43 protein-coding genes and 1 pseudogene are annotated in these 42282 nt (G+C 56.9%); 19 read left to right on the top strand and 25 right to left on the bottom strand.

The genetic code is table 11. From position 1 onward, the window contains the following. Window positions 1-54 precede the first annotated feature (54 nt). Window positions 55-546, top strand: coding sequence for a rhomboid family intramembrane serine protease (locus LPA44_RS13600; protein ID WP_330166502.1), 492 nt, complete (start codon window positions 55-57; stop codon window positions 544-546). A gap of 25 nt (window positions 547-571) precedes the next feature. Here LPA44_RS13600 and LPA44_RS13595 read toward each other — a convergent pair whose 3' ends face one another. The 6 genes from LPA44_RS13595 to LPA44_RS13570 all read right to left on the bottom strand — a co-directional run bounded on the left by LPA44_RS13595 (window position 572) and on the right by LPA44_RS13570 (window position 5618). Next, window positions 572-787: a hypothetical protein gene (locus tag LPA44_RS13595; RefSeq protein WP_230890079.1), complete on the bottom strand. Its 216-nt coding sequence runs from the start codon at window positions 785-787 to the stop codon at window positions 572-574. A gap of 66 nt (window positions 788-853) precedes the next feature. After that, complete coding sequence (locus LPA44_RS13590; RefSeq protein WP_230890078.1) at window positions 854-1987, bottom strand: homing endonuclease associated repeat-containing protein; 1134 nt, start codon at window positions 1985-1987, stop codon at window positions 854-856. Window positions 1988-2202: 215 nt separating this feature from the next. After that, window positions 2203-3102 carry a DNA-binding protein gene (locus tag LPA44_RS13585; protein WP_230890077.1) on the bottom strand — a complete coding sequence of 300 codons (900 nt, stop codon included), beginning with the start codon at window positions 3100-3102 and terminating at the stop codon, window positions 2203-2205. A 468-nt stretch (window positions 3103-3570) separates the two neighbouring features. Further along, window positions 3571-4047 (bottom strand): hypothetical protein, encoded by a 477-nt coding sequence (locus tag LPA44_RS13580; RefSeq protein ID WP_230890076.1) that lies wholly within the window; start codon window positions 4045-4047, stop codon window positions 3571-3573. 156 nt (window positions 4048-4203) lie between these two features. Then, window positions 4204-5445: an RNA-guided endonuclease InsQ/TnpB family protein gene (locus tag LPA44_RS13575; RefSeq protein ID WP_230890075.1), complete on the bottom strand. Its 1242-nt coding sequence runs from the start codon at window positions 5443-5445 to the stop codon at window positions 4204-4206. Continuing rightward, the gene (locus LPA44_RS13570; RefSeq protein ID WP_230890074.1) at window positions 5442-5618 is read right to left on the bottom strand and encodes a hypothetical protein; all 177 of its coding nucleotides are present in this window, start codon (window positions 5616-5618) and stop codon (window positions 5442-5444) included. The genes LPA44_RS13575 and LPA44_RS13570 overlap by 4 nt, the downstream gene beginning before the upstream one ends. A 298-nt stretch (window positions 5619-5916) precedes the next feature. Here LPA44_RS13570 and LPA44_RS13565 point away from each other — a divergent pair, with 298 nt between their 5' ends. Continuing rightward, window positions 5917-6816 (top strand): PhzF family phenazine biosynthesis protein, encoded by a 900-nt coding sequence (locus LPA44_RS13565; protein ID WP_230890073.1) that lies wholly within the window; start codon window positions 5917-5919, stop codon window positions 6814-6816. 490 nt (window positions 6817-7306) lie between these two features. On the opposite strand, the gene LPA44_RS13560 is transcribed toward LPA44_RS13565, so the two are convergent. The 4 genes from LPA44_RS13560 to LPA44_RS13545 all read right to left on the bottom strand — a co-directional run bounded on the left by LPA44_RS13560 (window position 7307) and on the right by LPA44_RS13545 (window position 8966). Further along, window positions 7307-7636, bottom strand: a complete 330-nt coding sequence (locus LPA44_RS13560; RefSeq protein WP_058984766.1) for a hypothetical protein — start codon at window positions 7634-7636, stop codon at window positions 7307-7309. Next, window positions 7633-7941: a hypothetical protein gene (locus tag LPA44_RS13555; protein ID WP_230890072.1), complete on the bottom strand. Its 309-nt coding sequence runs from the start codon at window positions 7939-7941 to the stop codon at window positions 7633-7635. The genes LPA44_RS13560 and LPA44_RS13555 overlap by 4 nt, the downstream gene beginning before the upstream one ends. 123 nt (window positions 7942-8064) lie before the next feature. Further along, window positions 8065-8307: a hypothetical protein gene (locus LPA44_RS13550; RefSeq protein ID WP_010904227.1), complete on the bottom strand. Its 243-nt coding sequence runs from the start codon at window positions 8305-8307 to the stop codon at window positions 8065-8067. 47 nt (window positions 8308-8354) lie between these two features. Next, window positions 8355-8966 carry a hypothetical protein gene (locus LPA44_RS13545; protein WP_010904228.1) on the bottom strand — a complete coding sequence of 204 codons (612 nt, stop codon included), beginning with the start codon at window positions 8964-8966 and terminating at the stop codon, window positions 8355-8357. Window positions 8967-9116: 150 nt separating this feature from the next. Here LPA44_RS13545 and LPA44_RS13540 point away from each other — a divergent pair, with 150 nt between their 5' ends. Next, complete coding sequence (locus tag LPA44_RS13540) at window positions 9117-9920, top strand: hypothetical protein (RefSeq protein WP_230890071.1); 804 nt, start codon at window positions 9117-9119, stop codon at window positions 9918-9920. A gap of 60 nt (window positions 9921-9980) precedes the next feature. Continuing rightward, window positions 9981-10109 carry a hypothetical protein gene (locus LPA44_RS18135; RefSeq protein WP_259371300.1) on the top strand — a complete coding sequence of 43 codons (129 nt, stop codon included), beginning with the start codon at window positions 9981-9983 and terminating at the stop codon, window positions 10107-10109. A 109-nt stretch (window positions 10110-10218) separates the two neighbouring features. On the opposite strand, the gene LPA44_RS13535 is transcribed toward LPA44_RS18135, so the two are convergent. From LPA44_RS13535 to LPA44_RS18445, 4 genes and pseudogenes are all read right to left on the bottom strand, one after another. Continuing rightward, window positions 10219-10557 carry a DUF7558 family protein gene (locus LPA44_RS13535; protein WP_230890070.1) on the bottom strand — a complete coding sequence of 113 codons (339 nt, stop codon included), beginning with the start codon at window positions 10555-10557 and terminating at the stop codon, window positions 10219-10221. Then, the gene (locus LPA44_RS13530) at window positions 10557-10847 is read right to left on the bottom strand and encodes a hypothetical protein (RefSeq protein ID WP_230890069.1); all 291 of its coding nucleotides are present in this window, start codon (window positions 10845-10847) and stop codon (window positions 10557-10559) included. Before LPA44_RS13530 ends, LPA44_RS13535 begins: the two co-directional genes overlap by 1 nt. A gap of 272 nt (window positions 10848-11119) precedes the next feature. Then, window positions 11120-11347 (bottom strand): annotated as a pseudogene (locus LPA44_RS18450) (hypothetical protein); the annotation flags it as partial. Between the two features lie 463 nt (window positions 11348-11810). Beyond that, window positions 11811-11897, bottom strand: a complete 87-nt coding sequence (locus LPA44_RS18445; protein WP_442903396.1) for a DUF7837 family putative zinc-binding protein — start codon at window positions 11895-11897, stop codon at window positions 11811-11813. 929 nt (window positions 11898-12826) lie between these two features. On the opposite strand from LPA44_RS18445, the gene LPA44_RS13525 reads away from it, so the two are divergent. The 9 genes from LPA44_RS13525 to LPA44_RS13485 all read left to right on the top strand — a co-directional run bounded on the left by LPA44_RS13525 (window position 12827) and on the right by LPA44_RS13485 (window position 27592). Next, a complete protein-coding gene (locus LPA44_RS13525) occupies window positions 12827-16321 on the top strand; it encodes an ATP-binding protein (protein ID WP_230890068.1) in 3495 nt (1164 codons plus the stop codon). 305 nt (window positions 16322-16626) lie between these two features. Beyond that, on the top strand, window positions 16627-17034 hold the full coding sequence (locus tag LPA44_RS13520) for a hypothetical protein (RefSeq protein WP_230890067.1): 408 nt from the start codon (window positions 16627-16629) through the stop codon (window positions 17032-17034). Between the two features lie 1971 nt (window positions 17035-19005). Next, window positions 19006-19485, top strand: a complete 480-nt coding sequence (locus tag LPA44_RS13515; protein WP_230890066.1) for a hypothetical protein — start codon at window positions 19006-19008, stop codon at window positions 19483-19485. 474 nt (window positions 19486-19959) lie between these two features. Continuing rightward, window positions 19960-20367: a hypothetical protein gene (locus LPA44_RS13510; RefSeq protein WP_230890065.1), complete on the top strand. Its 408-nt coding sequence runs from the start codon at window positions 19960-19962 to the stop codon at window positions 20365-20367. Window positions 20368-23463: 3096 nt separating this feature from the next. Next, complete coding sequence (locus LPA44_RS13505; protein ID WP_230890064.1) at window positions 23464-24099, top strand: winged helix-turn-helix domain-containing protein; 636 nt, start codon at window positions 23464-23466, stop codon at window positions 24097-24099. Between the two features lie 819 nt (window positions 24100-24918). Further along, on the top strand, window positions 24919-25305 hold the full coding sequence (locus tag LPA44_RS13500) for a DUF7344 domain-containing protein (protein WP_230890063.1): 387 nt from the start codon (window positions 24919-24921) through the stop codon (window positions 25303-25305). Then, window positions 25302-25991, top strand: a complete 690-nt coding sequence (locus LPA44_RS13495) for a hypothetical protein (RefSeq protein ID WP_230890062.1) — start codon at window positions 25302-25304, stop codon at window positions 25989-25991. The genes LPA44_RS13500 and LPA44_RS13495 overlap by 4 nt, the downstream gene beginning before the upstream one ends. Next, the gene (locus tag LPA44_RS13490) at window positions 25988-27037 is read left to right on the top strand and encodes a restriction endonuclease (RefSeq protein WP_230890061.1); all 1050 of its coding nucleotides are present in this window, start codon (window positions 25988-25990) and stop codon (window positions 27035-27037) included. Before LPA44_RS13495 ends, LPA44_RS13490 begins: the two co-directional genes overlap by 4 nt. A gap of 99 nt (window positions 27038-27136) precedes the next feature. Next, window positions 27137-27592 (top strand): MarR family transcriptional regulator, encoded by a 456-nt coding sequence (locus LPA44_RS13485; RefSeq protein WP_230890060.1) that lies wholly within the window; start codon window positions 27137-27139, stop codon window positions 27590-27592. Window positions 27593-27794: 202 nt separating this feature from the next. On the opposite strand, the gene LPA44_RS13480 is transcribed toward LPA44_RS13485, so the two are convergent. Together LPA44_RS13480 and LPA44_RS13475 are read right to left on the bottom strand one after the other, a co-directional pair. After that, entirely contained in the window at window positions 27795-28013 is a 219-nt protein-coding gene (locus LPA44_RS13480; protein ID WP_230890059.1) for a hypothetical protein, read from the bottom strand. Between the two features lie 634 nt (window positions 28014-28647). Then, window positions 28648-29166, bottom strand: coding sequence for an ArsR/SmtB family transcription factor (locus tag LPA44_RS13475; RefSeq protein ID WP_058984896.1), 519 nt, complete (start codon window positions 29164-29166; stop codon window positions 28648-28650). A gap of 572 nt (window positions 29167-29738) precedes the next feature. Here LPA44_RS13475 and LPA44_RS13470 point away from each other — a divergent pair. Continuing rightward, window positions 29739-30962 (top strand): PQQ-binding-like beta-propeller repeat protein, encoded by a 1224-nt coding sequence (locus LPA44_RS13470; protein WP_197407811.1) that lies wholly within the window; start codon window positions 29739-29741, stop codon window positions 30960-30962. 226 nt (window positions 30963-31188) lie between these two features. Here LPA44_RS13470 and LPA44_RS13465 read toward each other — a convergent pair whose 3' ends face one another. Next, a complete protein-coding gene (locus tag LPA44_RS13465) occupies window positions 31189-31356 on the bottom strand; it encodes a DUF1931 domain-containing protein (RefSeq protein ID WP_230890058.1) in 168 nt (55 codons plus the stop codon). A gap of 137 nt (window positions 31357-31493) precedes the next feature. Here LPA44_RS13465 and LPA44_RS13460 point away from each other — a divergent pair, with 137 nt between their 5' ends. Further along, window positions 31494-31775: a PadR family transcriptional regulator gene (locus LPA44_RS13460; protein WP_230890057.1), complete on the top strand. Its 282-nt coding sequence runs from the start codon at window positions 31494-31496 to the stop codon at window positions 31773-31775. 92 nt (window positions 31776-31867) lie between these two features. On the opposite strand, the gene LPA44_RS13455 is transcribed toward LPA44_RS13460, so the two are convergent. The 6 genes from LPA44_RS13455 to LPA44_RS13430 form a co-directional block, all read right to left on the bottom strand. Beyond that, a complete protein-coding gene (locus LPA44_RS13455) occupies window positions 31868-32428 on the bottom strand; it encodes a TATA-box-binding protein (protein ID WP_230890056.1) in 561 nt (186 codons plus the stop codon). Window positions 32429-32547: 119 nt separating this feature from the next. Then, window positions 32548-32748: a hypothetical protein gene (locus tag LPA44_RS13450; protein ID WP_230890055.1), complete on the bottom strand. Its 201-nt coding sequence runs from the start codon at window positions 32746-32748 to the stop codon at window positions 32548-32550. An 890-nt stretch (window positions 32749-33638) separates the two neighbouring features. Beyond that, window positions 33639-34652: a GldG family protein gene (locus LPA44_RS13445; RefSeq protein WP_230890054.1), complete on the bottom strand. Its 1014-nt coding sequence runs from the start codon at window positions 34650-34652 to the stop codon at window positions 33639-33641. After that, window positions 34639-35550: a S49 family peptidase gene (locus tag LPA44_RS13440; protein ID WP_230890053.1), complete on the bottom strand. Its 912-nt coding sequence runs from the start codon at window positions 35548-35550 to the stop codon at window positions 34639-34641. Before LPA44_RS13440 ends, LPA44_RS13445 begins: the two co-directional genes overlap by 14 nt. Then, window positions 35547-36182, bottom strand: coding sequence for a hypothetical protein (locus LPA44_RS13435; protein ID WP_230890052.1), 636 nt, complete (start codon window positions 36180-36182; stop codon window positions 35547-35549). The genes LPA44_RS13440 and LPA44_RS13435 overlap by 4 nt, the downstream gene beginning before the upstream one ends. A gap of 318 nt (window positions 36183-36500) precedes the next feature. Beyond that, window positions 36501-36893, bottom strand: a complete 393-nt coding sequence (locus tag LPA44_RS13430) for a hypothetical protein (protein ID WP_230890051.1) — start codon at window positions 36891-36893, stop codon at window positions 36501-36503. Window positions 36894-37073: 180 nt separating this feature from the next. Between LPA44_RS13430 and LPA44_RS18440 the strand changes: the two genes are divergently transcribed. Further along, window positions 37074-37283: a hypothetical protein gene (locus LPA44_RS18440; RefSeq protein WP_442903395.1), complete on the top strand. Its 210-nt coding sequence runs from the start codon at window positions 37074-37076 to the stop codon at window positions 37281-37283. 238 nt (window positions 37284-37521) lie between these two features. On the opposite strand, the gene LPA44_RS13425 is transcribed toward LPA44_RS18440, so the two are convergent. Further along, window positions 37522-38100 (bottom strand): hypothetical protein, encoded by a 579-nt coding sequence (locus LPA44_RS13425; RefSeq protein ID WP_230890050.1) that lies wholly within the window; start codon window positions 38098-38100, stop codon window positions 37522-37524. Between the two features lie 424 nt (window positions 38101-38524). On the opposite strand from LPA44_RS13425, the gene LPA44_RS13420 reads away from it, so the two are divergent. Beyond that, complete coding sequence (locus LPA44_RS13420) at window positions 38525-39373, top strand: hypothetical protein (protein ID WP_230890049.1); 849 nt, start codon at window positions 38525-38527, stop codon at window positions 39371-39373. 202 nt (window positions 39374-39575) lie between these two features. On the opposite strand, the gene LPA44_RS13415 is transcribed toward LPA44_RS13420, so the two are convergent. After that, a complete protein-coding gene (locus tag LPA44_RS13415) occupies window positions 39576-40742 on the bottom strand; it encodes an ISH3 family transposase (RefSeq protein ID WP_230890048.1) in 1167 nt (388 codons plus the stop codon). Window positions 40743-41690: 948 nt separating this feature from the next. On the opposite strand from LPA44_RS13415, the gene LPA44_RS13410 reads away from it, so the two are divergent. After that, window positions 41691-41888: a hypothetical protein gene (locus LPA44_RS13410; protein WP_230890047.1), complete on the top strand. Its 198-nt coding sequence runs from the start codon at window positions 41691-41693 to the stop codon at window positions 41886-41888. 150 nt (window positions 41889-42038) lie between these two features. Next, window positions 42039-42221 (top strand): hypothetical protein, encoded by a 183-nt coding sequence (locus tag LPA44_RS13405; RefSeq protein WP_230890046.1) that lies wholly within the window; start codon window positions 42039-42041, stop codon window positions 42219-42221. Window positions 42222-42282 lie beyond the last annotated feature (61 nt).

Raw genomic sequence — 42282 nt, 5'->3', positions numbered from 1 at the left:
ACCACGCCGAGTTCCTCGGCGTGCTCTTCGAGGAACTCAGAGGGAAACAGTGTAGTGAGCCGACGCATAATCCGAGATGAGGAGTCCTTGTCGTGCACAGACTGGACTTCCTCATTCCTTCCGAAAGATGCCTCGATAAGCCGCCGCTATCACGCGGTTTCTCGCTTAACTAAAGACGGATGCTATCTCTTCTATCCTCTGGTCGGATATCTTGCGGCTTGGGTTCCATTATTGATGGGATCAGTAGGATCTGTTGGAGCAAGTGGAGTCACATTCGGCCTCACATCTTGGCTACTCGTTCACTCGATCAGCCGATTACTCGAAATGGGGTATGAGGGTACACTCGACCTGCGAATACTCCATCTCACTGCCGTCTTGTTTGGACTTGTGAAGGCTCGAGAAGCGGTTGCTCTCCTTGGGATGATGGATGGTGCTGATGATGTCACGCACTTTTTCGGAGCTTTCCTGGGTTTATTCCTCGGCCTTCGGTTCGTGCTCGATTACTACGGTCTCTCAATAGGCGATTGGATTCAACGTCTTGAGTGAAGTCATCCAATGCTTCAGTACCGATTTATAATCGGTTGCACTGATGCTGTAGAATCCGCTCCGGGAGGCCAACCTTCCCACAGACGGGACACTCCTGTAGGGGTGTCGGTGGCAGGTCGTTCCAAGCGTCCAGTGCGGCCTCTAACTGTGCTTCCACAATTGGCGAGTCGCTCGTGCGGCGGGCTTCGCGAATATGGATGCGAAGCCGCTCTCGGGCCGTGAGTGTCGTGTCATCAGTCATAGTGGGACGGGATAGCTGGTGGCCCCGCCACCCATCGCCGGGGCAGAGCAACACCACCGTACGCAGTTAGCGAATATCGGGCTGGAGTGGAGCGAACTCTTCCCACATCGTATGGTGGCGTTGACAGAGCGTAATCAGGTTCTCAAGCCGGTTCGACCGTTCGTAATCGAGGACGCCGTCGGCATCGATGAATGCGCCAAGCGGCGTAATGTGGTGGACGTTCAGGTCACGATCCCAGCGCTCGCGATGGGTCTCGCGATCGATCGGACAGCCCGGCATCTGGCACTCGAAGCCGTCCCGTTCTAGAGCACGTTTGCGCTGTCTGTACCAGTTCGGTCCGTACGAAATGTCTCCGTAGCCGCCCTTCCAGAGCGGATGCTCTGGGCCACTTGGCCGGCCGGGATACTCGAACCCGGCCGCTTCGATGGCGTCTTGCCAGGTCCCATACCGACGGGCATAGGATCCAACTGAGTAGCGACCAGAGTCGCGCATCTCGATAGTTGATGGGACATGGCCTAGCTCATCGACTAAGCGCTCGATCTCTCGATGGAGTTGTTCTTCACTGACACTCCATTGTTTGTGGGGTTCGAACCCTGCACGGCGCAACGCGCGATTCCAGCGGCCGAAGCATCGCTGGGCGACTTTCACCGACCACGCTCCGTGCTGTTCCATCTCTTGGGCTTTCGGTGGTCGTCCGAGTTCTGCGGCGAGGTTCTGAATCGCCTCGATGACATCTTCCTTTGTGGCGGTCTGCTGTGTGGTCGTCTCTAAGTCAGCTGCTCTGAGGCCCTCGTTCCACGACCCGAAATGAGTCTGGACAGCGTTGGCTGAGATACGCCCCAATTCTCGCCACTCGTTTCGTGAGGGCGAATGCCCGATCTGGCTGGCGACTCGTTGTAGCTCCTCGATGATCTCTGCGTCGCTATATCCGTTTGTTCGAGGTTCAAGTCCGGCAGCTTCCAATCCCTCGTCACAGCTCCCAAACGTTGAGCGCACTGCGCCTTTTGTGAATTCAGTCTCTTCTTCGATCTCCGATTGTTTTGGAACTCGTCCCTTCTCTTCGGCTAGTCGCTGCAGTTCGTCGATGATCGTTTCAGCAGGTATCGATACCTGATGGGAACGCATATGTCCGGCAATCTCGACGTTCGTTTCGAACGATTCGCCGCAGATGTCACACGTGTAGTCTCCTTCGACTTTCATGCGTAGCTCCGAGCGTTGGGCACGCCCGCACCCCTCGTGGGGTGGGACAAACACGCCCGGTCGCGCACCGTTTCCCCCGGTTTCAGGGATAAATCTCAGACCGGGTCTCGAGGTCGTGGCTGCGCGCGCAGCGAAGCGAGCACGGAGCGGAGGGTGGGGCGGTGGGGTCTGGGTCGGTCCGGCACACAGCAAAAAAAGAAGGCTGCTCCGACTGGCTATGCTTCCCACCACCGGCCGCGCTCCGGGAAGTGGATGATGCTCCACCCCGTCACGGCCACCGAGATCCGGCCCTCGTACCAGTTCGTGGCCGCTTTGTGGATGCGCACCGTCTCGCCTTCCTCGATCCACGGCGCGTCCGATGCCTTCCAGATCGTCACCTTCGTTTGCCCGCTCTCGTCCGCGATCAGCCCGACTTGCTGGATGGCCGGTGAATCACTGTCCCAGAGGGTCTTCACACGGCCTTTGATCGTGACCGTGCTGCGATCGACGTCCTCGAGGGCGTCGATGGGCACGGTGCCCCCCGGGGCCGTCTGCAACTCCTCGAACACCCGCACGACCGCACTCGTCATGTCCGTGCCGTCGACGACCGCTTCGGCCAGGCGTCGACTGATCGCCGCGCGCGACCAGCCATCCACCCGCGTCGCGAGTCGGTCTGCCTCCGTGTTCACCGTCGCCAGTTCATCCTGGGAGAGTTCCGCTCGGGGATCATCCCGTTCGGGGTCGGCCATCGGGTCCACGCTCGCGGCACGCTTCTTGAACTCCCGGCGCCGCTTCGTACTTCCTTGCGAGGCGACCTCCCGCGTCCGTTCCTCCCGACCGTTCTGCGTTCCCAGCTCGGCCTGGGCACTGATGCGCTCCAGTTCGGCTTCCCGCGCCTGAATGCGCTCCTCCTGTTCGAGGGTGACACCGTGAATCCGGTCCTCGCTCGTGTCCGCGATCCCGTCCGGGTGGTTCGCATCCACCTTCGCCTGCGTTTCCTGCTCGACCGCGGCCTCGAACTCCGGCGTCTCATCGACCACCGGGAAGCCGTCTTCATCGACCGCCTGACCGCCCGCCTTTTCGAATGCCTGTTCATCGACCGTAACGACCTTCTGACTCGAGTTGTTACTAGACATTGGTACTCACTTGTACCGTTGAAGGCGCTCAGCGCCCGACACCGCGATGCCTCTACATCGCGGTTTTCCGACGACAACGACCGACAGAACCATCTGCGCGCTCTCGCTCGCGCCTTCGCGAGCGCCCTACCGGGCGCGAGCGAGAGCGCGCCTGCATGAGGTGGCCCCAACCAGCACCGCGCGCCGACCCGCCCGGAGCGAGCGGCCAGCGGAGAAAGCGTGGGGGGGTGAGCAGCCACGCCGCGCAACCCCTCGCGCTTTCCCGCTGGCGTCGAGGGCACATGCACTTTAGCCCGGCAGTCCGCCCGCTACTGCAGGCAGACCGCCCGGAATGGTCGGTCGCGAGCGACGCGGAGGGCGGAATGCGGCGAGCGGTGCGAGCCGTATCGTACACACCGGCCAGCCGATAGAGGGTCTTGTCAGCTCAATAAACGGGCCCTGACTCGAAATTGCTCTTCCGCCTTGTGGCTACCAGAACGGCCACCAATCGTTCCGCGCCGCCGAGTACTCCGTTTCGGACGGGATACTCTCAGATACTTTCGCCGTCAGCTCCCACATTTCGTCTTCGAGGTCCGTCAGCTCCGACCAGTCCGTTGTTTCGTCAGCCTCTATTTCGGAGGCCATCCAGCGGTAGTTCATCCCGATATCTCTGAGAGCGGACCAGATCGACTCGTCCACCCCAAGATATCGACCCTCAGCTGCGTGTTGCTGGAGCTCGTCAGCTCGTGCTCTGAGAACCTCCACCGTGTCGTTCCCGGTCGAGTTCTCACTGAGAACCTCATTCGAGTATTCCTTCCTGGCTAAATCCGCTTGCACACCCGCATCCACGTACCACCGCTCGATCTCACGCCCCCGTTCCTTGTCGATTCTACTGTTGACCGTATACATCGAAATTAGGAACGAGCCGATCAAACTGACTGCGACCACGAGAATGTCTACCCACATAACCCCCCATTCCACCGACAACAGTTAGAGCATTACTGAAAGCGCTAGCAGTTGGAAAAGCGAGCGACCAGCGGATCGACATCCACTCCGCGTACACGGAGCGTCCGCTCACTGGTGGCACGGCGACACCACGGCGGCACCTTGCGGGTCTGTGCGCTATTCGTTGGGCCCCACCGTGGCTCCCTTGACGGGGAACCACCGGTGGTCGTCCCACTGGAACCGCACGGGCCGTGCCGTCGGCCTGACCGCGGTATTCGTCGCCTGTTCGAGCAGCGTCCGCGACGCGACGAGGTCGGCGTGCCCCTCGAAGCTACACGGACACCGCAGCGTCTCGCGATGCCGGCGCGTCCGATCGCGTTCGCCACACTCCGGACACGTCTGGGAGGTCCACGCTTCGGAGAGTGAGGCCACCTCGATGCCGTACTCCTCGCAGACGTTCGCGAGCTGGTCGAGACATCGTCGATGCGCCCAGAAGGTACGCGTTTTGAGGTTCACCTCGACCGACCAGTACTCGCCAAGGACGCCGGTGAGATCGCCGTGATAGATGATTTCGACGCCAGCTTCATACAACCGCTCGACCAGATCACGGAGGAGCGCGTTCACCGCGTGATCTCGCCGTCGAGACCGCTTCCGATAGAGCCGTTGGATTCGCTTGCTTGTGTGTCGATCTTCGGGGAGCTTCGCTTTGGCGTCCGCGATGCGCTGGGTCGTTCCTCGGAACTGCCGGAACGGCTCCTGGCCGCTGTACCAGTATTGGTCGCCCGCCGTCGTCGTACACGCGACGAGTACGTTCGCACCGATATCCAGCGCGGCGACGTCAGTTCCGGTTGGCGTCTCCTGGGCCTCGGCAGGCACCGACACTGGCTGATGAGCCCGGTACGTATCGGTGACATCGTCGTAGGTGAGATGGAGGTATCCCTGTTCCCCGTCCCACGGTGGCTCTCCCCGCACCGGGACGCATAGCTGTTCGTACGGGCCGAAGCCGTACTCGTCTTTGAGCTGCGAGCCGATACGCAGATCCAGTCGTGAGCGAGTTCCCCACTGCACGGAGTAGGCGTCCTTCCGGAGGTACGTCCGGAGTTCGCGTCCCTCCTCACGATTTCCCCAGTAGCCGGGCGGACGTACCTCCTGATCGGACTGTTCCAAGATTTCGAAGAACGACCGCCACGCAGTGTCGTTGATTTGAGTAACCTGTTGGGTCGTCGCGGCACTCAGCACGTTGACGTACTCGTCGTAGTACTCCTCACAGTCCCAGACGCTCCCGCCGGCGAAGAATCGCTGCCGGCGCGCATACGTCAGCTGGTTCCAAAGGCTGGCTGACGCATCGAGGAGGCGGTGGAGGACGGCCTCGTCTTGTTCCGACCGGGGGACGACCTCGAAGGTGTTGGTCCGTCTCATCGCTTTGACTCACCCCACATTCGCGGCACGTAACCGAGGCGTTCGATGTCGTCCGCATAGTCCCGTAGGAGCCCGATGAGGACGATATCCGGGGCACCGTTCTCAGCCTGTTCGACTAGCCACTCCTCCAGTTCAACCTCAGCTTCCTCGATCTCGTTCAGTTCGACCGACATCGATCATCGCGCCTCCATCAGACGGTTCAGCTGTCGCTGGCGGTGGTAACACATCCCGAATCACCTGTGCTGTGCAGGCACGACCGAACGCGCCTGCATCCTTCGCAGGCGCTCAAAAACACTACCGGACTAAACAGTTGAACCAAATATCATAGAACCATACCAAGCTTGATTTCTCGGGTTTCTACAGCCCGTAATTAGGAGAGTAGAAAGCGCACTCCGAGTAAGAGAGACCAGTGAGACTCGCCCTGACGAGACTACTTATCACCCAATCTCTGTAAGTAAATACGTGAGCAGTATGAGTGACATCCGCTATGATATCGTTGACGTCTTCGCACAAAGCCAATATACGGGGAATCAACTCGCGGTTGTCCAACCAGAAGGTGAATTGAGCGGCGAAGAAATGCAGCGGATCGCGAACGAATTCGACTACTCAGAGACAACATTCATCGACCCAGATGGAAGTCATGCGGACGGATTCGAGGTCCGCATCTTCTCGCCCACGACAGAACTACCGTTCGCCGGCCACCCCACGCTCGGTACGGCGTACGTTCTCCGAGAGCGGCTCGGACTTTCCGATGATGAACTAGTGTTACACGAACAAGTCGGCGCAATCCCCGTTTCAGTCGAAAAAACAGCTACTGGTGATGAAATCTTACTAATGGAGCACCCGGAACCAACGTTCGATGAAATAATTGAGCCTGCGAGGGCGGCGGACGCGGTTTCCCTACCAGCTGACGTTCTGGATGACCAGTTCCCAGCCCAGATTATCTCAACTGGCGTTCCGACACTAATTGTGCCAGTTGAATCGCTAAGTGCGGTGAAGGAGGCCGAGACTAATGATGAAGTGTATTCGGAATTGGTTGATCAGTACGGAGTACGGAATCTCCTCGTGTTCGCTCCGGAGACATACGAACCAGAAAACGAGCTCAACGTCCGAGTGTTTGCAGAGTTTTTCGGTATCCCTGAGGATCCTGCGACTGGTGCTTCGAATGGGTGTCTCGCTGCATACCTTACTGAGCACCAGTACTTCGACACGTCTGAGATCGACGTACGTGTCGAACAAGGATATGAAGTGAACCGACCCTCACTACTGTATCTACGTGGGCAGACAACTGCAGATTCGATTCGGGTAGAGGTCGGTGGGCGAGTAATTCCGACTGCGACTGGGACTCTCGTCGAGTCGAATAGCCTCTAAACTGGCTCCGATATCATTCTATTAGTTCGTTCGGGTTCTGCGGCAGAATTGATATCGTATGTCTATTTCCGCTGTGTCCTCAGCTAAAGATCAATCAGTAGGTGGTGAGCAGCCACGCCGCGCAACCCCTCGCGCTTACCCGCTGGCGTCGAGACCAGATTCATTTTAGCCCGGAACGGGCGCGGGCGGTGCGGAGAGCGCCCACACGCCCGGAATGGTCGGTCGCGAACGACGCGGAGGGCGGCATGCGGCAAGCGGGGCGGGCCATAGAGAAACCTCGTTCAACCGAATCCGGCGCTCGATGAACTAGCCGACAGCCCGGTGGACTCAGAAAGGGCGAGGCCGTCTCGGTCGTCTCCCGACCCCGCAAGCACCGCAGGAACGAGGCGCGCAGCGGGGTTCCCGTGAGCGGAGCGAACGGGAGCAAGCGAGACGCAGTCTCACGTGGTCGCGGGACGTCGAGCGGCCGAGGGCTTTCAGTGGAGAGGCCTCAGCTGTCTTGTTCCGAGTTTAGCTCTCGGAGGTATCCGGTGGCTGCGGTGCCGATCCAGACACCATCGACGTTGCGCATTTCGAGGTCAACTGTCGCAGTGCGGAACGGGTAGTGCTCGACGAGGATACGGCGGATCACGGTTTGAACAGTTTCTATCCCGTGTCTTTCGACGATATCTGCCATGGCCTCGTCGAAATGCGCATTCATGTGATCGTCACGGGGATCCTGGGCTCGCTTGCGAACGAGTTCACAGACGTCTTCGACGGACGCGTGGGCGGGATTCTCGGTTCGCTCCCGTACGTCGTAGAACGCCTCATCAACAGTCATGAATCGGGCTTATCATCAAAGGTGGCGTCAGTAGAGGCATTCGACGTGTTCGGTTCCAGACGGCGCTGGCGACGGACCTCTGCGAGCACATCCTCGAGCATCGTGATACGTTCGATGCCCTTTGCCTCACTCACGATCTCGTCGATGAGCGACGCGCGTTTGGCGGCCTGCTCATCGCCGTCGGTTCTCTCGATGGCCTGGATACGGATCGAGCGCTTCTCCTGCCAGCCACAGTTCCAGCAGTTTTGCGAACAGGCGATTTGGTCGTCTTCGTCAGCAGCAATCACAGCCTCTACGAGCGACATTGAGAGTGGCCGCTCTGGCCCAACCTCTATCGTGATGTCAGATCCACATTCCGGACACTGCATGGTCTTCCAGAATACCGCCAGGGCTGTCAAGATATGGTTCTCTGAGCGAAAGAGCGAGACCTAGGTTCCCGATTCTGGGTCTTGTAGTCGATCTCGGACATTTGCAAATTGGACCGGATCGGTGTCACCAGTTTCAGCGAGATCGTTCACCGACTGCAGCTGGGAGTTGATGAGTTTGTTTTGCTGGCGTGACCACTCCTCGTCACCGTGGGTCCGGATGTATTCCGCCCACTGCTTGATCATGGTACGCCGTTGCTCTGTATTCCCGCGCTGGTTTTCTTCAAATTCTTCTGAATCCAGCATTGTAGTTCGCACTACCGAGTTTTGTGAAGCATAGTTCGCGTATCCCCCTAGAAGAGATCGTCAATTGGGGATTCACTACGCTCCTCTTTGGGAGTCTCATCAGTAAACAACGACCCTTCTTGGAGCGCCGCTCTCCTATCTTCAGCGGATTCCGACTCTGTAACGTCGATCTCGTCGAATTCGAGCGCATCTGTGACCGCCTCCGGGAGGTCGGGGCGCGCAGCATTGAGGTGGCGTTCGACCTGTTCAGTCAACGCCGTGTGGTCGTGGAGCGACCGCATGATTGGGACCCCACGGAGATATTTGTACTCGTAGAGCAGTTCGACGCCGAATTCGGTAGGTCCCCAGAAGTCTGTCGGCAGGCCGCGTTCACCTTCGTTCGGCTCGTGATGGTACTTCGAGACGATGTTTCGATCCGCGAGGTTGTCGAGCTGTTCGCGAATCGTTGACCGGCTCTTCGGGATGAAGTAGTCAAGCTCCGTGATCGAGGCGAGGTGTGACGGATGGCCGAGGAGCACCTGGATAATGTGGTTTCGTGTCTCCTGCGAGAGAAACCGGTGGACGCGCCGCTGTTTCTCATAGGCGTCAGCACTACCGACGTCGAATACCGTATCAGCGTGTGCGTCTGCCGGTGCCGGCGTGTCCGTCCGTTCGCTCATATGAAGTTCTACTTCCTGAACGATTGTAACTGTTCGGGTGTACCATGACGATTTAGAGAGGAAATCCCGACGTAGTTAGCAAGACCTAACACCGTTGCCTGAGAAGCACCCACTGTGACTGAGGAGACGCGAAAGGACCGCTGGCGACGCGTGAAAGCCGCCGTGGATCGGGCACTTCACGGCGTTGCGGTTCCGCGACCGGATCGATCAGAGGTTGCCCGGTTCATCAACGAGGCTGTGCCCGCGTTCACCCAGGCGGGCATCACGACCTATCTTGTGTTCGGCAGTTATCGCGGCGACTACGAGGTTCGGCTCCGAGCGATGGCGTACGAACTCAGCAAACCCATCGACGCTGAAGCCACACTCATCGGTGACACCGCTGATCCAGACACGCGTGTCGTGCCGTCGTTCCTCATCAAGTTTCACGCTCTCGCCGAGTTCGCGGACCACCTCGTTGGCGTCTACGAGAAGGAGAGTGGCGGTGAAAGCCCCGAATTGGGGCTGCTCGATCAGCGTCCCTACTTCGAGAAAGGTTGGATGTTCCCCCGGGATTATACGGGCTTGACGCGAGATGCCCTTGAGTCGAAGGCGGACGTGATCGACGCTGCCATTCAGATATACTATGCACCAGACGCTGACGATGAGACGAAACGACGAGAGCTGAAAGCACTCGTCAGTGAAGCGCAAACCTTTGATATCGATATCACCGAACAGGAGGTCGTTGATGCGCTTCGCGACCGTGACCGGGATGCTCTCGGAGAAATCGCATCCTACAGTTGGGTCCACCTGAATCTGTTTCGGAAATACGAACTCCACGACCGCTGTTTCCCCTGGTTTTCGGAGCAGGAACTTCGGACTCTCGCGACGGAAGTGCCGGGGCCGGCCCGTCCGCAGTGGGAAGAGGAATTCGAATCCACAGACCTTGGAAACACAGAGTCTGATGAGTCGGACTAATCGCCTGCGAAAATGGCCGCATATTCTTATCTCCGGACACCGGAGATGAAATTGAATACCATGCGTGAGGATGCTGCTGGGCTCTACGAACGAGGCGTCGAAGCGGACTGTAGTGCCGAGGAAGCCTGGGAGCAAATTCAGGTCCGCAACGAGAAGACCGAATGGGATATCGAGGCCATGTTGGACTGAGCCCTTTCGGGATCTCGACAACCGGATTGAGTTCCCTCGTAGGGCTGGATGCATATCCCCGAATCTATTTTCCGGACGTACTGAACCAGTGGAGCGCACTGGGGCAGGCCTATTCGGAGTTTATGTCAGCAACGAGATGCTCTTCGAGGTCGCGCGTCCAGTACGTCGCGGGCCCACCAGGACTACAGCGGACACAGAGGTGTACTGTTCCGTCGAGGTGGCCGAGTTCGACGCGGAAGGACGTGAGTGCCGGCAGCGTATCGACGATGCGTCCACACTCGTCGCAGGCGTGGTGATCGAATTCCTCGGAATCAGGTCGCTCCTGGATTGCACAGTCGATGCAGATCGGATGCGTAACGAGGTCGTCTTTCCCCCACGTACGGGCCTGGCCTAAGTCTGCGCTGGGGAGCGCATCGCAGAACGCACAGCCAACGAGGGTTTGCTGCATCACTCGCCCTCCGCGTCGGCGTCGCGGCCGGCCGTCCAGCCACGGTGGAAGACAGCTAACTGCGTCGATGAGTCGAACGTGGTGCCGCTCAGCTTGTGAACCAGAACACGGTCCTCAGGGATGGGTGTGACGACGTCCGCGTCGACGAGGTCGTTAACCAGGTTCTGGGCCGTCGTATCGTCGACGTCCGCCGTGTCGACGCCGGCGGCGTCGCGGTCCTGGGCAAGCTGCGCTTTCTCGAACTGTTCGTAGTCGCGACTCGTATCGTTGTGCGGATCGGGACCAGGCATGGTGAGTCACGCCGCGCACGGTCGCACGCTGCACGCCTATCAGCGTGCACGAGAAACAGCGTTCTCGTTCGCACACCAGAACGCTCTGCGTTCTGGGGACGCCGACAAACAACTCATGGCGTACAGATTCGATACCTCCTCGGATCGCCCGGGCGCTATGATTCACTCACTCGAGGAGTAGGGTGGAGGGTGGGAGCAAGGGAGTAGATCCAACCCCAGCGTTAACCAACATCGTGTCGGTATCGGCCGAGAATGTTGGTTAAGGCTAGCTGCTACGGCGTTCGGAGCTCTCGAACTGGCTTCACGACGAAGGTATCTGGCTCGCTGGCTGCTTTTTCACCTGCCCGCTCCGTTGACGTCGAAGGCGACTGCGTGAGCTGGATGATGAGCTCGTCACGAACGGTTCGGCGAGGGACGGTGGCCTCGTGCCAGCCCAGCAGGTCATCGAAGTGCCACTTCTGGAACTGCTCGCCGATACCCTCAACCGCGAGGTACTGCGTCCCTCGACGAACCGGCTACGACTGCCGCCCGCATCCTCAATTCTCCTTATTTCGGTCGGACTGATCCACGCCGATTTGCGGTAATACGGGGAGTAACTTCTCAGAATGAGGGGGTTTTGCAGTGTAGTCGAAAACGGTGAAGAGTTGTATCGCCGGTGCTCCTCCATGGGGGTGGAGGGCGAAGGGTGGTGACAGGTAATATGGCGGCAGCGGTCTCAATTCTGGCGCCAACTCGGCGATACACACGGTAGTGGTTACTCTCGTTATGTGTACTTTCTGGATACTCTAATATTTTCCACAGCCACCCCCACTCGCCTTCGCTATCTCCCGATGGGGCTACTCGCGGCAATTTTCGGCACCTACAGTACCCGAACCATCCGAACCGACCCCCGTGAATCGCTCCCGGAGACAAGCTCCTCGGCATTCAGCCTCCGCCGCCTGTAGACCACTCAACGACTGCGTTTCACTCAGGCGCGACGACCTCCTCGCAGCTGGGGCACTCCGCCCAAAGACCGTTCTCGCCGTCGCTTGTCTCGTATTCGACAAGCAACCACGCTTAGGTGATGTTGTGGTATAGTGGAAGAAGTTGTACAATCGAGCATTAACTGCATCTTCTGGGTCTAGTAAGTAGACTTCAAAAGAAAACCAAGGCGGATTCCCCGCCCCACCGTGGGTGGGGAGGAAGCCGACACTCGCTGCATCATACCAGTCTTTTAGTGAATCCCATCCCACTAGTCTGGTAGTGGTCGGCGGCCAACAGTTGTCACCGGCCACGGGCCGCCCTCAACCGGCCCCCAAGGTCAGGGATGCCGACCTGTGAACGCCCGAAAGTCCTTCGGGTATGACGTGGTGAGTCCACTGACAAGCCGCGGGCCACCGTGCCCGTCGCAGTTGACTTAGGACAAACCACTTGTTACAAGGAGTACGTGTACGCTCCCGAGCTAGATTGACGTGCGGCCATCGACGCTGCCGAGGCGACCAGCGACGCATGGTAGGTTACCAAAAGAGTTCGACGCCGAGTCCGACGCCTGTACTCAGAAATCTTGAGGGCGACTAGCTGCCATCGTTGACCGGCAGCATCTTCATGTGAGGCTGCTACGCACCGCTAGTCGGTCATACCGAGGACCTCCAGGAAACGCCTCCCTTGCCTCTCCAGTGACTTCAGAACGACGCGGCGGAGACGGATCCCGACAGCCTCGTCTACTTGGGTCTGACACCGGTGCTGAACTACGTCCATAATTGGGCGAGTCACGAGGTATACGCGGACACCGGGTTCAACCGCGACGGTTGTCGTGAACGGTTCAAGCGGGATGCGTTATTGGTCAACGAGAAAAAGTGCTAACTACCGATGGGATCAATTTCTAACTACAGTTTCTCTTCGGGCCTTGGCGTACTTTCCCCCAAACATATAACTTAGATTATTATACTATGCTAACTCTGAGGACAAGTTAATTAACACCGGGTCGAGGATCAACAACTATGCCAGATCCCTCCGAAGAACATCAAGACGACTCCTCCAAGCAAAACAAAAAATTAAGTGAGGAGATGGACGATCCGGAGGAGTTTATCGAGGAAATCGAAGCGAGCCAAGAATACATCCAAATCACGCCCGTCCGCGAAGAAGTAAATTCAGAAACCGTCACCCGAGAACTGTATGGCCTCCACCGGTACGGCACCGGTCGAAAACTCCCACTCGACATGGAACTCCACGTCGATAGTATCGAAGGCGTGTCGAACTTCGAGTTCATCATCTACAAACCCGAGAACGAAGCTCAGTTCAAGTTCTTCCTCGGACCTGGTGAACGTGGCGACGCAAACTGCGACCGCTTAGAAAGTACAACGCGCTCGCAGTACCCAGAAAACTTCGAATTCGACCGCCACGACTTCGACATCACAGACGTCTTCGAGGGCGTTCCACACATGGTCCGCTTCGAAGGTGTCGAAGAACGACGGAAAGATTGGATGACGATGCTCACTCGCTTCGACACCGAAGCAACCAATCGCTCACCGCTGTCAAACCTTCTCGAAACAATCATTCAAAGCGACGGTGCAGTCCTCTTCCAGGCCGTCTTCGAACCACGCTCGGACTGGTCGCCGAAAGCACAGCGACAGAAAGGCCGCCTCAAACGCGGCGTTCACACACTCCCTGGAATGGTCGGTCGGAGTATTGTCGATGCCGTAGTTGGTGTGTCTGACAAGGAGAGAAAGGAACGCCACCGGAGCGACACACCCGAAGCGATCGGGGGGTCTATCATGGACTCGCAGGTTGACGGGCAGCGTGTTGGACAGAGCCGAATGGGGCAAATCGACTTGAAAAACCCCAGCCACACCTACAACGTCTCCCTCCGAGCAGCCGCACAGTCCGAACAAACCGCGGAAAACCTCCAACACTCACTCAACCAGATGAGTGGGCAGTTCTACTCCATCGACGGGAAGCACCTCGGCACGAACGAAAGCGAGTACAAGCGAATGCTCAACCACGCCATCACGTACCCGAACGGGATGGAGATGGTAACCCGGCGGAAACCAATCCTCGTCTGCAACATCGAGGAGCTCGCCAGCTTCATCACAGTCCCCTCGATCGACGCACTCCCGAAAGCCAGCCGTGGCGGAACAGGTGGCAAACCGAAAGCACAGTCAGCACTCACCTCCCCCAACGAGGAAGTGTTCAAGGAATTCTCTGACGGCATGACCATCGGTCACGCAGTCACAGCCCTCCGCGAAAACGCCGACGACATCACCGAACTCAGCGCCATCGATAGTGTGAACGAATGGTGGACTGAACTCAACAAGCGAGACGCACTCTCCCTGTCTGCGGGCGACCTCACGCATCATTACATCCGCGCCGCAACCACCGGCAGCGGGAAGACAGTCGCAACGCTCAACGACATGCTCACCACCCACGAAAACCTGAACGGGCCAACCATCCTCGTCGACCCGAAAGGTGGAGAGATGTGTCGGAACTACCTCCGATGCCACCGCACACTCTTCGGCGACCTTGACGACGTCGAGTACATCAAAGTTCCCGAGGAAGACGGGAACATTCCCGGCATCCCATTCTTCGACCTGCGCCCACTCACTCGCTCCGCCGGACGGGAACGTGAAACAGCAATCCAAGACATCATCGACCACTACTTCCAGCTTCTCCGGTTCGTCCTCGGGCGAGAGAAGGTCGACCAAGCATTCGTTGCAAATGAGATTCTCACGAATCTCATCAAAGCGTTATTCGACGAGGAAAACGGCTCCGCGCACTTCACGATCGGTGACTTGCTGGACGCAGCTCAAGAGTTCCAGCACTACGGACGAGCCATCGACGACCTTGAAAGCGCCAAGCAGGAAAACATCGACAAAGCACTACCTGCCGTGGAAGACGACCAGGTGCGTGGGTTCCTGAAGTCTCACCTTGAGAAGGATGAACGGCAGTTCATGAACACGACCGACGCAGTCCTGAACCGGATTCGCAAGCTCAAGGAACGAGACTTCATCTGGGACATGCTCTCCTTCGAAATCCCAGAAGAGCACTGGAACGACGACAAAGACTGGTACGCGCGGTCGGACATCTCGATGCTCGACCTGAAGAACATCCTCAACGGTGACAAGGTTCTGCTTGTCGACACCGGGAACCTTCGCGGGGAGAGCAGCGAAGTGTTCACAGTCCTGTTCCTCTCACATCTGTGGACATCGGTGCAGTCACTCTGGACACCAAACGACGAGGATTACATCGCGAACGTCATCATTGAAGAGTCAGCGAACGTCGCACGAAATGAAATCGTCTACAACGAACTCCTTCCGAAAGGCCGCGAGTTCAACCTCTCGTTGGGACTCATCATGCAGTACCCCGAGCAGGTGCTTGGTGAAGATCCACAAGCGAATCGGCGTGCCTACCAGGAAATCCTGAACAACGTCAACACGAAGATCATCGGGAACATCGCGACGGACGACCTCCTCGCGAACTCCTTGTTCCATGAAGATCTCGACACCGAGGAGATCAAAGACCGTATCGCTGGCCTCCGCCGTGGGGAATGGGTTGTCCAGCTTCCATCGACAGGATTCCATAAACAGAAGCCAGAAATCCTGACGTTGAAACCGCTCCCAATCCCTCCAGGACACAGCGAGGGCCCGTTCAACGTCACCGCAAAATCAGACCTCATCCGAGAACGCAGCCGAGATCGACACTGCCTGAACAGAGACAGTAAGTACATCAATTCAACCGCTGGCACGAGTTTCACCTCGGACGACGACGACAGCAGCGATAGTAACAACGGAACCACCGACAACAACAGCAGTAGTGATGATGGAGTTCTGAACAGCGAACAGGAGGTATTCCTCAAGACAATCTTCGACGCACTCCATGGAGAAATAGAAACATACAGTCTCCATCTTCCGATGACGAAACTACACCACAGCGAGCACGCCAAATATCTCACCGATGAAGGCCTCGTCGAGAAGGTTACTATCGGGCAGAACAAAGTCTACTACGTCCCGACGAAAGAGGGAGAACTCCTTGCTGATGGGAAATCACGCTCACCAGCGGAAGGTGGAGAGCTCGGTAACGAAAGTGCAGAGCACCACCTCGGAGTCCGACTCGCCGCAGAACGCTTCAGGCAGTTAAACTACGACGTTGAACTCTACGGAGACATTAACAACGGCAACAACAAGACCGACGTCTTCGCGAAACCCACGAAAGAATCCCCAACGGACAGACACCGACTCATCGAAATTGAAATCACTCCGGAGCATATTGGCCATGTTCACGAAGACTACGAAGCCCTCAAAGAAGGATATGGAGATGCCATCTGGGTCGTTGAAAGTCACGACGAAGCAATAACCCTCCTCGAAAAATTAAGCAAGAAAGTCGACGACCTCCCCAGTGGGCATAATCACCGCAGCGTCGCGAAGATAAACGAACAACTCGGGAAACCAGGTATCAAAGAAATTCACACGATAAACTCACTACGGGAAGACATCAAGTAACCGCACCAGCCACACCAGACAGAGTTCTACCTTCTCCTCCTGACACCCTTCCAAGCAGTGAACGTATAAAGAACTCTCGTGTGAACATGAGGCCAAGCATGGCGGAAGAAAGAACTAGAGACAACAATTCCGATGGAGAGAGTTCTTCCAGTCAAGAAAATCCCTCCTAATAATGGGAAATTGGAAGAGGAAAACGGGAAATTAGACAGTCTTAGCCAAGCAGAAGAAGGAGAGCGCGACGACTCTAACTCACTTGTCGATGAAATCTCTGACTCCCTCTCAAATGATGGGTTTGGAGTTTTTCATTGACGAGAGTTCGTCCGCTTCGTGAAGACGCGCATATTGCGCCGAACTCTACGGTTGCCGAACAATACCTTGACGACAAGGAAGCCGTCATGCTCGCGTACAACGACAGTGGCAACGAGATCGCAATCATTCCCCTTGAGGAAAACTACGACCGGGGCGATGTCTACGCCCACCGCGCCGGTAAAACCCATACAATCTCGGCGCGAGGCTTCCTCAAGAACAACGACATCATGCCCGACGAAACCATCCGCTACACGCCAGAGTGGGACGACGACATCGGCAGCGACCACGTCGACGGTGGGTTCCGACTTGATCTCGACCAGGACGGCGAAGTCGTAACCATCGACTCATCAAACGAGGAACCTGCCAACGACACCGGCGACGACACCGCAACACCCGACCAATAACATCCTGAAACACACCCCGAGTCGCCATCGTCACTCACAAGTCCACCACTCGCCTCCCACGCTATTCTCTACCCGCACGGTCTATTCACTAACGCCAGCCCCACCGAGCGCTACAGTGAGCGCACACGATATCTCAACGCACGACACATCGACGACACAGTCACGCCGAATGAACGCCACCAGCACAGCCGGTGTCGCACCACACGACTGCAAGGACGATACACGACGCAGTCCTCACAGAAGCATGTCGAACACGTGCTCCAACAATTACCACTAGTGCTCGAAGCGATGCGGCTGGCGTGTACTAGTCGCGAGCGATAAGATCGAACCCGCCGAATCTGAGCTGGCAGTTGCACCGCCAGTTCTGGCAGTACACCGTTCCCACAACGCTCCCGTACGCACGAGAACCGAACACAGTAACGACTCTTCAACGACGACGGACGTGAGAAACCTCAACGACACCCCGATTCCACAACCTGCACACCACGAACGACAATCGCCCACGAACACGCCCACGGCCGAACGCGAGTTCTCGCCAGTCTATCTCCAGAGTTCACCCGGCACTATCTCTGGCTGTCTCGCCCGTGGCTATCGGCGACCAACTCCCACCGCAATCGCCGAATCTACCAGATTCAATATGATTTCCGTGGTGTTTTCGAGGTCTAATTACAAGACGGGAGTACGATTTCGGGGGTTCGTGTGTAGTTCTGTAAGTGCAGGACAGGAGTGGAATTCAGAGGTATCGTATTTATCGTAAGCGCGACCGCAACAGCAGGCCGCGAATATTCGTAATCACATGACTACAATATATTTTATGGGGTTCGTGTTTAGCAATGTAATTACCAGATGGCGATAAGATTGCGTGGGTTCGTATTTAGCGGTTTAGACTCATCCTACGCCACAACCCATCTACACTAAATGCCAGATAGCAGCGTAATTCAGGGGGTTCGTGTTTAGGACTGTAATCACCAGAAGGCGATATGGTTTAGGGGGTGTGTATTTAGCGCTCAATTCGCGTCTATTTCGCCTGTAATCACTAGATAGCATCCGATTTCGCGGTGTCTATGTTTACTTACTGCTTAGAGTTGACATTTCGAGTAATCACCAGATGGCAGTTGATTTCGGGGCGGTCGTGTTTAGCTATCCACCCCCGAAATCGGGCGTGTACGTTCAGCCACGCAACGAGAGGTCTTTAGAGGTGCTATAGACAACGCTCTTACTGCCGTGTACGTTCAGCGGAAATTACACAATTAGGGTTCAAGGAGGTGAAGTTTGAGATGGGAGTCGGATATCGGATGAGTCAGGCGGAGCCGGGGTATGGGCGTGGCAGGTGGGGGAGATGGGTGCGTGGCGAGGGAGTGGACTCCCAGACTGTTGACAGTGGGGAACCCTGGGTGATGCGATTGGCTATGGAGGTGGAGTTGGGGGTCGGGATTGGTGGTGGAGTTGGCGATTCGTTATAGTGGTGGAGTTGGATTGAGATTGGTGGAGTTGAATGTTGGTTACTGGCGAGGATGAAGGCGGTGGATTGGCGGAGGTGGAGTGGGAGTGTTAGCGGCGGGGTGTGTCTTGGCGACGCAGGTTCGAGGACTTGACTGACGATGGGCGATGAACGCTTGGCGATAGACGATGGGTGATGAGCGACTGACGGTGGACGATGGGCGATGAACGATTGGCGAGCTGGATTGGAAGCGACTGCTTGGCGAGTGACGTGATCGGTAGTCGAGTAGCAAGTAGCGAGTGGCAATGGTGGAGGCGTGGCTTGGAGTAGTGGCGGCGGAGCGACGACGACGTGGTCGGCAAGCCAAGGAGGGAGACTGTGGATGGGACGACGAGTGAGCGGGTGGAGTGGAAGCGAGGGGTTGGGGGAGAGCAGGAAGCGAGACGAGAAGCAAGATGCGAGATGCGGGAAGCGAGGTGGGGTGAGAAGAGGGTGGTAGACGGAGAGTGACAGCATTGGGGGAGGGACAAGTGGAGGGACGGCAACGAGAGTGGTGGGGCGGCAGCGACAACGACAGTGATGGGATTGGGATGGGCGCCACTGGGGATAGGGACGGCGGCGATACACCAGGCGTGGGGCGAGAGCGAGGGGTAGGGGTTTGGGGCGGCGGCGACGGCAGCGATGACAGCGACAGCGAGAGCGAGGGGTGGGGTCGTCGACGATCAGGGATAGGTGCGAATACGAGATCCGGGGGCTGCGAGTGTGACGGCGGCGATGGTGTCGATGGCAAGTGCCAGCTGGGACTGATACAGGAGCGGGAAGCAACGACAACACAGGCTGCGGACGAAGGGGACTGGAGACCAGATCGAACAGGGACGAACGAGAAGGGGGTGAGGTGGGCGGAGGAAGAACAGGAAAGGGAGGGGCGAACAGAGAGGCCGGGTGGGAAGAAGAGGAAGGGGTCAAGCGAGGAAGGAGAAGGGTGGGTTGAGCAGGAGTGGGTGGAGTGAACAGGACGACGTCGAGCGAGGAACGGGTGGAGCGAGAAAGAAGAGTAGGGTGGGCGTGCAAGCAGATGTCAAGCGCAAGGCGCGCGGAGCAAAGGGCGCGGGGAGCGAAGGGCGCAGGGGCATTGGTGGATGGAGGAGGAAGGAAGTTGGCGGGAGATGAAATTCCCGAAGGGTTGCCGCCGGCAGTTCAACCGGGGCGGAGCCAGGAAGCTCGTCGGGACGGAGTCAGATGTCGGCGCGGCGGCAGGGAGTCGCCGGAGTCGGCAGACAGCCAAGCTGGGATGGAATCAGTCTTGGAGTGAAGCAGGGAAGCGGAACTCGACGCAGCCAGCGGGATTGTCAACCCAAGTCCCACGGCCAAGTGCGGCACAAGAATCAATGAACGAAACTGCGGGGGGTAGACCAGCATAGGAGGTAACGCGAAACAGGGGTGGAGGGGAATCACTTAGTGTAGGAAGGGTGAAGAGAACAGATATGGGTGAACAGATCAGTTCGTCAGTCGACGAGGGTTTGAACGAAACAATCGAGGGGGTTGCAGAGTACCACGACATCTCAAAGAGTCGAGCGATTGAACTACTCCTGCAGGAAGGGGTGCGAGCACGCGAGATGCGGTATCGGTTCGAACAACTGGACGCGAAACTCGACCTCCTCATTGAGAGCCTCGGTGGAGAACCAGTTGCACCGGAAGCAGTTAACGAACGATTCGAAGCAGTTAGCGAACGCGGACTGCCCGGCGGTCTTTCTGGTGTGGACTTAGCCGACAACCCATTCCCGTACTTCCAGAGCACAGGCAACTTCCCAGACCGCTCGGACGAAGAAGCCGAGATTCGGCAAGCAGTCATCAACGAACGCGATGCAGTTGAGCGAACAGACGAAACCTAACCAGATGTCGACGACCGAATCTCCACCAGATGATTTGTGTCCTTTCAACTCACTCCAAACCAACTGGTGTGCTCTGTTGAACCCGCAGAACACGAGGAGATAGCGTCGCTCTAAAGGTGGAAGAGAAGCGGAAAAGCCGAATGTGTCCAACCTACTTTTCTGCTTCGGTAGACAAGCCGCGTCGCTAGCTCAAAAGCGCTGTACTGCAGTCCAACAGCAGTGAGTAAGCCGAATGGCCACGGATTTCCGGCTGGAAGCACGTCAAAGTTCTCTTTTTGCGGATTCACATGGGCGAGACCTACCACGAGATCGTCGATTGGGCGAGCGAAATGGATCGAGTTCGTGGGCTGTTACAGCTCCCACGAACGGCATTTCCCGCACCCTCAACGCTGTACCGGTCCTTTGAGAGGGTGCCTATGTCCGTGTGGCAAGGCTTCCTTCGAGAGTCTGCGACAATCTGCGATCCGGGCTCGGTGCCACCGACGCTAGTCCCACCAAGCGCCACAGTGAGCGCACACGGCATCTCGACGCATAGTACATCGACACCACAGCCACGCCGAATGAACGCCACCAGCACAGCCGGTGGCGCTCCACACGACTGCAAGGACGATACACAACGCAGTCCTCACAGAAGCATGCCGAACACGTGCTCCAACGATCACCACCTCGTGCTCGAAGCGATGCGGCTGGCGTGTACTAGTCGCGATCGGTAAGATCGAACCCACCGAATCTGATCTGGCGTCTATACCGCCAGTACCGGCAGTATACTGCTCCCACAACGACCCCACACGCACGAAAGCCGAACGCAGTAACGTTCCTACAACGACGACGGACGTGAGAAACCTCAACGACACCCCGATCCCACAACCAGCACACCATCAACAACGAATCGTCCACAGGGACGCCCAGTACCGAACGCGAGTGCTCGCCAGTCGCCGCCCGAGCTCAACCCACGCTATCGCTGAGGTTGTCTTGCCGTGATCACCGGCGGTGTTCTCCCACCGCTATCACCGCACCTACCATATTCAATATAGTTTAGCCAATGTTTTTCGGCTCTAAGTACACGACGGGGGTCGGATTAGGGGGTCTCATGTTTACGTCCGTAATTGCCAGATGGCAGTCGGATTCCGGGGGGTGCGTGTTTACTGCCACAGTAGAACTGCGGCGCAGACAGTAACTCGCGTAATTACCAGACGGCGTTGGGATTACGGGTGTCTGTGTTTAACTCTTGAACCGGCTTCAAAACCCCGTGTAATCACCAGACGGCAATCGAATTGAGCGCTTCCATGTTTATTTATGCTTTCTACCTGTTAGTTTGTGTAATCGCCAGACGGCGGTACTATTCAGGGGGTAATCTGTTTAATTCGCCACCCCCAAATTCAGCCACATACGTTCAGCCACGGAACTAGACACGATTATAGGACCTATACAGGGTTCTCCACTCGTCTAATATGACCAGCCGAAATTACACAATTAGGGTTCAGGGAGGTTGAAGTTCCAGTTGGTAGTCGCGTGGCGGTTGATTCAGGCGGAGCCGGGTTGGAGGCGAGGAGGAGAGGGGGAGGAAGGGAGTGATGGGAGAGTGGACTACCAGATTGTTGATACTGGTGGGAACCCTCGGGGGAGCACGCGAGTAGGAGGGGGAGTTTGGTCGTTACCGGCGAGGTATTTGAGCGAGAAGGTGGGAAGAGTCAGTGGTCGAGTAGCGAGGGTGGATGGCTGGCGAGGAGAGTGGCGATGGTGGGGGTCAGACTGGACTCAGTAGAGACGGGGAACGACTGCGGTCGTGCGGCGGCGGCAAGATGGGGAGTGGCTGGACTGAGCGAAGTGGGGGATGGGTCGTCGCAGCGAATGAACGGGGACTGCCCAGGGTCGAGTAGCGAGATGGGGGCAGCGATGGCGGAGCGAGACGATGGGGTTCGGGGGGTGGGTGCTGCAGGACTCGAGACTGTGACGGCGGCAACAGCGATGGAGGGAGAGCGAAGGGAGCGAGGACAACGACGATGTGGTGGGGCGGCAGCGACAACGACGACGACAGCGAAGCGGGAGCGGGGGGAGCGAGAGCGAGAACGAAGACGACGACGTCGAGGGGTCGAGGGCGATGCGGGATGGGGGCGATAGCGCGAGCAGGCAGCAACGACACAACACGGCTCGGGAACGCAACAGCAACAACGACAGCGGACAACAGACAGCGAGGGGACAGCTTGAGGGCCAACGCGGTTCGACGTCCGGGAACAAGACATCCCCTTCTAGGAGGGCTCTAGAAGGGGGATGAGAGTGGGGGTTGGTATTAGAGCAGGAGAAGATCTTGCCCGGCGTTGCCGTAGGCGGGACTCTCAGGGCGGAGCCAGCGTGTCAGTCGGGGCGGGGCCGGATGGTGGGCGCGGCGGCGGGGAGTAGCCGGGGCCGGCAAACACGAACTGGAACAAGACTGGGTCGGCAAAATGGGAAGGGGCCTCGACTCAGCGAACGGGATTGTCAACCCAGGTCCCACGGCCAAGTCAGGCACGTGGCTAATACGTGTGGCTTGGGCTCAGGCGCTTTTGCTCGCTGGGGACGCTGTTTGGATGGTCTGTGTTCTCCATATCGCTTACAACGCTCTGCGGACCGAGACGACAGCAAGGCCTCGGTCCGATGTGATGATTACGGGGAGCCGAACAGGGGGACGCTCGTGATGACTTTGACGATATTTCGGTACGACTCTGTGAAGTACCTCGGGGACAAGCCCCGAGGCACTCGCCCTGTTCAGCCTGTAGAGGCGTTATGCGTTTATCGTGGTTATCCTGGTCTCTGAGTTGGTGCGACTGAAGTGTGGACGGACGAGATCTGTGACCCTCGTTCAACGAGTAGTCCCTCATCGAAGTTTTCAGTGGTATCAGAGATAACGGGTTCATGGCTAACGTGCCCAGCCTCGGTTGAGTGGAAGTCACGGTAGTTCTGTCTATTGGTGAATCATTCAGAGAAATGCGGATTAACGTTGAATTGTGGGCTCCTATAACCCTCTACCTCCTCTTCTAACTACCTATTAGATGCTACTCTCGGACCGCAATATCTAATAACTAATTAGTCATTAGTTCATAGTGAGGACGTTATCGTATGGATTTGAATGAGACAGACCAGCTGATTTTAGCGAAGCTCAGAGAGGGCAGGTGCACCCCGCGGTATTTAGCAGATGAACTCACCCGAAACAAATCGTATGTGAGTCAGCGGTTACGGCATCTCCAAGATGAAGGATACGTTGATCGCGTCCATCGAGGATTGTACCGACTTACCGCGGTTGACCCATCTCACGTTTCGGCCGATGAGCTAGTAGAATCGTGTGAGCCAGAGGAGTTAGTTTCCCCGTGTGAAGACTCCAGTCAATACGATTCCACAGCGAATGAAGTCCCGTCTGAGATATCCTCACTACGTATCGAATTCGGCACTGACGATATTCCGAGCGTGGCCTCACGTGTCTGTCAATCTGGGACGGACGAAGAGCAACTGGCCCTGGAGTCACTCATTCACGACATCCTGTGGGTACTCATTCAAGATGGGGAGCTACCGGGGAAGGCCCTTCGGACCAAAATAAAGCAGCTGAACGATCTCGACGTCGTTGATTTCAGGGATATCCACCAGTACAAGGTTGCAATCACGAACAGACTCACAGACCACCCTCAGATTAGCGTGCGACGTAATTCACGATCGAGAGACGTGGTCTATACTGGCGAATCACCTGTGGTCCGTTTGTAACGTCTTTGGTGCTGTGAGCGACGCGGTTTCTCGCCGGACAGGATGTTGACTATCAGGAAGGTTTCGAATTAATAGTCATAGTGGCATGGTTCAAATCGTAATGGGATGAGTCGAGTCTGTATTGGGTATTTGGTATTGTTGTCTAAGAAACCTAATTGCCGGGGATTTCATACCGCAAGAGGTGGATAATTAGGGAGAATATTTCTGTGTATTAATCTATTATAGCGATATCTCATGTAGGGAACAGTCCAATTTCAATAGATAAAACACAACGAGACTCGCAACCCCCCACGAAGTACCGCGGGAGTGGGGGCTGTGAGAGACTTGTTTTTAACTACCGGAGGTAGTGGAGTGTGAATTAATAGGTCGATAACACTACAAGGAGATTCTTGCGGTACAGACGTTCAAAGGCGCAAATACGCGATTCAGGGTTTGTGACAGCGATATAAAAGTCACAGTCTATCCAACACAGAATTAGCACGATTCTCGCGGAATCCCCCGGCGTCGCAGCGCCGGAGGAATCGTGCTGCTATACCGATGACAGCAAGCCAAATTACCAGGGTCAACAGTGATAACTCTGTCTCACAGAGCGCCACTCTTGAACACGACCCACTGACACACCACGCCGTACAATTCGCACGCCAGCGAACTGCCACAGCCGACGACGACAGCAGTCCCACAGGTATCCAGCTACGCGAACCGAGACCGCAGTATCTACCATGGCACCCGCACGGCACCGACGAACACCGCCCCGACGACACCTCCTCGAGAATCCGACAGGCGCATCGACGAACCACACCTATTGCGGGGGCGGTCTGAATGGACGATACAACCGACGATACGGCGTCGCTCGCCATCCCGATGGATCCCGATGTTGCGTTCAACGCAATCTCGAATAGTCGTCGGCGCCGCGTCTTGTTATCATTGTCACGTACCCACGGCGAGCTCACCGCTAACGAACTCGCCTTCGAAATCGCGGCCATCGAAAATTCAGTCGACCCCAGCAAAGTCGGCAGTGACGAGCGGACGTCCGTCTACATCACACTCACCCAATCACATCTCGAGACACTCGCTGAGTGCGGTGCCATCGACTACGATAGCCGTTCGAAGACTGCAACTGCAACGGATGCAACCGAACCGCTCGCCGAATACATCCGCCGACTCCAAACAGCGTGCTACAAGCCAGAATCGGAGGACCCCTCATGACGGACACCCAGCAGCCAGCACTCGCGGCGCTTCGAGACATCGACGCTCGCTTCCACCGGCAGCTAGAGGCGGCCGCCACCGCTGACGAGACAGCAGCTACACCAGTCAGAGATCCAGTTGCCACGTTGCGGCGCGCTCGCGCTCAGATCGACGCTGCACTACTCGAACACCAGCATCAAACCGACAGCGGGACACTCCCGGACGGTGGAACGTGCGTCCTTCAATGGAACCCGCCCGGTACACCACCCCGACGGCTCGTCCTCGATCCCAAAGACGGCGACACCTGGACTCGCCGTGAACTCGAATGGACAGGAGACGGCTGGCGTGTCTGTCGTCGTGACACCGTCGACGACGTTGCGATACGCGTCCCGGCGGAACCACGCTACCCGAACCCGGTCGATCCGCCGTCAATCAACACGCTGCTCGAGTGGATTCGAGGCAGCTGGACGAATCCGGATCCAGACGTACTCGTCTTCGATGCAACGGCAACCACCGAACAGGGCGTCCTCGTAGCTGTCGACGGTGAACTCCGCTACCGAGAAGTCGACAGTCACCGATGGGTCACCGTCACCGACGAAAACGAACTCTACCACCATCTCCAACAGCAAGGCCAACCCACGCTCACGTCGCTTGCAGAGACGCCGCTGACGCGACAGCACTTCACTCCAAGCCCACTCACACGATGACATCGGATGAATCCCCACTCCCAGACGAGTACGACGAACACCTGCGCGGGCTCACGGAAGCGATCGAGTCCGTTCGTGACACCCTCAAGACCGACCATACGCTCACCACTGACCAGCAGATGTTCGCCCGCCGACTCCTGTACTTAGCGAACGAGCCAATCAAGGAGGCCAAATCTCTCCTCCCCGAGCCCAACCAAGCTGATGCAGCGACGGACGAACGGTCCTCGAGTTCGGCAAGCGACTACATGGAGTTGGTCACCCAGATCGAACAGGAGTTGTGCTGGCTGATTCGATCACTGCAAGCAACGCAACCCGCAGCCCATCACTACGACGAACCACCCGCTGAGAAGTTCACAACAGCCCTTGAGTACGCTACCGCACTCAGAGACATCCTCCCATCAGTCCCAGAAGACAGCCCAGTACTTGCCGACCAAGCGGACCTCAGTCTCAAGGAGGTCGACCCACACGTTGGCGGGCGTGGTGATAGTGACGGCCGGTGGCTCGAGTACCAACTAGAGCGAGCACTAGGACGGTGGGGATACCGTGCAGATACCCGCCAACACCTCTTCAGCCTCGAGGTCGACATCGTCGCCACGCGGAGGGAGAAACAACAGGAGCCAAGCGACTGGATCGTCGCCCAATGTAAGGACTGGACGAGCGATCCGATCACGCCAGCAGTCCTCTTCCGGTTGTGTACCGTGGCGTTCGCGTGCCGGGCGATGCCAGTGCTCTGCCACACAACCGAGCTAACGCCGCGAGCCGAACAACTCGCCCGTGAATTCGAAGTGCGAGTCCTCGATCTAACCGATCTCGAACGTGCTGAGTTGCCTACCCCACAGGTTGCCAGGCCAACGGCAGAATTCCGGGAATGGCAGCCACAGTACCGCGCTCGCGACGACCGAGGTTCACTCCCGTTGATGTTCTACAACGAGCCCGGGAAACGATTCAGCTACGTCCCAGGATTCACCCCCGTGGGCAAAGACGCCGACTACGAACCAATCGAGAGTGATCGGGATGACGATACGCACCCCGCTGCCGATCATTAAGTGTCGTGAGACGTGGAACATCGAGAATCACGTAACAGTATCCGGTTCAATATCTGCTCCGAAAACCGTAATGGCAACTAGTAACACATAATAGCAAGAATGCCAGTTCCCGTCGACGAGCTCACAAATAACGACCAATCCCCGGTTAAGCCGGATACGAACAAGTACGAAGTCCTCAGTTTCCTCGTCGCACACCACAAGTACGGCTTCACGCCCAGTGAAATCGCAGCTCGAACAGACCTCAGCGAGGCAAGTGCATCAAAAGCGATGACTCGCCTCTTCGAGGATCGGCTCTTCGAACGAGCAGAAACAATCTATTATATCGATCCGCATCGGGCCAACGAGCTAAAGCAACGACTTGTATCGCTCGATTCAGCCGTTCAACGCTTTGAGAAGGCGCCTGACGACGCCTACGCCAAGCAGGGCTGGGAACAGGAAGTCCCCAGTATCGATCGAGGTGAAAGAACCGAGTCGACAAGCGAGCACTCCAAAACTGCAGAAGAACGAGTAGAAGCCCTTATCGCAGATATCGAAGACCGCCGCGCAGAGAAATAATCTCAACGGCGTGGTCCATTCGGCGCTGAATATCTGGTCTCCTTACGATCCCCCTCCTCATCCCGACAAGAGCGAGAGTTGAATTAGTAGATACCGTTCGTAACGGACGTCAGTGCCGACAGCCTTGGAATGGTCGTGCTCTAGATGTCGTACCGGGCGTCCCCTCGGAGGGACGTGACGACACCACCCCGCTCTGAGAACGCTAATGGTTGTCGTCACCGAACCAGCCACGCTCTTCGAGTTCGCTTCGCAGTCGCTCGACTGCAGCCGCCTGGTCGCCGTCGCCGACGACGATCACCTCCCACGGTTTGAGGTCGAGTTTCCCACCTTCGACCCAGTAGTCGATATCGCCCTCGAGGATGACCTCAGTCCCGTCCTCGAGGCCGGCGTCCATCTCCCGGTAACGGTTCGCCCAAATCATACAGGGGAGCTCGGCGTCGCCGTCGGTCAGCGTGAAGTAAAGCGCCGTACTGTTGAGATATCGACCTCCTCTTCGAGACCGACGGCTAACGCAAAACCTCCCGCCTCAAGCACGAGATAGTCGTGGTCGAACCCATCGCGTAGCGACCTACGGACTCGGGCGAACGCTGTCAGGGAGACTCGGGACACGGTCGCGAAGCTCAGTGAGGCAGGTTTCGAGGATTGCCATCGGATTCGAATCTGTGAAGGATGCAGATTCACGGTGCGGTGCTGGCCACGCTTCGTAGTCAACTTGGAAGTGACTCGGTCCAAGTTTCTCGTGGGTTTCGTCCTGATGCCAGCCACATGACCACGGCGTCCTCAGTTCATTATACTGGATGCGGAACTCATCCCGTGTGGAATGAGGGCGCCACTCGAATTCAAGCGTCGCGTCGCCAGCGTCCGTGTTCTGGTCAAAAAAGACCGCGCGATCGAGGGTCGCCGCGAGACGAACTGGACGCATCGGACTTGGGTTGGCTTCCACGGTCGTCACACCAGCTTCCCGTTGAAGTCGATTTGCAACTCGTTTGTGGACCTCGTATCGGTGGAGATGCGTGTCTCCAGAAATCGGTGGATTTCCCATTTCTGTCACCGAGTCAGTTGGCGGAGGCGATACGACTCTCGCGGGTCGCCTCGATCGTATCATAGAGCTGAATTGCTTGTTTGATGAGCATCGCCTGGTGCTCATAGTAGTCCCAATCCTCTGCGTCGTGGCGCCGCTGTCGGCGTTCGGATGCCGGGATATCACCACCGACGGTCGCCCGAAGTTCGTCGGCAGACTCCACATCGTACTCCTCTTTCCACTCGTCGATATCGTCCCGGATCGCATCTAATTCAGCCGTGAGTTCGTCTTTTCGATGGTCGTTGACGAGGTCACGGATCTGATCGAAATACTGGGTGACTGGATCTGGATAGTAGCAGGTCTCGCGACCACGCTGGATCGTCGCGAGTTTATCTGCTTCGACCAGTTGCGTGAGATACTTCTCGGCCGTGTTTCGGGCAACACCAGCAGCCTCAGCTATTTCCCCCGCATTTTTTGGTTCACGAACCGTCATCGCAACCTCTCGAATCCGGGCGACCTTTGCCGTGTGATCCATGGTTCCTGAGTCGCTCATACACGTATTTGGATCTCCACCACCATTACTGTTTTGAATCCCAATTCAAAATATTGAATTAGGCGCGTTTTTTCGCTCGCAACTCGATCAAAACACGGCGTATAGCAGATTGGACGAGAAGCCCCCACCCTCAAGGAGCGACCGAATGGGAGCGAGTAGGGTGGGGATGAATCGCTCCTCGATTTCAAAAGAAAACCAAGGCGGATTCCCCTCCCCACCGTGGGCGGGGAGGAAGCCGACAGTCGCTGCATCATACCAGTCTTTTAGTGAATGCCATCCCACTAGTCTTGTAGTGGTCGGCGGCCCACAGTTGTCGCCGGCCACGGGCCGCAGTCAACCGGCCCCCAAGGTCAGGGATGCCGACCCGTGAACGCCCGAAACCCCTTCGGGTATGACGCGGTGAGTCCACTGACAAGCCACGGGCCACCGTGCCCGTGGCAGTTGACTCAGTCACCATAGAGATTTGTACCGCTATCCTATGGTCCACTTTCCATGTCGAACGGATTCTTCTGCGAGTAAGCCGCCACTCCGTGCAATAGAAGACTACTTACTGGCCGAATCCATCGCCATGAATGTATATCCCTTCCAGCGGACAGACACGTCGTGATGTACTTGTTGCTGCCGGGGCAGCTGGTGTCACCTCTCTCACGGGCTGTCTCGGCCGCGTCGCCGGCCGTAGTACACGCGACCACAAGCAGGACGCACCTGTCGGCCCCGTCACCGGCGCGTGGCCAACCTACCAGCACGACTTCGCGAATACCGGGGCCACGACCGATCATGGCCCATCAAATGAGGCGACTAGTGAAGGCGTCGCAGCTGGTGATACAAAACTCGCCACGTCGGTTGCGCTCGCTGATGGCCGTGGATTCGTTGGCTATAGCGACGGGAATGGAGATGCAGGTGCGTATCGAGGCTTTGAGCTGGGTGACTCGAATGCGTCGTGGACAGTTGAGTATTCGGCGGGAAAGTCGACGCCGACGCTCGCCGGCAACGCAATGTTCGTCTCGACTGCAGAATTCCTTGCAGCATACGACGCACGTGATGGCGCACTATGCTGGCGAACGAACGTAGGTGGCTATGGATCCACTACGAACGCCCCCGTGCTCGCCGAGGACACGCTTCTCGATGATAGCGGTGAGACGGTGTATGGCCGCAACCCCGCGACCGGCAAGGAGCGCTGGCAATATGATGCTGGAGGCTCGGGCACTGCACTTGCCGCCCGTGACGGGGTCGCCTACACGGTTGTTGGGGCGAACCACGAGGACGCTGGCGTCGCAGCACTCGATCCAGCGACGGGCGAAGAAAACTGGCGGCGAGACGACCTCCCCCAAAGTCACACCACCCTTACTGTCGACGATCGGAATCTGTACTACGCCGCGCACCAGGGCGCCGTCTACGCACTCTCCCTCGATGATGGCACGACACAATGGACGGCATCGGTCCCGCTACCAGAGGACGGCAGCGCGTATGTCGCTGTCGCGGACGGCAACCTCCATGTCCAGTCGCCGGACGGTAAACTTGCGGCGTTCGACACGGCAGACGGGTCGGTTGGATGGCGGCGAACGCTCAATGCACCATCTGGCCCTAGATCGCGTCCCCCAGTCATCGCCGGTGACGTCCGATACGTGCTATGCGACCAGGCACTGTACGCACTCGACGCCGCAACCGGTGCGGTACACTGGTCGCACGCGCTTGACGTCCAACCAGCACTCACGAGTGCCCCCGCAATCCGCGGGACCGCACTCTATTACGCTGGCCGCGACGACGGCGTCTTCCGCGTAGCATCCACCCACTAGAAGTGCAACAGCGCGCGTTCGCACTACACCCCACCGACTGAAGGCGTTCGCTCCACACTTCATAGTGACCGACCCACCCTACTGTGACACGCTGAGGGCCTCTCGCATCGGGTTCGACCGCCTGCCGTTCGGTATCCGGTGCGTCCGCCATCTCCGTTTCCTCCCTTCTGTACAGGAACCTCAAAAAGCTACGTTCGAGTGGCGGGGTCGGCTGCGTTACACAGGCCTACAGGTCGCGAGGCTGGACCGTCTTCCGGTTGTTCGCTTCGGCACGGTCGGCGGCGTCATCGAGCAGTTCAGCGACTTCCGCGTTGAGGGCGTCGTAGAAATCGGCCGAGACGTTGTGCTCCGAAAGTTCGTCCTTCACGGCTGCTTTGACGATAAGGTCAGACATTCCATCGCAGGTTTCGCCTGCCCACCACATAAAGGTTCGAAGTCCTCACGCGGGATTCCCGGCAAGTAGTCTCGAATATTCCCCTCCGAGCACCAGAGAACACTTAATCCACCCACGAAAAGAAGGGAAATAGACGAATGCACGATTTAACTGGATTCCAGCGGGACATCTTGTACGTGATCGCCGGGCTCGACGAACCACATGGGCTCGCAGTCAAGGATGAACTCGAGGACTACTACGAACAGGAGATTAACCACGGCCGACTCTATCCGAATCTCGACGACCTTGTCGACAAAGGCCTCGTCGAGAAGGGACAACTCGACAAGCGCACGAACGTGTACACGCTCACACAGCGTGGCCGCCGTGAAATTGCTGCTCGTCGTGACTGGGAATCCCAGTACGTCGACGTCAGCGAGTAACACCCCCGTTCCCAGCGATCAGGGACAGGTGGATGCCACTCGCCCCAGCAACACAGCTCCTTTCGCGTGGTAGTCGTTCTATAAACGGGGGATTACTCAAGCAAGCCGAGTTCAGTGAGGCGGTCTTTGACGTGTGCCAGCGCGTGCTGGGCGTCCTCAGATTCATTTGCGCCGGTAATGACGAGTTTCCCACTGCCAAACAAGAGAACGACGACATCGGGTTCATCGAGGCGGTAGACGAGGCCAGGGAATTGTTCGGGTTCATACTCGATTTGCTCTAGGCCGAGCCCGATTGCGATTGCGTTCAAGTTCAACGATTGCTTGAGATCGGCACTGGAGACGATATTCTGCACCTCAATCGGCGGATTACTCGAGACATCGATGCCTAACTCGCGGATGTCCTCAAACACGATTTCGAGGGCTTCGTGAACGTCATCGACGCTTTGGGCGCCGGTACAGACGACTTTCCCCGAGCGGAAAATCAGCGTGGCTGACTTCGGCTCCTGGAGGCGGTAGACGATTCCAGGAAAGTCCTCGGGGTTGTACTCGGCGCCGGGAAGGTCTGTGGCGAGTTGGTCGAGGGCGAGTTCCTGGCCGAGATCACTGGACGCAACGACGTTCTCGATTTGGATTGTGTCCGCGAGCGTGCTCATACAGAGTATTCGTCGGACAACTCACTTAAAGTACGGCGGGTGGAAATTTGGGGCTCTGTTGAAACTCTCAACGGCTACTAGATTCGAGCGTCGGTCGGTAAGTACAGGGCGTGTATCTCTCACGACTCCCGTCGGTATGCTCTATATGTGACGACCCCGCCACCCACGAGGATTAACACGACTGAGAGCCACGGATAATCGATGACATCAGCAAGCGTCAACACAGCGTACACAATACCAATCAGAACAAGTCCAACATTCACCGGGGACAGGACCCGGACGGAGGGGGAATCTTCTGCGTCAACTGCACCAGAAGTCATGGTCTAATGCACAATTGCTCACATTTTAAATGTCCCGACAGACTGAACTGTTCGATACACTCGCACACCGACTGAGCAGCTGTTTCACTCCGAATTCGCTGGTGAGAACCCGCCTCGATGTGGTTCATATTTTCGGTAAGTACAAGAGATGTGTTTATCGGTCAAGTGCGGTGAGACACCCGTAGAGAACGAATAGAATCCCGAGTATCAGACCGCCACTGAATGTGCCAATCGTAGTCGAGGCGACGACACCCAACATGGCGAGACCGATTCCAACGAGTATCCAGAACAGGCCAGTCCAGCGAGGCGAGAGACTCGTATACCACGGTAACACTCGGGGCGCAAGGAGCTGCGCAAGCCCAAATACGGCAAGGGCGACACTCGCTACAACGCCACCAATGTTGATTGGGTCCGACGCGACCACGAACACGCCTAATGCAAGCACCGAGACGAGGAGGGTACTCAGCCCCTCCCAAATACCACCGAATTCGACGTCATCTCCCGTATACATAGGTCGTGAACACCCTACGGACAGCGGAAACTATCCCAGAGAACGATTTACAACTATTGGCATTTGAAACCGTGCGATAAGCATCTCTACTTCGCGCCTATCTCACTAGAACTGCTGAGGAATTTCTGCGTTAAGGTGGGTTTCTGCTGCGCTGTGCTGAGTTGTGGGTAGTGTTTTGGATTGGTGGCCTTAGCCCACCGTTTTCGTTGCTAGAGTGACTGGGTGGACTGCGCTACGTATCCGTCCCTCGTGGAATTCGGACTGCAACCGTTTGCTCGGGAAGTTCGAAGCGTACACTACGCAAATCTCGATCGGTGCGTATGGGTACCGATTGGGGCGAGCAACGTGCCAGGTGCCCGATGCAGAGCTGGATCCCCGATCAGGTAGCCATCACGGGTGTCGTGCCTGTGCCGGATGATTGCCCACCGGATTGACTGCTAGCGGGGATGCCGGATTGCTTGTCACCCTCGACGAGGAACGCGGCAACGTTGCTCAACAACACGTCGTTGTCGCCGGTCGTCGCGCTCGTCGACGTCAGGAAGTCAGTGTCCCCGACGGCGAGCACGTTCCCGTTGCGCGCAGCGACACTATACGACGCTTCCTCGCGTGTTGAGGACAGCGAGACGTCGCTGGCAGTGAGCACCGGCGAGGCGTCCCCGCCAGTTGTCACGGGCGTGGCGTCGGTGAGGACTGCATCCTCGACGCCGTCGGCGACGCCGCTGTCACCGCCCGCGTACACGGACTGGAAGTTGTTCGCGTTCTCGGCCATGTCGTAGAGGTAGCCGTTCCCGAACGACACGCCGAACGCGGCTGCAAGGTTCGTCGGCTGCCCGGCAGCGGACACCGTCCCGCTCGACGTCAAGCCGGGTATCGAGACGGTCGACGTCGTGCTCGTGGTCGTCGGCGGCTCAGCCGCGAGCAGCACGCGACCGCCGGCGTCAGCGAACGCTTCGACGCCTGCCACTTCGTTCGACGAGTACGTCGTCGCGGGGCTGGCAGCGACAAGTGCGTCCGCGCCGCGCAGCGTCTCGTTGAACGCCGCGCCGGACTGCGAGCCGATGGTGCTCGACGACCCGCCGGCGTACATCTGGACCTCGTGGCCCGCGGCGACGAGCGCGTCGACGAGCGGCTGGATGGCGTTCTCGCTGACGCCGTTGCCGTGGCTCATGTCCACCACGACAGTCTTCGACTCGCCATCTGCAGGTGCGGTGACGCTCCCATCGTCTTCGATGGGCTCGGCGACCAGTTCGTTCGTGTCGTAGGCGGGTGCGTCGGGTGCGTCACCCTGCGTGGGTGAGCCCAACACGAGACCGCCGGCGAATGCCGCGGCGACGACGACTGCAGCGACGACGGCGATGACGCCGATGGCGCGGGCAACCTTACGCGGTTGCATTCGCGGTCACCTCCGTTGCGTTACGAGCTGTGTCGGTTGTGATGGTTCCATGCAGCATGAGATATTGGACGGTGTCGACGCCGCGATAGTCGAAGGTCTGCTCGGTGGTCGCGTCGCTAGTGGTGTCTGCGGAAAGCCCAAGCTGGGCGAGTACCGACGGCTGCGGCGCTTCCATGCGCGCCACGTCGTAGTTGCTAAGGCCGGCGTCGTCAGCAGCGGCCTCGATAGCCGTGTCAACGCCGCCGATTTCGTCCGCGAGGCCGTTCTCCACGCCGCTGGCGCCCGCGTACACCTTCGCGTGCGAGACCTCCTCGCGCGTCAACTCGATACGGTCGCCGCGCTCGGCGAACACGGAGCCGACGAACGCGCGCCGCAGCGTCTCGACGCGCTGGCGGACTTCATCAGGCGTTGAGCCACCGACTTTGTCCGGACCAGTGACGACTTGCCCGGATGGAATGCTCGACGAGGGCAGGGTGGCGCGCACGCCGATGCTCCCGACAACAGAGGCGGGCGTGACGTAGATATCGTCAGCGGGCGCGGCAGCGTAGTACGACCCAGAGGCCGCAGTGCCGGTGACGCTCGCAACGACAGGCATCTCACCCGCGGTGCGCTTCACCGCGAGATAGAGCTGCTCGCTCGCCGACGCCGTCCCACCAGGACTGTTCACATCAAGAACGACCGCCTGAATGGAGTCGTTCTGACGGGCGTCCCGGAGATCGTCGATGACTGCGGTCGCGGAGTCACCCGTGATAGAGCCGTGAAGCTCCACAACCGCGACTGTCCCGTTGGGTTCGGTCGCGCGATCCCATGCCTGTGGTGCGACCGCAACGCCGACGAGGAGACCAACAACGATGAGAACGAGTGTGAGCTGGCGAGTAGAGCCATCAAGGGCCGTCACATCGCCACCTCAGCAGTATTCGATGCATTATTTTCGTGGAGATCGACGTCATCGTAGGAGACGGTAACGGTCGCCGGCTGCCCGTCAGCCGTCGTCCAGGACGTGACGACCTTCAGGGGAATCTTACGGTTCAGATCCACCCAGACGGTGCGTGTCACGTTCGCCGTCCCTGTCGCCGTTGCGTTCGCCACCGGCGTGAGTTCAACAACAGCGGTCTGGTGGCCGCCATAGCTAGTTACCCGATCGACGGAGACGTTACTTGTTCGGACGAGCGTTTCCGCAAGTGCCCCATAACTAGCCGGCGCAACCGCGCCAGTATTGCTTGGGCCTGTGGTGAAGACCGGGCCACTATCGGCTGCGCTAGTAACTGTTTCACCAGCATTCGGGCCAGCCGTGTACATAACATCTCGTTGATCGCCGTGGACGGTGACGTCCGCGCGGGTCTCCGTAGTTGCGTCACCGACTTCAACTGTACGGGAGACCGTGGCGTCGTAGCCGTCAAGGGCGGCGTATCGCTGTTCGACTGCGTCTCCGACTGCGGCGGCGTTGACAGAGCTATCAGTGGATAGCCCGCCGATACAGCCGGCAGTCAGCGTGAGGGCAACGAGGGCGGCTGCGACCGCCACTCGCATTCGTGTAGTATACATTACTCTCCATATCATCGTCTTTCGAGAGGGCACAAAACATATCCGATAGAGCTCCAGCGATAGCGAACCCTCGATTGACATCCTCCACGTTCACACGGAGGAATCCCGAGCGGTGGGAGTTGCAGGTTTGACAGTCTCACCGAACTCACCCTCGACTGGGAGGGCTCTAGTTGAGGGTGCCAAAGAACTGTTTACAGAGTGGTTATTTTCATTCTCGAACTAGGCGAATTCCCTAGGGAGTAGATCTGCGAACTTGGAGCCGAACCATCCTATGCACTCCTGTTCCTGATTCCAGAATCTACCTTAGCCGTATATGATTGGCTCAAGTTGGATCTGAATAATAGTGGTATTATGCCTGACGTAGACGGATACGGTTGGCTCCGTCACGTAGTCTGATTGGGTTATTTGATGTGGGAGCTCGCGGAATTGGTCTCGAAGTGACCGGGACATTTCGAGGGAGATCGTCTCATCTGTCGCGTTCGTTTTGACTGCGGTTTCGACGACTGATTGGACGGTTTCGTTCGCTGAAAGCGAGGTCTCGTTCCAGTTGACGACAGTCACGTTTGCAGGAGTACTCTCCTCGATACTCGCACCCAAGTGCACGGCGTGTGGTTCTTCAGGGTAATTATGGTCTGGCCCCTGCTGACAACCAGCGAGGACGAGAAGGATGACGAGGGCCAATCTTCGGGAATCCATATCGGATGAATATACTCCAACAAGTGTAACTTTTCGCTAAGCTATTTTGATGTACTTACCGGATCGAGCACGACATCAAGGCGGATTTTAATTCGGTTATTCGAAGTGAAACAGCCGCTCAGTAGGTGAGCGAACGCAACGAAAGAAGGCTTTTCACAAGGCGAGACGAAGTATTATGGAATGTCGCCAACTAATTCCAGTACGGACGGGTTGGAGTTTTCGCTCCGTAATGCGATCTTAGTCGTCCTTGCCCTGTTCACTTTTCACCTCGGAAGGGGGTGGGCGCGGGGGCTCGTGGAAGGGAACTATACGATAGGCATATTTGGATTGATAGTTGCTCTTGTTCCGATAGTCTGGCTACTGCTTGTAATCAGAGAGGCATATTTCTGAAACCCCATCAAACGTGGGCCTTCCCCTAGAATCATACTGTTGATAGCCACATAATGACGTCTGGAATATCTATAACGACCGATTCATAGACTTCCTGTACTTACTGAGGGTTCTCACCAGCGGATTCGGAGTGAAACAGCTGCTCAGTAGGTGTGCATACTGAATAGACATATTTGAACACGACCAATCTCTCAATTGGGAACACCAATTGGAGTCAGTTTCCAATCAATCGCGCAGGCTAGTTCCCTTCGATTGCGTCGATAACCATCGCGGCAGCCACTATCGGTTCCCGTGGGACAGAGCTGGTATCTTCGATATTGACGTCGTACCGGTCTTTCATCGAGAGCTGGCCAGAGATCGTTCCCACGTGCCCGCCGTCGGCGTCGGTAATCTCGTAGTGGTGTGGGATCAGATTACCCAATAGTCCCGTGCGGAATAGGCCCACGAACTTACGAGAGGAAATCTCCGCCAGTTCAGCATCGGTCTCGGGATCGCGGATCGTCCAACTTGCACCCTTAATCTGTTCGAGAATGGAATACTCGTGATCGAGGACGACGATGTCCTCACCGCTTCGGGCCTCCGTGAGGACGTACTGGCCCTCGTAGTCTCGGATCTGCTGAGCGTTTACCGTGAACACATCTTCGCCGTTCTTGTCGAAGAATGGGAACTCCTCTTTGAGTTTGAACGTCTCCTGCTTCCCCTGAAGGACTGTATTGCCGCTGTCGTCCTTTGCTGTGTACTTGTTTCGTACCATGCTCTGTTCGACGGTGTAATGATCGGACGACAGGTCAATTCCCTGAATATCGTATTGTCCCATAGACAAATTGATACCCTGGAGTGGGAAGAAGGGCACGGCTTCACCATTAATCAGGTACTATTTGTGGTGAAACAGCTTGTAAGTGGGGTTGCATATGTATCAACGTATGATTTTTACACACTCCTGTTCAAGTAACATCACGGCGATGGTGTTGGAATCATACTACCGTTTGGAGGGGTGGGCCGAAGACCTCCCCCGACTGAAATTCGCCATCGCCGTAGGTATTGCGAGTTTCTTCGGGGTATTCGTTGGGAGTCTGTTGTTGCAGGAACTGACCACTGTCCACGCAGTGATGATGGGAGTTACGACGGTAATCGTCGACTATGCGTTTGACCCACGATAGACTCACCCTCTGTATGACCGCAACCGGATCAGAATATCTCACTACTGAGGATTTCAACAATCCCGAGAGTACGTAACGATAATGGAGTTTACAGAGAAGTTCGATGCTGCAGAACCGACACATAGACTCGTCACTCGACGTCTATCTGGTGTGAAAGACTGGGACGAGCTCGGCGGTGTGACAGTCGAGAACCGGGCGATTCGTGTTCTGATGGACTACGGAACTGTTGTCCACATAGGGCTTGATCCAGAACACGGTCAATTTGAGACGGTACAACGGGAGCTAACGCAGGTCCCCGACTCGAAATGTATCTTTGTCGGTTCAGATCATGAATTCCGAGCGTCGCTTCTCGAGGACCGGGCATTGGTTGAGTCATTACTCGAAATCCCGGACGGTGATACTGATGCGTGGACGGACCGTCTGTTCTACTTCGTCGAATTTGCAGTTCTGACCGACCAGTCGTGGCTATATCGCTCAGTGCCGCATGAGGCCCATATCCGAGAAATCAACGCAGGGGAACACGAGGGAGTAATTGAGAAACTGAACGAGACATTTGCTCAGGTTCGAGGTTCGGCTATTGTTCCGTTTGGTGGGCTTGCCTCGTGGACATTTAACGGTACCACGTATGATTTGAAATGGAACTCTCTGTATTGCTCCTATAGAGAGCAGAGTACGTCATATGAGTTGGAACGGCTAAGGCAGGTGACTGCACTGTTTTCTGAGAACGTCCTACGCCTCGATTGGAAGCCGGTGTCCGAGGAGTCGTTACTTCGTCGAACGGTTTGGCGAGTTCTGGGTTCGGAGAGTGCTACTCCGCCAGCACAAATCGAGATTCCTACTGGTGAAGACGGAGAAAAGATATTGGATGCGTTCCGCCAGCTACGTGAGAAACTTGGATATGAATATGACGTTGAGACTTCTTCGGATTAGTACCCCGATCAGCGGAGAGTCAATAATCAGTACCTCACAAAGCGTCCTCAGTTGAGTCAGTCTGAGGTCTGATTTCTGTTGCGGAGTGCAGTGACCGACCGCGATCTCCTCACAGATCGACGGGAAGCTGTCGCTGTCGGCGGCGCTCAGCCGCCGACGCGACAGCGTCGCCACTCAGTGCGGGGGCTGTCCCGGTCAGTGGTTAGCGGTGGAATCGGTCGTCAGGTGGTCGGTTCGCGGGGACGGCCCGACGCACCGCGAGGGCCGTCCACGCAGCCCGTCGAACCATATTCACGAACTCCTTGTACGGCCACCACCACAGGCGACGCCCGCCTCGGCGCGGCGTCGCCACGTATTCATAGTGGAGATACCGCCAAACATTCTGTAGCAGCAGACTCACTACGACGTACAGCAGTCTCACCGTCGCGTCTCGTGTCGTTGTCGTCGCTATCGCTTGCTCGGACAACCGATAGCTCGATTCGATACCGAAGCGTTTGCTGTAGTGGTATCGAGCCTGGCGTGGTGTCTCGATGAACGGCGCGTCAGCGGCGTAGCCGTGACGCGCCACGCCGTTCTCGTCGTACCGTCCATTCAGGTATGTACAGTCGATGTAGACGGGAAACTCGACGGTCCAGCTGTGACCGTCGAGTTTCCCTGTCAGGTTGTGTTGAATAATGCGACTCCATCCTTCCGAGAGTTCCTGCTGAATCGCTTCACCCCACCGGATGATCGGAACCACATAGGCGTAGTTGTGCGTCTGTAACAGCGTGAGACACTTGCTGTCGTAGAATCCGCGATCAAGATAGACGGCCTTGACGTCGGTGTCAAGGCCGTCGAGGACACCGAGGAACTCAGCGAGGACACTGCTGGCGGTGTCGCCGTCTTCGAGACGGCGCACCGCCAGCGTGTAGCGTTTGTTCTTCACACGCGCGTAGAGTGTGGCGTAGGCGTGGAATGCGGTGGTTCCACGCTTCGCTTCCGAGTGGTAGAGAGCGTCTGTGTCGTCTTCATCACCGTAGTAGGGTCGCAGGTGGAGGTCTGCGCAGACCTCCACCTGCTCGGGAAGCAGCTCAACGATGTCTCGTCGAAGAAGCGTGTTAGCGACTCGTTCGAGCCGTTCCGGCTCGAACTTCGTCCGTAGATGATAGAGAATCGTGTTCGCCGATGGGGAGTCTTCACTGGAGTTGCACAGCGTAGAGACCGATGTCCCGTCGGCGCATGCGCCGACGAGGACCTCGTAGATGTCCTCAGCTTCGATTTCAGCAGTAGCGCCGAGGTCAAGATCAATTTCATCGCTGAGCGTGTTGACGAGAAAGTTAAGGAGCTGGTCTTCGTGGATTTCACTGTCTGCTTGCTTGGTCTTGAACACACCATCAGCAAGCAGACGTTCTAACTAACCGGCTTTGTGATGTACTGATAATCGGTTCGTCTGTTCTGACCGCAGTTACTCACCACAGCGAGGGGGGTTCTCACCAGCTGATTTGGTATGAAGCAGCCGCTCAGTAGCCGTGCATACCAAACAGTGAAATTCTTGGGTTATCCAAACTTCCTAGTAAACTGATGTGAGATGATAACCATGGAACGATTATATTTGTATCAAGGTTCGTTAGCTGTATGGGGATTGTCGTTTCTCCTTAACGCCGGGACTTCATTCGCTACCGGAGACGAGGGCTTGTTCCAATCCTCGTTGCGGTAAGTGGGAGTGCTCTGGTTCTCGGCTCGGGCTATGAATCTCTCCGAACTGATCCCGATGAGTTCACTGTCTCTGCTGGTGCACTCCTTCTTATCAGTGGCACTGCTTGTTTGATTCTGATTCTGACCGTCCTTGATATTGTACTTCCACTTTAATCGTCTGGCATACGCTCTGTGCTAACTGATCTTTGTATCCTCTGTACTTACCGAAGCCTCTCACCGCATCGAGATGGGTGCTCGCCAGCCGAATTCGGCGTGAAACAGCCGCTCAGTCGGGATGTGAACTGATTCTTGGTGTGACTTTCAATAGTATCTCTTAACCAATAAGTTCATAATTAAAGTGGTCTATCTTTGGAGTGATGTCTGCTCTTCGATCCGCGCTATTCGATTGGGACGCGGCCCGAGTGTCCAAAGTTATTGTTGCTGGACTAGCCGTATATATCGCACAGCGTATCGCAGACGGATTTCTAGCTGAATTAGGGATAGTAATTATACTTTGTATCGTACTGGACATTCCGTGGTTGATCGCAGAGCGCATCTTGGACCGCTGAAAGCCGAGTATCTCGATATATGTGTCCGTGAATCTACCGGTGGAATAATGTGGTTGAGAAGTGACTAGTTGAGTATGGCTGAGCAGAACGTTGTGGGATTTATTGAGGAATGGCAGACGGGCGCCTTCCTCATTATTGGTTCCGCACTCGTCGGTGCGGTATCCGGTAGTCTCCTTGGGACACTGGGGTCTGGCAATCTTGGCTTAGTCGGGTTTATCGCCGGTGCGGTCCTTGCGTTTCTATCTATCTCGCACCTACTATATGGCAGCTAAGTTGATTTCGGTAACAGAGAAACTGTTTCTCTGTACTTAGCGATGGAACTCAATCTATCAGGGTTGGTTCTTACCAGCGGATTCGGAGTGAAACAGCCACTCAGTCGGTGTACGAATGTGTTATATGAAGGGACTGTTTCTCTGCCCGTAATGCTAACCGAACTCTCCCCGCAAGAACTGGTTATTCTTGCGGCGATTCTCGTATTGATAGTTCTGACTGGTGAGATATTTATTGGATTGGTGGTTCTCTTATTGGTGCGGATTCTTGGGGTATTGGCAGATATTCGCCAAACTCTCACGGAACTTTCCGATAATGATTCTCCACCTGTCTAATTCACCTTGATCGTCCTGAAATTGACAACCCTGTGAGCCGTTCTATGAGACGCTGATAGCC

It is taken from the genome of Halobacterium sp. KA-4, from assembly GCF_021028995.1.
Taxonomy (GTDB): domain Archaea; phylum Halobacteriota; class Halobacteria; order Halobacteriales; family Halobacteriaceae; genus Halobacterium.
This window is presented reverse-complemented; position numbering and strand designations above follow the sequence as displayed.

Bases quoted from the DNA above. Each gene is read 5' to 3' on its own strand.
- LPA44_RS13535 (WP_230890070.1), bottom strand. From the start codon at position 10,557: ATGCAGCAAACCCTCGTTGGCTGTGCGTTCTGCGATGCGCTCCCCAGC.
- LPA44_RS13550 (WP_010904227.1), bottom strand. From the start codon at position 8,307: ATGCTGGATTCAGAAGAATTTGAAGAAAACCAGCGCGGGAATACAGAG.
- LPA44_RS13470 (WP_197407811.1), top strand. From the start codon at position 29,739: ATGTATATCCCTTCCAGCGGACAGACACGTCGTGATGTACTTGTTGCT.
- LPA44_RS13410 (WP_230890047.1), top strand. From the start codon at position 41,691: ATGGCTGAGCAGAACGTTGTGGGATTTATTGAGGAATGGCAGACGGGC.
- LPA44_RS13455 (WP_230890056.1), bottom strand. From the start codon at position 32,428: ATGAGCACGCTCGCGGACACAATCCAAATCGAGAACGTCGTTGCGTCC.
- LPA44_RS13505 (WP_230890064.1), top strand. From the start codon at position 23,464: ATGGATTTGAATGAGACAGACCAGCTGATTTTAGCGAAGCTCAGAGAG.
- LPA44_RS13545 (WP_010904228.1), bottom strand. From the start codon at position 8,966: ATGAGCGAACGGACGGACACGCCGGCACCGGCAGACGCACACGCTGAT.
- LPA44_RS13490 (WP_230890061.1), top strand. From the start codon at position 25,988: ATGACATCGGATGAATCCCCACTCCCAGACGAGTACGACGAACACCTG.
- LPA44_RS13530 (WP_230890069.1), bottom strand. From the start codon at position 10,847: ATGCCTGGTCCCGATCCGCACAACGATACGAGTCGCGACTACGAACAG.
- LPA44_RS13495 (WP_230890062.1), top strand. From the start codon at position 25,302: ATGACGGACACCCAGCAGCCAGCACTCGCGGCGCTTCGAGACATCGAC.
- LPA44_RS13525 (WP_230890068.1), top strand. From the start codon at position 12,827: ATGCCAGATCCCTCCGAAGAACATCAAGACGACTCCTCCAAGCAAAAC.
- LPA44_RS13450 (WP_230890055.1), bottom strand. From the start codon at position 32,748: ATGACTTCTGGTGCAGTTGACGCAGAAGATTCCCCCTCCGTCCGGGTC.
- LPA44_RS13565 (WP_230890073.1), top strand. From the start codon at position 5,917: ATGAGTGACATCCGCTATGATATCGTTGACGTCTTCGCACAAAGCCAA.
- LPA44_RS13500 (WP_230890063.1), top strand. From the start codon at position 24,919: ATGGACGATACAACCGACGATACGGCGTCGCTCGCCATCCCGATGGAT.
- LPA44_RS13595 (WP_230890079.1), bottom strand. From the start codon at position 787: ATGACTGATGACACGACACTCACGGCCCGAGAGCGGCTTCGCATCCAT.
- LPA44_RS13575 (WP_230890075.1), bottom strand. From the start codon at position 5,445: ATGAGACGGACCAACACCTTCGAGGTCGTCCCCCGGTCGGAACAAGAC.
- LPA44_RS13435 (WP_230890052.1), bottom strand. From the start codon at position 36,182: ATGCGAGTGGCGGTCGCAGCCGCCCTCGTTGCCCTCACGCTGACTGCC.
- LPA44_RS13480 (WP_230890059.1), bottom strand. From the start codon at position 28,013: ATGATTTGGGCGAACCGTTACCGGGAGATGGACGCCGGCCTCGAGGAC.
- LPA44_RS13445 (WP_230890054.1), bottom strand. From the start codon at position 34,652: ATGCAACCGCGTAAGGTTGCCCGCGCCATCGGCGTCATCGCCGTCGTC.
- LPA44_RS18135 (WP_259371300.1), top strand. From the start codon at position 9,981: ATGCGTGAGGATGCTGCTGGGCTCTACGAACGAGGCGTCGAAGCGGAC.
- LPA44_RS13510 (WP_230890065.1), top strand. From the start codon at position 19,960: ATGGGTGAACAGATCAGTTCGTCAGTCGACGAGGGTTTGAACGAAACA.
- LPA44_RS13590 (WP_230890078.1), bottom strand. From the start codon at position 1,987: ATGAAAGTCGAAGGAGACTACACGTGTGACATCTGCGGCGAATCGTTC.
- LPA44_RS13585 (WP_230890077.1), bottom strand. From the start codon at position 3,102: ATGTCTAGTAACAACTCGAGTCAGAAGGTCGTTACGGTCGATGAACAG.
- LPA44_RS13420 (WP_230890049.1), top strand. From the start codon at position 38,525: ATGGAGTTTACAGAGAAGTTCGATGCTGCAGAACCGACACATAGACTC.
- LPA44_RS13580 (WP_230890076.1), bottom strand. From the start codon at position 4,047: ATGTGGGTAGACATTCTCGTGGTCGCAGTCAGTTTGATCGGCTCGTTC.
- LPA44_RS13560 (WP_058984766.1), bottom strand. From the start codon at position 7,636: ATGACTGTTGATGAGGCGTTCTACGACGTACGGGAGCGAACCGAGAAT.
- LPA44_RS13475 (WP_058984896.1), bottom strand. From the start codon at position 29,166: ATGAGCGACTCAGGAACCATGGATCACACGGCAAAGGTCGCCCGGATT.
- LPA44_RS13485 (WP_230890060.1), top strand. From the start codon at position 27,137: ATGCCAGTTCCCGTCGACGAGCTCACAAATAACGACCAATCCCCGGTT.
- LPA44_RS13425 (WP_230890050.1), bottom strand. From the start codon at position 38,100: ATGGGACAATACGATATTCAGGGAATTGACCTGTCGTCCGATCATTAC.
- LPA44_RS13570 (WP_230890074.1), bottom strand. From the start codon at position 5,618: ATGTCGGTCGAACTGAACGAGATCGAGGAAGCTGAGGTTGAACTGGAG.
- LPA44_RS13465 (WP_230890058.1), bottom strand. From the start codon at position 31,356: ATGTCTGACCTTATCGTCAAAGCAGCCGTGAAGGACGAACTTTCGGAG.
- LPA44_RS13555 (WP_230890072.1), bottom strand. From the start codon at position 7,941: ATGTCGCTCGTAGAGGCTGTGATTGCTGCTGACGAAGACGACCAAATC.
- LPA44_RS13460 (WP_230890057.1), top strand. From the start codon at position 31,494: ATGCACGATTTAACTGGATTCCAGCGGGACATCTTGTACGTGATCGCC.
- LPA44_RS13430 (WP_230890051.1), bottom strand. From the start codon at position 36,893: ATGGATTCCCGAAGATTGGCCCTCGTCATCCTTCTCGTCCTCGCTGGT.
- LPA44_RS18440 (WP_442903395.1), top strand. From the start codon at position 37,074: ATGTCGCCAACTAATTCCAGTACGGACGGGTTGGAGTTTTCGCTCCGT.
- LPA44_RS13405 (WP_230890046.1), top strand. From the start codon at position 42,039: ATGCTAACCGAACTCTCCCCGCAAGAACTGGTTATTCTTGCGGCGATT.